Origin of the sequence: Aestuariivivens insulae (genome assembly GCF_022662195.1) — a bacterium.
GTDB lineage: Bacteria > Bacteroidota > Bacteroidia > Flavobacteriales > Flavobacteriaceae > Aestuariivivens > Aestuariivivens insulae.
Genome location: NZ_JAKMCS010000014.1, coordinates 57672 through 100751, shown reverse-complemented (window position 1 = coordinate 100751; position 43080 = coordinate 57672). Strand labels below are relative to the sequence as shown.

General features: G+C 36.4%; 39 protein-coding genes and 5 tRNA genes (1 of these 44 cut by a window edge). 32 read left to right on the top strand and 12 right to left on the bottom strand.

Going from position 1 to position 43080, the window contains the following annotated elements; translation table 11 throughout:
* Positions 1 to 308 precede the first annotated feature (308 nt).
* The 14 genes from MR062_RS14940 to MR062_RS14875 all read left to right on the top strand — a co-directional run bounded on the left by MR062_RS14940 (position 309) and on the right by MR062_RS14875 (position 14216).
* Positions 309 to 391 (top strand) — tRNA-Tyr (locus tag MR062_RS14940).
* A gap of 189 nt (positions 392 to 580) precedes the next feature.
* Positions 581 to 653 (top strand) — tRNA-Gly (locus MR062_RS14935).
* Between the two features lie 83 nt (positions 654 to 736).
* Positions 737 to 808, top strand: a tRNA-Thr gene (locus MR062_RS14930).
* Positions 809 to 873: 65 nt separating this feature from the next.
* The gene (gene tuf / locus MR062_RS14925; RefSeq protein ID WP_242205698.1) at positions 874 to 2061 is read left to right on the top strand and encodes an elongation factor Tu; all 1188 of its coding nucleotides are present in this window, start codon (positions 874 to 876) and stop codon (positions 2059 to 2061) included.
* Positions 2062 to 2242: 181 nt separating this feature from the next.
* A tRNA-Trp gene (locus MR062_RS14920) sits at positions 2243 to 2315 on the top strand.
* 132 nt (positions 2316 to 2447) lie between these two features.
* Positions 2448 to 2642: a preprotein translocase subunit SecE gene (gene secE / locus MR062_RS14915; protein WP_242205696.1), complete on the top strand. Its 195-nt coding sequence runs from the start codon at positions 2448 to 2450 to the stop codon at positions 2640 to 2642.
* Positions 2643 to 2658: 16 nt separating this feature from the next.
* Positions 2659 to 3213, top strand: a complete 555-nt coding sequence (gene nusG, locus MR062_RS14910; protein ID WP_242205693.1) for a transcription termination/antitermination protein NusG — start codon at positions 2659 to 2661, stop codon at positions 3211 to 3213.
* Between the two features lie 75 nt (positions 3214 to 3288).
* On the top strand, positions 3289 to 3726 hold the full coding sequence (rplK, locus tag MR062_RS14905; RefSeq protein WP_242205691.1) for a 50S ribosomal protein L11: 438 nt from the start codon (positions 3289 to 3291) through the stop codon (positions 3724 to 3726).
* A 19-nt stretch (positions 3727 to 3745) separates the two neighbouring features.
* Positions 3746 to 4435 carry a 50S ribosomal protein L1 gene (gene rplA / locus MR062_RS14900; RefSeq protein WP_242205689.1) on the top strand — a complete coding sequence of 230 codons (690 nt, stop codon included), beginning with the start codon at positions 3746 to 3748 and terminating at the stop codon, positions 4433 to 4435.
* A gap of 21 nt (positions 4436 to 4456) precedes the next feature.
* Positions 4457 to 4978: a 50S ribosomal protein L10 gene (gene rplJ / locus MR062_RS14895; protein WP_242205687.1), complete on the top strand. Its 522-nt coding sequence runs from the start codon at positions 4457 to 4459 to the stop codon at positions 4976 to 4978.
* Positions 4979 to 5044: 66 nt separating this feature from the next.
* Complete coding sequence (gene rplL, locus MR062_RS14890) at positions 5045 to 5422, top strand: 50S ribosomal protein L7/L12 (RefSeq protein WP_242205686.1); 378 nt, start codon at positions 5045 to 5047, stop codon at positions 5420 to 5422.
* A 193-nt stretch (positions 5423 to 5615) separates the two neighbouring features.
* Positions 5616 to 9428, top strand: coding sequence for a DNA-directed RNA polymerase subunit beta (gene rpoB, locus MR062_RS14885; RefSeq protein ID WP_242205702.1), 3813 nt, complete (start codon positions 5616 to 5618; stop codon positions 9426 to 9428).
* A gap of 81 nt (positions 9429 to 9509) precedes the next feature.
* Positions 9510 to 13811, top strand: coding sequence for a DNA-directed RNA polymerase subunit beta' (rpoC, locus tag MR062_RS14880; protein ID WP_242205684.1), 4302 nt, complete (start codon positions 9510 to 9512; stop codon positions 13809 to 13811).
* An 87-nt stretch (positions 13812 to 13898) separates the two neighbouring features.
* Positions 13899 to 14216 (top strand): DUF3467 domain-containing protein, encoded by a 318-nt coding sequence (locus tag MR062_RS14875; RefSeq protein ID WP_242205682.1) that lies wholly within the window; start codon positions 13899 to 13901, stop codon positions 14214 to 14216.
* A gap of 689 nt (positions 14217 to 14905) precedes the next feature.
* Here MR062_RS14875 and MR062_RS14870 read toward each other — a convergent pair.
* Both MR062_RS14870 and MR062_RS14865 read right to left on the bottom strand, forming a co-directional pair.
* The gene (locus tag MR062_RS14870; RefSeq protein WP_242205680.1) at positions 14906 to 15142 is read right to left on the bottom strand and encodes a (4Fe-4S)-binding protein; all 237 of its coding nucleotides are present in this window, start codon (positions 15140 to 15142) and stop codon (positions 14906 to 14908) included.
* Between the two features lie 119 nt (positions 15143 to 15261).
* Positions 15262 to 16851, bottom strand: a complete 1590-nt coding sequence (locus MR062_RS14865; protein WP_242205678.1) for a peptide chain release factor 3 — start codon at positions 16849 to 16851, stop codon at positions 15262 to 15264.
* A 119-nt stretch (positions 16852 to 16970) separates the two neighbouring features.
* On the opposite strand from MR062_RS14865, the gene idi reads away from it, so the two are divergent.
* From idi to MR062_RS14845, 4 genes are all read left to right on the top strand, one after another.
* Positions 16971 to 17513 carry an isopentenyl-diphosphate Delta-isomerase gene (gene idi, locus MR062_RS14860; RefSeq protein ID WP_242205675.1) on the top strand — a complete coding sequence of 181 codons (543 nt, stop codon included), beginning with the start codon at positions 16971 to 16973 and terminating at the stop codon, positions 17511 to 17513.
* Positions 17494 to 17904, top strand: coding sequence for a 6-pyruvoyl trahydropterin synthase family protein (locus MR062_RS14855; protein WP_242205674.1), 411 nt, complete (start codon positions 17494 to 17496; stop codon positions 17902 to 17904). The genes idi and MR062_RS14855 overlap by 20 nt, the downstream gene beginning before the upstream one ends.
* A gap of 325 nt (positions 17905 to 18229) precedes the next feature.
* Positions 18230 to 18499 (top strand): hypothetical protein, encoded by a 270-nt coding sequence (locus tag MR062_RS14850; protein WP_242205672.1) that lies wholly within the window; start codon positions 18230 to 18232, stop codon positions 18497 to 18499.
* Between the two features lie 59 nt (positions 18500 to 18558).
* Positions 18559 to 18632, top strand: a tRNA-Thr gene (locus MR062_RS14845).
* A gap of 378 nt (positions 18633 to 19010) precedes the next feature.
* Here the strand turns inward: MR062_RS14845 and MR062_RS14840 are convergent.
* From MR062_RS14840 to MR062_RS14830, 3 genes are all read right to left on the bottom strand, one after another.
* On the bottom strand, positions 19011 to 19712 hold the full coding sequence (locus MR062_RS14840; RefSeq protein WP_242205670.1) for a DUF4369 domain-containing protein: 702 nt from the start codon (positions 19710 to 19712) through the stop codon (positions 19011 to 19013).
* Positions 19713 to 19760: 48 nt separating this feature from the next.
* Complete coding sequence (locus tag MR062_RS14835) at positions 19761 to 21026, bottom strand: DUF819 family protein (protein ID WP_242205668.1); 1266 nt, start codon at positions 21024 to 21026, stop codon at positions 19761 to 19763.
* Positions 21027 to 21471: 445 nt separating this feature from the next.
* Positions 21472 to 22404 carry an alpha/beta hydrolase gene (locus tag MR062_RS14830; protein ID WP_242205666.1) on the bottom strand — a complete coding sequence of 311 codons (933 nt, stop codon included), beginning with the start codon at positions 22402 to 22404 and terminating at the stop codon, positions 21472 to 21474.
* 421 nt (positions 22405 to 22825) lie between these two features.
* Between MR062_RS14830 and MR062_RS14825 the strand changes: the two genes are divergently transcribed.
* Complete coding sequence (locus MR062_RS14825) at positions 22826 to 23491, top strand: M15 family metallopeptidase (protein WP_242205665.1); 666 nt, start codon at positions 22826 to 22828, stop codon at positions 23489 to 23491.
* A gap of 162 nt (positions 23492 to 23653) precedes the next feature.
* On the opposite strand, the gene MR062_RS14820 is transcribed toward MR062_RS14825, so the two are convergent.
* On the bottom strand, positions 23654 to 23995 hold the full coding sequence (locus MR062_RS14820) for a DUF6249 domain-containing protein (protein WP_242205662.1): 342 nt from the start codon (positions 23993 to 23995) through the stop codon (positions 23654 to 23656).
* Between the two features lie 141 nt (positions 23996 to 24136).
* Here MR062_RS14820 and MR062_RS14815 point away from each other — a divergent pair, with 141 nt between their 5' ends.
* Both MR062_RS14815 and MR062_RS14810 read left to right on the top strand, forming a co-directional pair.
* Positions 24137 to 24724, top strand: a complete 588-nt coding sequence (locus MR062_RS14815) for an RNA polymerase sigma factor (RefSeq protein WP_242205660.1) — start codon at positions 24137 to 24139, stop codon at positions 24722 to 24724.
* Positions 24705 to 25106, top strand: a complete 402-nt coding sequence (locus MR062_RS14810) for a hypothetical protein (protein ID WP_242205658.1) — start codon at positions 24705 to 24707, stop codon at positions 25104 to 25106. The genes MR062_RS14815 and MR062_RS14810 overlap by 20 nt, the downstream gene beginning before the upstream one ends.
* A gap of 5 nt (positions 25107 to 25111) precedes the next feature.
* Here MR062_RS14810 and MR062_RS14805 read toward each other — a convergent pair whose 3' ends face one another.
* The 4 genes from MR062_RS14805 to htpG all read right to left on the bottom strand — a co-directional run bounded on the left by MR062_RS14805 (position 25112) and on the right by htpG (position 29156).
* Positions 25112 to 25744 carry an MOSC domain-containing protein gene (locus MR062_RS14805; RefSeq protein ID WP_242205656.1) on the bottom strand — a complete coding sequence of 211 codons (633 nt, stop codon included), beginning with the start codon at positions 25742 to 25744 and terminating at the stop codon, positions 25112 to 25114.
* 113 nt (positions 25745 to 25857) lie between these two features.
* Positions 25858 to 26550 (bottom strand): helix-turn-helix transcriptional regulator, encoded by a 693-nt coding sequence (locus MR062_RS14800; RefSeq protein ID WP_242205654.1) that lies wholly within the window; start codon positions 26548 to 26550, stop codon positions 25858 to 25860.
* Positions 26551 to 26607: 57 nt separating this feature from the next.
* Positions 26608 to 26985 (bottom strand): VOC family protein, encoded by a 378-nt coding sequence (locus MR062_RS14795; protein ID WP_242205652.1) that lies wholly within the window; start codon positions 26983 to 26985, stop codon positions 26608 to 26610.
* A 260-nt stretch (positions 26986 to 27245) separates the two neighbouring features.
* Positions 27246 to 29156: a molecular chaperone HtpG gene (htpG, locus tag MR062_RS14790; RefSeq protein WP_242205650.1), complete on the bottom strand. Its 1911-nt coding sequence runs from the start codon at positions 29154 to 29156 to the stop codon at positions 27246 to 27248.
* A gap of 640 nt (positions 29157 to 29796) precedes the next feature.
* Between htpG and MR062_RS14785 the strand changes: the two genes are divergently transcribed.
* Positions 29797 to 30804 carry a 3-oxoacyl-ACP synthase III family protein gene (locus MR062_RS14785; protein ID WP_242205648.1) on the top strand — a complete coding sequence of 336 codons (1008 nt, stop codon included), beginning with the start codon at positions 29797 to 29799 and terminating at the stop codon, positions 30802 to 30804.
* A gap of 638 nt (positions 30805 to 31442) precedes the next feature.
* Here MR062_RS14785 and MR062_RS14780 read toward each other — a convergent pair.
* A complete protein-coding gene (locus tag MR062_RS14780; RefSeq protein WP_242205646.1) occupies positions 31443 to 33935 on the bottom strand; it encodes a TonB-dependent receptor domain-containing protein in 2493 nt (830 codons plus the stop codon).
* Positions 33936 to 34035: 100 nt separating this feature from the next.
* Here MR062_RS14780 and MR062_RS14775 point away from each other — a divergent pair, with 100 nt between their 5' ends.
* The gene (locus MR062_RS14775; protein WP_242205644.1) at positions 34036 to 34398 is read left to right on the top strand and encodes a CoA-binding protein; all 363 of its coding nucleotides are present in this window, start codon (positions 34036 to 34038) and stop codon (positions 34396 to 34398) included.
* On the opposite strand, the gene MR062_RS14770 is transcribed toward MR062_RS14775, so the two are convergent.
* Positions 34360 to 35817 carry a sodium:solute symporter gene (locus MR062_RS14770; protein WP_242205642.1) on the bottom strand — a complete coding sequence of 486 codons (1458 nt, stop codon included), beginning with the start codon at positions 35815 to 35817 and terminating at the stop codon, positions 34360 to 34362. The genes MR062_RS14775 and MR062_RS14770 overlap by 39 nt on opposite strands.
* Positions 35818 to 35941: 124 nt before the next feature.
* Between MR062_RS14770 and recR the strand changes: the two genes are divergently transcribed.
* The 9 genes from recR to MR062_RS14725 all read left to right on the top strand — a co-directional run.
* Positions 35942 to 36559 (top strand): recombination mediator RecR, encoded by a 618-nt coding sequence (gene recR, locus MR062_RS14765; protein ID WP_242205639.1) that lies wholly within the window; start codon positions 35942 to 35944, stop codon positions 36557 to 36559.
* Between the two features lie 14 nt (positions 36560 to 36573).
* Entirely contained in the window at positions 36574 to 37380 is an 807-nt protein-coding gene (locus tag MR062_RS14760) for a glycosyltransferase (RefSeq protein WP_242205637.1), read from the top strand.
* Positions 37377 to 37964 (top strand): phosphoribosyltransferase, encoded by a 588-nt coding sequence (locus MR062_RS14755; protein WP_242205635.1) that lies wholly within the window; start codon positions 37377 to 37379, stop codon positions 37962 to 37964. Before MR062_RS14760 ends, MR062_RS14755 begins: the two co-directional genes overlap by 4 nt.
* Positions 37954 to 38577: an HAD family hydrolase gene (locus tag MR062_RS14750; RefSeq protein ID WP_242205633.1), complete on the top strand. Its 624-nt coding sequence runs from the start codon at positions 37954 to 37956 to the stop codon at positions 38575 to 38577. Before MR062_RS14755 ends, MR062_RS14750 begins: the two co-directional genes overlap by 11 nt.
* Positions 38578 to 38685: 108 nt before the next feature.
* Positions 38686 to 40002, top strand: a complete 1317-nt coding sequence (locus MR062_RS14745) for a dihydrolipoamide acetyltransferase family protein (protein WP_242205632.1) — start codon at positions 38686 to 38688, stop codon at positions 40000 to 40002.
* 130 nt (positions 40003 to 40132) lie between these two features.
* Complete coding sequence (locus MR062_RS14740) at positions 40133 to 40909, top strand: 3'-5' exonuclease (RefSeq protein ID WP_242205630.1); 777 nt, start codon at positions 40133 to 40135, stop codon at positions 40907 to 40909.
* Positions 40910 to 40925: 16 nt separating this feature from the next.
* Positions 40926 to 41537: a fumarylacetoacetate hydrolase family protein gene (locus tag MR062_RS14735; protein ID WP_242205628.1), complete on the top strand. Its 612-nt coding sequence runs from the start codon at positions 40926 to 40928 to the stop codon at positions 41535 to 41537.
* A gap of 2 nt (positions 41538 to 41539) precedes the next feature.
* Positions 41540 to 41881, top strand: a complete 342-nt coding sequence (locus MR062_RS14730) for an Hpt domain-containing protein (protein WP_242205626.1) — start codon at positions 41540 to 41542, stop codon at positions 41879 to 41881.
* Positions 41881 to 43080, top strand: the 5' portion of a protein-coding gene (locus MR062_RS14725) for a competence/damage-inducible protein A (RefSeq protein WP_242205624.1). Its footprint extends 51 nt past the window's final position; 1200 of the gene's 1251 nt are visible here — the first part of the coding sequence; it begins with the start codon at positions 41881 to 41883; the stop codon falls past the right edge of the window. Before MR062_RS14730 ends, MR062_RS14725 begins: the two co-directional genes overlap by 1 nt.

The following is a 43080-nucleotide window of genomic DNA, read 5'->3' as shown; positions in this document are numbered from 1 at the left end:
CTTGAAATTTTGAAGATAGAGTTGGAAGGATGGCTTAGTTAAATATAGAAATTAAAGTAACTAGGACGAGAAGTTTATCCTGAGCGTAGTCGAAGGGAGTCCCTCTGGAGGCTCTTGAAATTTTGAAGATAGAGTTGGAAGGATGGCTTAGTTAAATATAGAAATTAAAGTAACTAGGACGAGAAGTTTATCCTGAGCGTAGTCGAAGGGAGTCCCTCTGGAGGCTCTTGAAATTTTGAAAATTATTATGGTTTATTGTTGAAAATTATAATAGTTTAAGTTCTTTAAAAAAAATGAAATAAGTTATTGGGGAGATACTCAAGCGGCCAACGAGGACAGACTGTAAATCTGTTGGTTTTTACCTTCGCAGGTTCGAATCCTGCTCTCCCCACATAATTTTTAAAATAAGAAAGCTTTAAAAGCTAGCTTTTGTAAGGTTTCGTATTTTAAATTAATGTTCGGGGTTGCCCGAATAGGATCACCGAACATAGTGAGGTAATCCTGGAAAAAGTAAAGTTTAATGCTTGAAATTTGAAAACCAAAGGTTAAGGTGTTTTGAATATTGAGCTTTAAATTAATTGCGGGAGTAGCTCAGTTGGTAGAGCGTCAGCCTTCCAAGCTGAATGTCGCCGGTTCGAACCCGGTCTCCCGCTCAAAATGAGTTAATGGGTTTTTTAGTTACTAAGTTGCTTGTTAAGAACTTGAAACTTGAAACTTGAAACATTGAACTAAAATTGCCGGTGTAGCTCAGGGGTAGAGCGTTTCCTTGGTAAGGAAGAGGTCACGGGTTCAAATCCCGTCATTGGCTCTGTTTTAAGAACACATTAGGAATACACTAATATTATTATATAACTAAGATTAAATTATTTTAACATGGCAAAAGGAACTTTTGATCGTTCAAAACCACACTTAAATATAGGTACAATTGGACACGTAGATCACGGTAAAACAACTTTAACAGCTGCTATTACTAAAGTATTGGCAGATGCAGGTTTATCAGAAGCAAGGTCGTTTGATCAAATTGACAATGCTCCAGAAGAAAAAGAAAGAGGTATTACTATTAATACATCTCACGTAGAATACCAAACTGCAAATCGTCACTATGCACACGTTGACTGTCCAGGTCACGCCGATTACGTTAAGAACATGGTAACTGGTGCTGCGCAAATGGATGGTGCTATCTTAGTTGTTGCTGCTACTGATGGTCCTATGCCGCAAACACGTGAGCACATCTTATTAGGTCGTCAAGTTGGTATTCCTCGTATCGTTGTTTTCTTAAACAAAGTTGATATGGTGGATGATGAAGAGCTTTTAGAGCTTGTAGATATGGAAGTGAGAGATTTATTGAACTTCTATGAGTACGATGGAGATAACGGTCCTGTAATTGCTGGTTCTGCTTTAGGTGCACTTAACGGTGAGCAAAAGTGGGTAGATACTGTAATGGAATTAATGGAAGCTTGTGATTCTTGGATTGAAGAGCCAGAAAGAGATATGGATAAGCCTTTCTTAATGCCTATCGAAGATGTATTTTCTATTACAGGTCGTGGTACTGTTGCAACTGGTAGAATTGAAACTGGTGTAGCTAACACTGGAGACCCTGTAGAAATCATTGGTATGGGTGCAGAGAAGTTAACTTCTACTATTACTGGTATCGAGATGTTCCGTCAAATATTAGACAGAGGAGAAGCAGGAGATAACGCTGGTATCTTATTAAGAGGTATTGAGAAAACTCAAATCTCTAGAGGTATGGTAATCACTAAGCCTGGTTCTGTAACACCACACCAAAAATTCAAAGCTGAGGTTTATATCCTTAAGAAAGAAGAAGGTGGTCGTCACACACCATTCCATAACAACTACCGTCCACAGTTCTACGTACGTACAACTGACGTAACTGGAAACATTTCTCTTCCAGATGGTGTTGAAATGGTAATGCCTGGAGATAACTTAACTATTACCGTAGAGTTAATCCAACCAATTGCAATGAACGTAGGTTTACGTTTCGCTATCCGTGAAGGTGGTAGAACAGTTGGTGCTGGTCAGGTAACTGAAATTTTAGACTAATACAAATTTAGTTTAATAAATATAAAGTCAAGGTATCCGCTACAGGCGGATGCCTTTTGACTTATAATTACGGGTTTACCTGCCTGCCGGAAGGCAGGGCTCAGAACTGAGCAAAAAAAATAGGTAAGCGTAATTGAATTTATAAAAATAATAATAACCATTTGGGGATTATTATTTTAATACGGGTTTAGCTCAGTTGGTAGAGCACTGGTCTCCAAAACCAGGTGTCGGGAGTTCGAGCCTCTCAACCCGTGCGAAGCAAAGGATTGTGTGAAGAGAAGTCTCTCAGCAAGCCTGCACCGAGCGAAGTCGAGGTGTGCAAGTTAATAAGAGGTGTGAAGCATCCAATAAGTTACACTAATTATAGTGTTTAAAAAGTTAAACAAATGGCTGGAATTGTAAATTATATTAAGGAATCATTTGAAGAGTTAAAGAACAATGTAACTTGGACCCCATGGGTTGAAGCTCAAAAATTAACGGTTCTTGTAGCTGCTTTTTCAATTGTTTTTTCTTTAGCAATATGGGGTATAGATACAGTTTTTAGCAAAGTTATTACACTTTACTTTGATTTGATTAACTAACAGTTAAAACGGGATTATGTCTGAAGTAAGTGAGAAAAAATGGTATGTAGTTAGGGCTGTAAGTGGTCAAGAAAACAAAATCAAGACCTATATCGAGAACGAAATTGCTCGGTTAGGTTTACAAGATTATGTTGATCAAGTATTGGTTCCTACCGAAAAAGTAATACAAATCCGTAACGGTAAAAAAATTAGTAAAGAAAAAGTTTTCTTTCCTGGGTATATCATGATACAGGCCAACTTGTCTGGTGAGGTTCCACATATCATCAGATCGGTAACTAATGTTATTGGTTTTTTGGGAGAAACTAAAGGCGGTGATCCTGTGCCATTAAGACAATCTGAGGTTAACAGAATGTTAGGTAAAGTAGATGAATTATCGGTAGAAGAAACTGCTAATGTAGCTATTCCGTTTACTAAAGGAGAAACGGTAAAAGTAATAGATGGACCATTTAATGGATTTGACGGTACCATAGAAAAGATATACGAAGAAAAGCGTAAACTAGAAGTAATGGTTAAGATTTTTGGAAGGAAAACACCATTGGAACTTAGTTATATGCAAGTTGAAAAAGTATAATAATTGTTACACTATATAAAAGGTATAATCTTAGGCTTCCAAAATTAAGAATTGTACCAACTTAAATTATTAAAAATGGCAAAAGAATTAGGTAAAGTAGTTAAGTTACAAGTTCGGGGAGGTGCTGCGAATCCGTCGCCACCGGTTGGACCCGCTTTAGGTGCTGCTGGGGTAAACATCATGGAGTTCTGTAAGCAATTTAATGCGAGAACCCAAGATAAACCAGGTAAAGTATTACCTGTTGTTATCTCTGTTTACAAGGACAAGTCGTTCGACTTTGTTATTAAAACACCTCCAGCTGCAGTACAATTATTAGAAGCGGCCAAAGTAAAGAAGGGTTCAGGAGAACCAAACCGAAAGAAAGTAGCTAAAGTTTCGTGGGACCAAATCAAGACAATAGCAGAAGACAAGATGCAAGATTTAAATGCATTTACAATCGAATCTGCTATGAAAATGGTTGCTGGTACCGCAAGATCGATGGGTATAACCGTAACAGGGCAATTCCCTTCTTAATCTATTAAAGACATTAAAAATGGCAAGATTAACAAAAAAGCAAAAAGAAGCTTTAGCAAAAATAGAAAAAGGTAGATTGTATTCATTAGATGAAGCATCTGCTTTAGTGAAAGATATTACCAATACTAAGTTTGACGCATCCGTTGATATCGCTGTTCGTTTAGGAGTAGACCCTAGAAAAGCAAATCAAATGGTAAGAGGTGTTGTATCACTTCCTCATGGGACTGGTAAAGACATAAAAGTTTTAGCATTAGTTACTCCAGACAAAGAAGCAGAGGCTAAAGAAGCTGGTGCAGATTACGTTGGTTTAGATGAATACCTTGATAAAATTAAGGGAGGTTGGACCGATGTAGATGTAATCATCACTATGCCAAGTGTAATGGGTAAACTAGGACCTTTAGGACGTGTATTAGGACCTCGTGGTTTAATGCCTAACCCTAAAACAGGTACTGTTACTATGGATGTTGCTAAAGCTGTAACCGAAGTAAAAGCTGGTAAAATTGACTTTAAAGTCGATAAAACCGGTATCGTACATGCTGCAATTGGTAAAGCATCTTTTAGTGCCGATAAGATTGCAGGTAATGCTAACGAATTAATACAAACATTATTAAAATTGAAACCAACTGCTGCAAAGGGAACTTATGTAAAAAGCATTTTCATGTCTAGTACCATGAGTCCAAGTATTGCTGTTGATCCTAAAATTGGTTAATTATAGTTAAAAACTTTTATTATGACAAGAGAAGAAAAATCACAAGTAATTGAAGACTTAACTGCACAATTGGCCGATAATACAAATATCTATTTAACAGATATTTCTGGATTAAATGCAGGAGTAACTTCAGATTTACGTCGTGCTTGTTTTAAAGCAAACATAAAACTAGCAGTTGTTAAGAACACATTACTTGCTAAAGCAATGGAAGCTTCAGATAAAGAGTTTGGGGAACTTCCAACGGTTTTAAAAGGTAATACTTCGGTAATGTATTCTGAAACTGGTAATGCACCAGCAAAAGTTATTAAAACCTTCAGAAAAAAGTCTGATAAGCCTTTATTAAAAGGTGCTTTTATTGAAGAAGCAATTTACATTGGTGACGATCAATTAGATGCTCTAGTAAACATTAAGTCTAGAGAGGAATTGATTGGAGATATTGTTACACTATTACAATCTCCAGCCAAGAATGTGGTTTCTGCACTTCAATCAGGAGGAGGAAAACTTGCTGGTATTATCAAAACATTATCTGAAAAAGAAGGATAATATTAACATAGTACGCACTTTATTACAATTATATTAAAATTAAAAATTTATTAAAACGATAGAAAAATGGCAGATTTAAAAGATTTCGCAGAACAATTAGTTAACTTAACAGTAAAAGAAGTAAACGAGTTAGCTACTATATTAAAAGATGAGTATGGTATTGAGCCTGCTGCTGCAGCTGTAGCTGTTGCTGCTGGTCCTGCTGGTGGTGGAGACGATGCTGGTGAAGCTCAAACTGAGTTTGACGTAATATTAAAAGCTCCAGGAGGATCTAAATTAGCAGTTGTTAAATTAGTTAAGGAATTAACTGGTTTAGGATTAAAAGAAGCTAAAGAATTAGTTGATGGTGCACCTAGCGCAATTAAAGAAGGTGTTTCTAAAGACGAAGCTGAAGGCTTAAAATCTTCTTTAGAAGAAGCAGGAGCAGAGGTTGAGCTTAAGTAAGCTTAGTACTCCAAAAATACAAAGGTTTAGGACTGTCCGCCAAAGGCGAGATAAGTCCTAAACCATTTTGCGTATATAATAATATACTCAAAAAATATGGGATAGCACGTCAATTTATATTATGCTATTGGGCCCATTTAACTAGTGTTTATAGGCACTATCACTATTTTTTTAATCAAAATTTCGTCCATTGATGTTGTCAACACAAGCTGAAAGATTAAATTTCTCTTCTATTGTAAATAGAACGGAATATCCAGATTTCTTGGATATTCAGATTAAGTCCTTCCAGGATTTTTTCCAATTAGAAACTAAATCTGAAGAAAGAGGTGATGAAGGGTTGTATAATACCTTCATGGAAAACTTTCCAATTACAGATTCACGTAATCAATTCGTATTAGAATTTTTAGATTATTTTGTAGATCCACCAAGATATGCCATTGAAGAGTGTATTGAAAGAGGATTAACTTACAGCGTTCCGCTTAAGGCAAGGTTAAAGTTATACTGTACAGACCCTGAACATGAGGATTTCGAGACCATTGTTCAAGATGTGTACTTAGGGACTATACCTTACATGACACCAAGTGGTACATTTGTTATTAACGGCGCAGAACGTGTGGTTGTTTCCCAATTACACCGTTCGCCAGGAGTATTCTTTGGCCAATCATTCCATGCTAATGGAACTAAATTATACTCGGCAAGGGTTATTCCATTTAAAGGGTCTTGGATAGAGTTTGCTACAGATATCAATCAGGTGATGTATGCTTACATCGACAGAAAGAAAAAATTACCTGTAACAACCCTATTTCGTGCTATTGGATTTGAGCGCGATAAAGATATCTTAGAGATTTTTGACTTAGCTGAAGAAGTTAAGGTATCAAAAACTGGATTGAAGAAATATTTAGGACGAAAACTTGCAGCGCGTGTATTGAACACATGGCACGAAGATTTTGTTGATGAAGATACAGGAGAAGTAGTATCTATAGAACGTAACGAGATTGTATTAGATCGTGATACGGTTTTAGATAAAGAAAACATTGAAGAAATTCTTGATGCAGAAGTAAAAACAATCCTTTTACATAAAGAAACTTCAGAGCAGGGAGATTATGCAATTATCCATAACACGCTTCAAAAGGATCCAACAAACTCCGAAAAAGAAGCTGTTGAGCATATTTACCGTCAATTGCGTAATGCCGAGCCGCCAGATGAAGAAACTGCTCGTGGCATTATAGATAAATTATTCTTTAGTGACCAACGTTATTCTTTAGGTGAAGTTGGACGTTATAGAATGAACAAAAAATTAGGTCTTGATATTGGAATGGATAAGCAGGTACTTACCAAGGAAGATATCATTACCATTATAAAATATTTAATTGAGCTTATCAATTCCAAAGCAGAGATTGATGATATTGATCACTTATCAAACCGTCGTGTACGTACCGTTGGTGAGCAATTATCACAACAATTTGGTGTTGGTTTAGCACGTATGGCACGTACCATTCGTGAGCGTATGAACGTTCGCGACAACGAGGTGTTTACGCCTATTGATTTGATAAATGCGAAGACTTTGTCGTCTGTAATCAATTCTTTCTTTGGTACAAACCAGTTATCTCAGTTCATGGATCAAACAAATCCATTAGCAGAGATTACGCATAAGCGTCGTTTATCGGCTTTAGGACCTGGAGGTCTTTCCCGTGAAAGAGCAGGTTTTGAGGTACGTGACGTACACTATACGCACTACGGCCGTTTATGTCCTATTGAAACACCTGAAGGACCAAACATTGGTTTGATTTCATCACTTTCGGTATATGCTAAAGTGAATTCTATGGGATTCATTGAAACCCCTTACCGTCCTGTTGAAAATGGAGTGGTAGATATTAAAGGAACGCCGGTTTATTTAAGTGCAGAGGAAGAAGAAGAAAAGTTAATTGCACAAGCAACGGTTGAAGTTGATGGAGAAGGTAAGATTTTACACGATAAGGTAATTTCTAGAATGGAAGGTGACTTCCCAGTAGTAGAACCAACAAGTGTTCACTATACAGATGTGGCACCTAACCAAATTTCGTCTATTTCGGCTTCTTTAATTCCATTCTTGGAGCATGATGATGCGAACCGTGCGTTAATGGGATCTAACATGATGCGTCAAGCCGTACCATTATTATTGCCACAATCACCAATTGTAGGTACAGGTTTAGAGCGTCAAGTAGCATCAGATTCTCGTGTATTGGTAAATGCAGAAGGCGATGGAGAAGTGCTTTATGTTGATGCTAACGAAATTAAAATTAAATACGAACGTACTGAAGATGAGTCTAAAGTAAGCTTTGATAGTGATATTAAAACTTATGAGTTAGTGAAATTCAGAAAAACAAACCAAGGAACTTCAATTAACCTAAAACCAATTGTGGTTAAAGGAGATAAAGTAGCCAAGGGGCAAGTGTTGTGTGAAGGTTATGCAACACAAAAAGGCGAATTGGCACTTGGTAGAAATATGAAAGTGGCCTTTATGCCTTGGAAAGGGTATAACTTCGAGGATGCGATTGTTATTTCTGAAAAAGTAGTTCGTGAAGATATCTTTACATCCATTCATATCGATGAGTATTCTTTAGAAGTAAGAGATACTAAGTTGGGTAACGAAGAGTTGACCAACGATATCCCTAACGTTTCTGAGGAAGCCACTAAAGACTTGGATGAAAACGGAATGATTCGCGTTGGCGCCGAAGTAAAACCTGGCGACATTCTTATTGGTAAAATTACACCAAAAGGAGAAAGCGATCCTACACCGGAAGAAAAATTATTGCGCGCCATTTTTGGTGATAAAGCAGGAGATGTAAAAGACGCCTCTTTAAAAGCCTCGCCATCATTAAATGGTGTGGTTATCGATAAGAAGTTGTTTGCAAGAGCCGTAAAGGATAAGAGAAAACGTGCTCAAGACAAAGATGATATTTTACAATTAGAAGGTATTTACGATGCTAAGTTTGATGATTTAAAGAATGTTTTAATCGATAAACTTTTTGCTATTGTAAACGGTAAAACGGCTCAAGGTGTTTATAACGATTTAGGTGAAGAAGTATTGCCAAAAGGTAAGAAGTTTACACTTAAAATGTTAAATGCTGTTGATGATTATGCGCATTTAGTGTCTGGTAAATGGACAACAGATGAGCATACAAACCAATTAGTAGCCGATTTACTCCATAACTATAAGATAAAGGAAAACGACTTACAAGGTGCATTACGCCGTGAGAAGTTTACCATTTCTGTTGGAGATGAATTACCAGCAGGAATTATTAAGCTAGCTAAAGTTTACATTGCTAAGAAACGTAAGCTAAAAGTAGGTGATAAAATGGCAGGTCGTCACGGTAACAAAGGTATTGTGGCGCGTATCGTTCGTCAAGAAGATATGCCTTTCCTAGAAGATGGAACGCCTGTAGATATTGTTCTTAACCCACTTGGGGTACCATCGCGTATGAACATTGGTCAGATTTATGAAACGGTTCTTGGATGGGCTGGACAAAAATTAGGACGCAAGTTTGCTACACCTATTTTTGACGGTGCTACCATAGACCAAATTAACGAGTTGACCGATGAAGCAGGTATACCACGTTACGGTCATACACATTTGTATGACGGTGGTACAGGTGAGCGTTTCGATCAAGCAGCAACCGTTGGTGTTATCTATATGTTGAAGTTAGGACACATGGTAGACGATAAAATGCACGCACGTTCTATAGGACCTTACTCATTAATTACACAGCAACCTCTTGGTGGTAAAGCACAATTTGGTGGTCAGCGTTTTGGTGAGATGGAAGTTTGGGCACTTGAGGCTTATGGTGCTTCAAGTACGTTACGTGAGATTTTAACTGTAAAATCAGATGACGTGATTGGAAGGGCCAAAACATACGAAAGTATTGTTAAAGGAGAACCAATGCCAGATCCAGGACTACCTGAATCTTTCAACGTATTGATGCACGAATTGAAAGGTCTAGGCTTAGATATCAGATTAGAGGAGTAAAAATAGTTAGCAGTCGCAGTATCCAGTTGGCAATTAATGCTATATACTGAATGCTGAGACTGAGGCTGAAAACTTAAGAAAATGGCAAGAAAACAAGATAAGAACGCAGTAAAGAGGTTTAACAAAATCTCAATTGGTTTAGCTTCACCAGAGTCTATTTTAGCAGAATCTAATGGCGAAGTTTTAAAACCAGAAACTATCAATTACCGTACGCACAAGCCAGAACGAGATGGTTTGTTCTGTGAGCGTATTTTTGGTCCTGTAAAGGATTACGAATGTGCCTGTGGTAAATATAAGCGTATTCGCTATAAAGGTATTGTTTGTGACCGTTGTGGGGTAGAAGTTACCGAAAAGAAAGTACGTCGTGACCGTGTTGGTCATATTAACTTAGTGGTTCCTGTAGCCCACATTTGGTATTTCCGTTCTTTACCAAACAAAATAGGTTACTTATTAGGTTTACCATCTAAGAAATTAGATATGATTATTTACTACGAACGTTACGTAGTTATTCAACCTGGTATAGCCAAGAATGAAGAGGGAGAGCCATTACAAAAAATGGACTTCTTAACCGAAGAGGAATACTTAAATATTCTTGAGTCCCTACCTCAGGACAACCAATATTTAGAAGATACAGATCCAAACAAGTTCCTGGCTAAAATGGGAGCAGAATGTTTGATCGAGTTATTAGGTAGAATCGATTTAGAATCGTTATCATACGAATTACGTCATAAAGCTAATACCGAAACGTCTAAGCAACGTAAAACAGAAGCTTTAAAGCGTTTACAAGTTGTTGAAGCCTTACGTGAGTCTAACAATAACCGTGAGAACCGTCCAGAATGGATGATTATGAAGGTTATTCCAGTTATTCCACCAGAATTACGTCCGTTAGTACCATTAGATGGTGGTCGTTTTGCAACTTCAGATTTGAACGATTTATATAGAAGGGTAATTATACGTAATAACCGTTTGAAGCGATTGGTTGAAATTAAAGCACCAGAGGTGATTTTACGTAACGAAAAGCGTATGCTACAGGAATCTGTAGATTCTTTATTCGATAACACCCGTAAATCTTCAGCGGTTAAAACCGATTCAAACAGACCGTTAAAATCATTATCCGATTCACTTAAAGGTAAACAAGGACGTTTCCGTCAAAACCTTTTAGGTAAGCGTGTCGATTATTCAGCACGTTCGGTAATTGTTGTAGGTCCAGAATTAAAATTATACGAATGCGGATTGCCAAAAAATATGGCAGCAGAGCTTTACAAGCCTTTCGTTATTAGAAAATTAATAGAGCGTGGTATTGTAAAAACTGTAAAATCTGCTAAGAAAATTATAGATAAAAGAGAGCCCGTGGTTTGGGATATCCTGGAAAATGTGCTTAAAGGCCATCCAGTATTATTAAACCGTGCTCCTACATTACACCGTTTGGGTATTCAAGCGTTCCAACCTAAATTAATAGAAGGGAAGGCTATTCAATTACACCCATTAGTATGTACGGCGTTTAATGCGGATTTCGATGGGGACCAGATGGCGGTTCACTTACCGTTAGGGCCAGAGGCTATATTAGAGTGCCAGTTATTAATGTTGGCATCTCATAATATCCTTAACCCGGCAAATGGTTCGCCAGTTACTGTACCTTCACAGGATATGGTTCTTGGACTTTACTATATGACCAAAGAACGAAAGTCTACACCTGAAACCACAATTAAGGGAGAAGGGTTAACATTCTATTCTCCAGAGGAAGTGGAAATAGCTTTCAATGAGAAGAAAGTAGACTTAAATGCAGGTATTAAGGTAAGAACATTGGATATTAACCAAGACGGTAAATTAGAGCCAATGATTATTGAAACCACTGTTGGTCGTGTGTTGTTTAACCAACACGTGCCTCAGGCTGCAGGTTACATCAATCAGGTATTGACTAAAAAATCGTTAAGAGATATTATTGGAGATATTCTTAAGGTAACTTCGGTTCCAGAAACTGCAGAGTTCTTGGATGCGATTAGAACTTTAGGATTCCAGTTTGCATTTAAAGGCGGTCTGTCATTCAGTTTAGGAGATATTATCATTCCACCAGAAAAGCAAAATATGATATCTAGTGCCAACCAACAGGTAGATGGTATCATGGCGAATTATAACATGGGATTGATAACCAACAACGAACGTTATAACCAGGTTATTGATATTTGGACTTCTACGAATGCTGAATTGACCGAGTTGTCTATGAAGCGTATTCGCGAAGACCAACAAGGGTTTAACTCGGTGTTTATGATGCTTGATTCTGGGGCTCGTGGATCTAAAGAACAGATTCGTCAGCTTACAGGGATGCGTGGATTGATGGCGAAACCTAAAAAATCGAATGCTGGTGGTGGAGAGATCATTGAAAACCCGATTCTTTCTAACTTTAAGGAAGGACTTTCAATTTTAGAATACTTTATCTCGACGCACGGTGCACGTAAAGGACTTGCGGATACGGCACTTAAAACTGCCGATGCAGGTTACTTAACACGTCGTTTGGTGGATGTTTCTCAAGACGTTATCATTAATTCTGAAGATTGTGGAACGTTAAGAGGTGTTGAAGTTGAGCCATTAAAGAAAAACGATGAAGTTGTTGAGACTTTAGAAGAAAGAATAGTAGGTCGTGTATCTTTAAACGATGTATATAATCCATTAACAGACGAGTTGTTAGTATCTGCTGGTCAGTTAATTGAAGACGAAATAGCTAAAGCCATTGGAGCATCTCCAGTTGAATCTGTAGAAGTACGTTCTGCATTAACTTGTGAGGCTTTACAAGGTATCTGTGCTAAGTGTTACGGTCGTAACCTTGCAACAGGTAAGATGGTACAACGTGGTGAAGCGGTAGGTGTTGTTGCAGCTCAGTCTATTGGAGAGCCAGGTACACAGCTAACACTTCGTACATTCCACGTAGGTGGTATTGCAGGTAACATTTCAGAAGAGAATAAATTGGCTGTTAAGTTTGATGGTATTGCAGAAATTGAAGATCTTAAAACGGTTAAAGGTAAGGATGCTGAAGGAAATGATATAGATATCGTTATTTCACGTACTTCTGAAATTAAATTGACTGATAAGAAAACAGGTATTACTTTAAGTACCAATAATATTCCTTATGGTTCAACATTATACATAAATAATGAAGATGAACTTAAGAAAGGCGATGTGGTTTGTACTTGGGATCCATATAACGGTGTGATTATTTCAGAATTCGCCGGTAAGGTGAAGTATGAAAACATCGAACAAGGTGTTACTTATCAAGTTGAAATCGATGAACAAACCGGTTTCCAGGAAAAAGTAATTTCAGAATCCAGAAACAAGAAATTAATTCCAACACTTCATATTGAAGATGGTAAAGGCGAGGTGATTCGTTCCTATAACTTACCTGTAGGTGCCCACTTAATGATTGATGATGGCGAGAAGATTAACGTAGGTAAGGTATTGGTTAAAATACCTCGTAAGTCGGCTAAAGCAGGGGATATTACAGGTGGTTTACCACGTGTAACCGAGTTGTTCGAAGCACGTAACCCTTCAAACCCGGCCGTTGTTAGTGAGATTGATGGTGTGGTTTCTTTTGGTAAGATTAAACGTGGTAACCGAGAAATTATAGTAGAATCTAAATTAGGTGAGGTTAAGAAATACCTTGTGAAGTTATCTAATCAAATTCTGGTTCAGGAAAACGATTATGTAAAAGCAGGTATGCCTTTATCTGATGGATCGGTTACACCAAACGATATCTTAAACATTAAAGGCCCTTCTGCGGTACAACAGTATTTGGTTAACGAAGTACAGGAAGTATACCGATTACAAGGGGTGAAGATCAACGACAAGCACTTTGAGGTTGTTGTTAGACAAATGATGCGTAAAGTACAAATTATTGATTCTGGAGATACGTTATTCTTAGAGGATCAATTAGTACACAAATCAGATTTCATTAAGGAGAATGATGATATCTTTGGAATGAAGGTTGTTGAAAACGCTGGAGACTCTGTAAACCTTAAAGCAGGTCAGATTGTTTCACCACGTCAGTTAAGAGACGAGAACTCTTTACTACGTCGTGAAGACAAGCAACTTGCTGAGGCTAGGGATGCACAACCAGCTACAGCAACACCAATATTGCAAGGAATAACCAGAGCATCGCTTCAAACCAAATCGTTCATTTCTGCGGCATCGTTCCAGGAAACAACAAAAGTACTTAACGAAGCTGCTGTTGCAGGTAAAGTTGATACTTTAGAAGGATTGAAGGAAAATGTAATTGTTGGACATAGAATTCCAGCAGGTACAGGTATGCGAAGCTATTCAAACATTATTGTAGGCTCTAAAGAAGAGTTCGAAGAAATGATGCAGGTTAAGCAAGAATTAAATTATAATTAATTGTCATTCCTGCGAAGGCAGGAATCTATAAAACAAAAGCCTTCATGTAGTTCTACTTGAAGGCTTTTATATTTTAAATATACAGCTATGTCAAACGAAAACGATAACAAAAAGCAAGGGCAAATCAATATAGAACTTGATGAAAAAGTTGCAGAAGGAACTTATTCCAACCTTGCAATAATAAACCATTCGGTATCCGAGTTTGTGGTTGATTTTGTAAATATTATGCCTGGTGTTCCCAAAAATAAAGTCAAATCAAGAATTATATTAACGCCGCAACATGCTAAGCGATTGCTAAAAGCATTAGGGGATAATGTTGCACGGTTTGAAAATGCCCATGGTGAAATTAAAGATTACGAGCAACCTCCTATTCCATTAAACTTTGGGCCAACTGGGCAAGCCTAGTAAGAAAGCCAAAAATTTAAACTATTGCTTGAGCTGGTTGTTCGAAATGTGTTTCGAAGAGCAACCACCCATTCCTTTAAACTTTGGACCAACTGGGCAAGCATAGTAAGAAAGCTTAAAATTTAAGCTATTTCTTGAACTGGTTGCTCGAAATTGTTTCAAAGAGCAACCTCCTATACCGTTGAATTTTGGACCAACTGGGCAAGCATAGTAAGAAAGCTTAAAATTTAAGCTATTGCTTGAACTGTTTGCTCGAAATTGTTTCAAAGAGCAACCTCCTATTCCTTTAAACTTTGGACCAATAGGTCAAGCTTAACGTTTGTCGTAAAGTTTAAAATTATGGTTGCTCGAAATGTGTTTTGAAGAGCAACCTCCTATTCCATTAAACTTTGGGCCAACTGGGCAAGCCTAGTAAGAAAGCCAAAAATTTAAACTATTGCTTGAGCTGGTTGTTCGAAATGTGTTTCGAAGAGCAGCCTCCTATTCCATTAAACTTTGGGCCAACTGGGCAAGCCTAGTAAGAAAGCCAAAAATTTAAACTATTGCTTGAGCTGGTTGCTCGAAATTGTTTCAAAGAGCAACCTCCTATTCCTTTAAACTTTGGCCCTATAGGGCAAGCGTAACATAAAAAAATCCTTTGAAGATATTTATTCTTCAGAGGATTTTTTAATCAACACTTATTATCGAATTTAAACTGCTTGCTTTTGTTCTTTTTTAAGGTAATACTGTAAGGCCCCAGATGGACATTTTTTAATTTGCTGTATTACTTTTTCGGTTTCAACACCATCTAAATTAACCCATGGAATAACAGAGTTGCTAAAAACATCTGAAAGTTCTTTTGCACATTTTCCAGAAAGTGTACAAATACATGGGTCGTAGGTTACAGTTATCTCTTTGTTACTAAATTCTCTGTCATTTACTTCCATCGCTAGATCATTTTGGGGTTATGATGCTCTATTAAAGTTATACAATAGATCATATGAGGGTTAAAAAAATGGGTTAAAAGCTTAAAAAATACGATTAATAGATAAATAGCATGCCATGTTTAATTAAACTCCGATGTAAAATGGAATGTAATGCTAGGGTATTTTTGTTGTGTCATTTGTAGCGAAAATGGGGAATCTGCCAAAAAGACTAATTGTCCGTGTTTGTCTTTGGCCAGGTAACGTTGTTTTACCCTAACAAATTCTTTGTATTCATCATTTTTGTCATCTTCGGCATCTACCCAGCAGGCTTTATGTACGTTTAGGTTTTCATAGGTACACTTGGCTCCATATTCGTGTTCCAATCTGTATTGAATCACTTCATATTGCAAGGCACCAACAGTACCAATTACTTTTCTGCCGTTCAATTCTAAGGTGAATAACTGTGCTACACCTTCGTCCATTAATTGGTCAATACCTTTAAATAGTTGTTTTGATTTTAAAGGATCGGCATTGTTAATGTATCTAAAATGTTCTGGAGAAAAACTAGGAATTCCTTTATAGTTTATGGTTTCCCCTTCAGTAAGAGTGTCCCCAATTTTAAAGTTACCTGTATCGTGTAAACCTACAATATCACCAGGGTATGAGACATCTACTATCTCCTTTTTTTCCGCAAAAAAGGCATTAGGGCTGGAGAACTTCATTTTTTTATTATTCCTAACGTGCAAATAGGGTTTGTTACGTTCAAACGTCCCTGAAACAATTTTTATAAAGGCCAAACGGTCCCTATGGTTTGGATCCATATTGGCATGAATCTTAAAAACAAAACCACTAAATTTATTTTCATCTGGTTTAACCAAGCGTTCTTCACTATGCTTAGCTCTTGGTTTTGGAGCTATTTCAACAAAGCAATCTAACAGTTCGCGAACACCAAAATTATTTAACGCCGAACCAAAAAATACGGGCTGTAGGTCACCATTCAAATAGGATTCTTTATCAAATTCGGGATAAATGCCTTCAACAAGTTCTATGTTTTCACGCAGAGCATCTGCTTGTGTATTTCCTATTAAACCGTCTAATGATTCAGATTGTAAATCTGAGATTTCAACGGTCTCTTCAATATTTTTTCTACTGTCGCCACTAAATAAGTTAACGTTCTTTTCCCAAATATTGTAAATCCCCTTAAAATCGTAGCCCATCCCAATAGGAAAACTAAGAGGGCAAACTGTTAGTCCTAGTTTCTGCTCCACTTCATCCAGTAAATCGAAAGCATCCTTACCTTCCCGGTCTAATTTATTTATAAAAACAATCATGGGTATGTTACGCATACGGCATACTTCCACTAATTTTTCGGTTTGTTCCTCAACCCCTTTGGCCACATCAATAACCACAATAACACTGTCTACAGCGGTGAGCGTTCTAAAGGTGTCTTCGGCAAAATCTTTGTGACCAGGAGTATCTAAAATATTTATTTTGGTGCCATTGTATTCAAAAGCCAAAACCGAAGTGGCAACAGATATACCACGTTGGCGCTCAATTTCCATAAAATCGCTCGTCGCTCCTTTCTTTATTTTATTGCTTTTTACAGCACCGGCTTCTTGTATGGCTCCACCAAAAAGCAGTAACTTTTCGGTTAAAGTAGTTTTTCCGGCATCTGGATGCGATATAATACCAAAGGTTCGTCGGCGTTGTATTTCTTTTAAAAAGCTCATGGTGTTGTTTTTATAATGGCTGCAAAGATACTCCATAATTTAGGAATTCATAATCCCAGTTTTTAGTTTTTAGGGCAAACATTGTAAATATTAATTTATACTTGGTATTTTTGTTTTCTATGGAAGAAGAAAAAGTGATTTTAGTAAACGAAAAAGATGAGCCAATAGGTTTAATGCCCAAAATGGAAGCCCATGAAAAGGCATTGTTGCACAGAGCCTTTTCTGTATTTGTTTTTAACGACAATAATGAATTGATGTTGCAGCAAAGAGCCTTAGGAAAATACCATTCACCAGGACTATGGACCAATACTTGCTGTAGCCATCAGCGTGAGGGAGAGACCAATATTGAGGCAGGAAAGAGACGTTTGCAGGAAGAAATGGGATTTGTAACCGAACTAGAAGACTCCATTTCATTTATCTACAAAGCTCCTTTCGATAATGGCTTAACAGAACATGAATACGACCATGTGCTCCTAGGCAAGTATAATGACATGCCTGTTATTAATAAAGAGGAGGTTGCCGATTGGAAATGGATGCCTTTGGAAGCGGTTAGGGAGGATATAAAAAAGCAACCAGGAATTTATACCGAATGGTTTAAAGTGATCTTCGATAAATTTTATGAATATATAAATGAATCCATCCATGAGGGTAAAAGTAAGTAGAAAGGCTCATTTTAATGCCGCACATAGGCTCTATAATGCTGATTGGACTGATGCTAGAAATGCTACTGTTTTTGGTAAATGTGCCAATCCTAACTATCATGGACATAATTATGAATTGATAGTAAGCGTTACAGGTGAAATTCATCCTGAAACGGGGTTTGTTATGGATATGAAAGTGTTGAAACATTTAATTGAAACTGAAGTCGAAGAGAAATTCGATCATAAAAATTTGAATGAAGAAGTTGAGGCCTTCAAAGATTTAAATCCAACAGCCGAAAATATAGTCGTAGTTATCTATAATAAAATAAAACCGCAAATTGATGCGCACTTGGATTTAGAGGTTACGCTTTACGAAACACCTCGTAATTTTGTTACTTACTCTGGGGAGTAGTCGTTTTTGCCCAAATCTGTCTGTCGTTATGCCAATTCACTAGCAATTGTAGAGCTTTACACTTGAATGATAATGTAGTGCCTTGGAAGTTTGTGATTTACTTTTTTAATTATTTCTATGGCGCGTACTTCATTGAATCAATTAAAATTGTCCTTCCTGTGTGGTCATAGACGTTTTCGAAGTGAAACTGCAAATTTCAGTAAAACAACTTCTTGTTTTTTGTTCACAAAAAGAAAGTAAATCGCTGCCCTAATTATAAGGGGATTAAAGCTTGGATAACCAAGAAATTCTTTATTTTTGCTGCGTAATTTAAAATACAAGAAACATGGCAAATGTACGCAACCTAAAAAAGGATATTAATTATGTTTTAGGTGATATTATTGAAGCAGTTTATGTTTGGGAATATGCAAACACAGATAAAGACACAAAGCAAAGTGAAGCTATTATAGATGAAGCTATTGAAACTTTTGATGAATTAATCGAAAAAGTAAATGCTAAAAATGTAGAGAACCCTAAAGCACATTTTAAAGCAATAAATCAAGAGCTTGAAACAAAAGGAAGAGCTTTAATTGAAAAGATTAATAAGTTAGGTTAAAAATTTTTAACGGACCAGTTGCAAATATAATTTTTGCTATTATATTTGCACCCGTTATTGCCTCCATAGCTCAGCTGGCTAGAGCAGCTGATTTGTAATCAGCAGGTCGTGGGTTCGAGTCCCTCTGGAGGCTCTTGAAATTTTGAAGAAGGAGTTAAGAGGAAGGCTTAGTTAAATGTAGAGGTTAAAGTGACTAGGGCGAGAAGTTTACCCTGAGCGTAGTCGAAGGGAGTCCCTCTGGAGGCTCTTGAAATTTTGAAGAAGGAGTTAAGAGGAAGGCTTAGTTAAATGTAGAGGTTAAAGTGACTAGGGCGAGAAGTTTACCCTGAGCGTAGTCGAAGGGAGTCCCTCTGGAGGCTCTTGAAATTTTGAAGAAGGAGTTAAGAGGAAGGCTTAGTTAAATGTAGTGTTAAAGTAACTAGGACGAGAAGTTTATCCTGAGCGAAGACGAAGGGAGTCCCTCTGGAGGCTCAAATAAGAGCCTCTCCATTTGGAGAGGTTTTTTTGTTAATTATTTGTCTTCTTTATCCTTTATTTCCTTAATAAAAGCATCCAATTTTTTTCCATACTTAGATGCTTTGACTTTTGGTGAAAGCGATTTGTTTATGGTATCTAAAAAGCTAAGCCTGGCATTATAGATTTCGGTTAGTGCCAAGTAAGGGGCTACTTCACTATCGCTATTATTTAGAGCAAAGTTAACCGTTTGTAAATACTTGCTCTTTATAATGTTATTTTGCTTTTTTTCGTAGTCGGCAAAGGCCAATGAGTCCCCATCTTTTTGTGCATCAAAACTTTCTTTGATCAAATCTAAATTCCTATGGTTTATTCGAGACATTAATAATTGGTAATTTTCATAAACCTTTTGTTGCTCAGAGCCTTTTATTTTAGCATCAAAAACAAAATGTTTAAGGGTTGTATGTATTTCAGTAATACCTTTATCGGCAAAAAAAGCAATTCTATCTTGTTCAGAGCTGTTCTTGTCTAAATATAAATAGAACATTTCGGGAGATTCCAATTGGCTTTTCAATTCAAATTGCGGCGTGCCGTTTACAATCACAGAGTCTACGGTTACCAAAGTAGTATCCTCAACTTTTCTTAAATAGACAGTGCCTTTTTTTAAGCCTTTAATGGTGGTTTTAACAATTAAATCAGGTTGTTCTTTGCCACAGGAAAGGGCAAATAACATTAAGAATGCAAGAGCTGTTTTTTTCATTTTTGAAAATTAAGTTAGAGGCGCAAATATCTTAAAAAAAATTAGAAATCAACCAGCAGAAGCAATTCTCATTAATTCTGCACAGAGCATGGCGCCATAGGTACCCACAACATAGCCAAAAACAGCCAATAAGGCGCCTACAGTAGCTAATGAGGAATGAAAGGCTGCTGCCACCACAGGTGCCGATGCGGCGCCTCCTACATTGGCTTGGCTACCAACGGCCAAGAAAAAGTAAGGTGCTTTTATTAGTTTCGCAATTAAAATCAATAAACCAGCATGGATGGTCATCCATACTAAACCAATCATGATCAGTCCAGGGTTTTCAAAGAGCTTGCTCAGGTCCATTTTCATACCAATTGTAGCAACCAATATGTAAATAAAGATGCTGCCTATTTTACTGGCACCGGCACCTTCATAATTTTTTGCTTTGGTAAATGAAAGTATAACGCCCAATAGGGTTGCTATGGAAATGAGCCAGAAAAACTGACTTCCAAAAGAAGACCACGGACTTTTAGGGTTGCTAACTGCTTCAAAATTATCGTTAAGAAAGATAGAGATGCTATCGGCGCTCCAATGGGCTATCCCCACAGTTACAAAGGCAAACGTAAGGATGACCATATAATCTGTAAGTGTTGGGTTGCGTTTTACGCTCTCTGCAAAGTTCTGCACTTTTTTCTGTAGCAAGTCAATTGCCGTATTGTCGGCACCTAACCATTTATCAATACGTTGTTTCTTGCCAATGCCTATTAGTAAAAAGGCCATCCAAATATTGGCCACTACAATATCCACGAGAACCATACCACCATATTTATCGGGGTTAAACTGATAGATTTCCAACATGGCAGCTTGATTGGCACCGCCACCAATCCAACTTCCGGCTAAGGTCGCCAAGCCTCGCCAAACCGCATCAAATCCTGCGCCTCCAACAGTTTCGGGAGAAAAAGTTGAAATAAGAAGAATGGCCAATGGCCCTCCTATAATGATGCCAACAGTTCCGGTGAGGAACATAACCAGTGCACGCCAACCTAAGTTAAAAACCGCTTTTAAATCGACACTAATAGTTAGAAGGACTAAAGAGGCTGGAAGTAAATAGCGGCTAGCTACAAAATAAGTTTTGGTTTCTTCGGGAGAAACAATTCCAAAAGAACTAAATATTGCTGGTAATAAATAACACATTAAAAGGCCTGGGACTATCTTGTAAAACTTGCTCCAAAATCCTGTTTTTTGAGATTCGGTAAAGAATACAAACCCCAAGCAGAGCATTAGAATTCCAAAAACAATAGCGTCGTTTGTAATTAATGGTGTATGTTCCATAGATAAGTTTAGGTTTATATCGCAAAATACCAAATACTTTAGGAATAAAAAAACGACTTTAAAAGTCGTCTTTCTATCTGTTTAGGAATGTAATTGGCTTTTTTTAGGCTTTTATTCACATTAAATCTAAATAATTTTGGTTGTTTTTTTAGTTTTTCAGTGTAAATATAGATTTGTATATTTTTTTAATACTCTGAAATACAATGGTTAAGATGTTTTTGTTACTTTTTTCAGAATTTTATATAAATAAAATCATTGTTTTTAAGTTTGGCATGATAGTTGTGTTTTAATGAGTATTACATTCTATAAAAAAGTTTATTGAGTGGTTACTTTAAACTTAAGACTGTAATTCATATTTTTGGTTGGTTAGTTAGTAAAAAAGCATCCTATTTTGGATGCTTTTTTTATGTGTCTTTTTGTAAGAATAGATTCGTTTTGGAAAAGATTAGTTATGTGCTAAAATAAATGTAGTGATGTGCCCTATAAGCGTTTTAGAAATTTTTCTATTAGGTTCGTTATAGGATTTAGAATTTTCAAGGTCGTCTCCAAGAATAGGGACAAGTACATGGTTCATTTTATCTATAATCTTTAATTGGGCCTTTGGTGCGGCTTCTTTTAGTTTATTGGCTTCGTTAGTGCTTACTTGTAAATCTTTAGAGCCGTTTATTATTAAAATTGGCATTTGCAATTCTTTAATGGCTTCTGTAGGTTCGTATTGCATCCAATTTATCATAAACGGTTGAATGTCTTTACTAAATACTGATGCTAAAGCTTGGGGATAGTCTTTTACCAACTTGCCATTCTTTAGGCGGTTAATTATAGTTTTGGACTCATTAGCAAACTGGGGAGCTGTTTTACTTATCTGTTCTATTAATACATCGCCTATGTTTTGACCTGCACCTGCTAAAGAAATAAACCCATCGGCCCTATCTTTTGATGCTAGCATACCAACCAAACTGCCTTGGCTGTGTCCTATAACATATATTTTATGATAGGTTTTAGTCGCATTAAAGTAGTTAATTACAGCTATGGCATCTTCAACAAAATAGTTAAATGTTAAATTGGGATCCAAGTAACCTTGTCTAATTTGTTTAACAATGCGTTTGTCGTACCTAAATGCTGAAATACCTTTTTCCGTTAGGGAGTGAGCCAATTTTTTAAGGGCATTGTTTTTTAAAAAATTCTGGTTGCCATCTCTATCAGTTGGGCCAGATCCGCCAATGATAATGGCTAAGCTATTGGTGCCATTGTTTGTTGGGATAGTTAATGCCCCTTCTACATGCTTATTAATTGTTATGTTTTTTTCCGTAAATAATTTGGCTTGTGAATAAAGTAAGCTTTGTATACTTAAGGTGAAAATTAATAATCTAAACTTCATTACTTGTTTTTTAGTAAATATACTTCAATTAATCACTAAATCTGTAACTGGTGAAATACCAATTTTAGTATTTACCCCAACCTTAAAATTCTAATTGAGTTTTAAGTTGTATACAAGTCAGATGTGTATTTCATCGATATTATTGTTTATTTCAACTTGAAATGTTAAAAAAATAAGTATTTCATCGATAAATAATGTTTTTTGTCGTTTCATTTGATTTATATTTTTACTTTTGAAGTGTACTAAATAACATACTTTTTAGTTCAATGGATTAATTAATTAATATTTGCATTATGTTGTTGATATAGAGACCCTAAATCTACTTCATGAAAAGAAGCAAATAAGAAAGGACCGAGTTTGAGGGAACTCGGTTTTTTTGTGCGCTAATGTTTCCAGTTGTTTATTTTCATAAATTAGCCTTATGAAGCGTTACTTTTTTTATTTGCTTTTATGTTTTAGAGCAATTTGTTTTGGGCAAATACCAGAGGGGTTTATTGATGTAAAGTCCGTTATTCCAGATTTAGAGATTGAGTTAAGGTATTTTGGTGCTAACAATTTTGTGGGTAGGCCAATAGAGGGGTATTATACCAATAAGTTAATATTAACAGAGCCCACAGCTGAAGCTTTAAGGCTAGTGCAGGAAGATTTAAGTCGTAATAATTTATGCTTAAAGGTGTATGATGGTTACCGTCCCCAAAGGGCGGTTAACAATTTTGTGTCTTGGGCACGCCAATTACATGATACAGTAAATAAAAGAGAGTTTTACCCCGGTGTTAAAAAACAACATTTGTTTAAAGAAGGGTATATTGCTTCCCAATCCGGACATAGTAGGGGCAGTACTGTAGATTTAACCATTATTGATGCGAATACAGGGGAACCATTGGATATGGGAAGTCCGTATGATTTTTTTGGTCCCATTTCTTGGGTAGATCATGAAGGGCTAACCAAAGCCCAAAAGGCTAACAGACAATTGCTACAACAGGTTATGAAGAAGTATGGGTTTAGAAATTACCCTAAAGAATGGTGGCATTTTACCTTGCGAAACGAACCTTATCCCAGTACGTATTTCGACTTTCCTATAGAGTAAGAAAGAGGTTGTCTAAAAAAAGTAATACTTTGTCAATTTGAATTTGTTTAAGGCTTTCTTGAGTATGAAAACTAATAAAATAAGATTCTGTAAAGATTTCAGAATGACAACTTTTCGTTCTTTTTAGACAACCTCTTAGCGTTTTTTGATTGATGGGATAGCTTATTCCTTATCTAGGTTTTTGGTCATATTGAAACCAATAAATAAAGCTAAGCCGGCCATTAAAAAAATAGTTCCAGGTTCTGCAATATCATCATCCATTCCCATCATAACCAGTAATCCTGATATAAATACTCCTAAGCCTATGCCCATAAGTAATAATGCAAGATTTAAAATAAGCACCTTCCAAATTGGTGCAGCGTGTTTTTTGCCGCTCAAAAAAATACTGGCATCAGCGCCTTTTTCAATAAGTGCTAGCCGTTCTTTGTTTCTTGTGGAAAAATAAAGATAGGCTATACCAAAAATAGCTAGAAATAAACTGATAGGGATTAATATCTCTTCCATAATTGTTTGTTTTTAATTGATTAATTTTAATGTGTTTACAGCCTTAGGACGACAGCTGTTTAATAGTGGTTACACTTTTTATTAAAAAATTTTAAATATAATTCGTAACCTATAACAAAAGGTAGTCGTCTTACATAAAAAATGACCACCAACGACCAATATTATATCGACCTAATTATTCAAGGCGATACCAGTGCATTTACAGTATTGGTAGATCGGTATAAGGACTTGGTGTTTACCTTAACCCTTAGAATGCTAAAAAATAGGGAAGAGGCCGAAGAAGTGGCGCAGGATACGTTTATAAAGGTGTTTAAGTCTTTAGGTAAGTTTAAAGGCGATTCTAAATTTTCAACTTGGATTTATAGAATAGCTTATAATACCTGTTTAGACCGATTAAAGAAAAACAAAAAGTTTATGAACCATGTCGCTATTAATGAATTTACCGAACAAGAGGTGAAGACAATTGATACGGCATTACAAAGTTTGGAACAACAAGAAAAGGAGCAAGCTATTAAGGATTGTATCGCTTTATTGCCCGGTGACGATAGTTTTTTGTTGTCCTTATATTATTACGAAGCCTTATCTTTGGAAGAGATAGCAAAAACTATGGGGTTAACACCCAATAATGTAAAAGTAAAGTTGTTTAGAAGTAGAAAAAAGTTAGCTACTATTTTAAAACAACGATTAGAACCAGAATTAATTGAATATTATGAACGGGAACGCCGATAAATATTTAGATGATTTAGCTAAAAAGGTGATAAATGAAAGTGTGGAGGAAAGCCCCTCTTTTAATTTTACCAATGCAGTGATGTCTAAAGTTGAAGCCTTAAATGAAAACAGAGTTATCGTTTACAAACCGTTAATATCTAAAACGGGGTGGGGCTTTATTGTGTTGGTATGTTTGGCAGTATTGTGTTATGCGTTATTTTCAGGAAATCCAACTGAGACACTAGTGTGGTTCGATAAAATAGATTTTAGTTTTGTATCGAATACGCTATCGGGTTTAAAGCTTTCTAAAACAGCAATGTATAGCATTGTCCTTTTTGGGTTTATGTTCTGTATACAAATCCCTATATTAAAACATCATTTCGATAAGCGGTTTGATGTTTAATTAAGTTAAAGAAAAGTTTTTAGTTTATTACGCTTTTTTTCAGGTAATGCATCGTTATCTACAATGGAGGCCAAAAGGTTTTTGTCTTTATGTTCGGCAAATAATAAGTGGTACATTTGGTAGGTGCTAAGGCTGTCTTTGGCTTGTTGTACTATAGTGAATTCGTCTCCAGATTTTACATGGCCTTCTTCTAAAACACGGATGTAGGTGCCGGGATAGCCATGGTCTATAAATTGCTTTAATACCTGCTGGGAGCCAAATTTTACACCTAATTTAAAACAGGGCTCCCTAGGTTGGGTGACTTGTATTAGAGCGCCTCCTACTTTATAAATGTCCCCAATTTGTATTTTAGTTTCATCCAATCCTTCAACCGTTAGGTTTTCCCCAAACATGCCCCATTGCCAATCTAATTGGGGGTATAGGCCTTTCCAGTAAGGGTACTGTTCTGCCGAAAACAGGTAACAGGCCTTAAACTCCCCACCATGGTACCTTCTGTCGGTTACTTCGTCATGTGCGACATCACTTTTGCCAAGGTAAATGGGCGATTGGGTTGGTGTTTTATAAATACCAGTAGTTACCTGTTTACCGCGCCAAACAATGGTTGTGGGCTTTGCGATGTTGGTGGAGATTACTTTCATGCCTTAGTTTGTTAGAAGTAAGCGAATTTATTTATTTATTCTAACAAACTCAAGTTTTTCAACATCTAAAAACATCTCAATATACAATGTGATTTTATTTTAGAAGGAGTGAACTATTTGTCGTTGTAAGGGCAAGATTGAAAATAATCCTGTAAATTAAATTTTCGATCTTCGAATGTTTCGTTTAAGATTTTAAAATGCTGTATCCTATCTATTCTAAAAGCTCTATAGTCGTTACGTAAATGGCACCAGGCGATTAATATCCATTTGCCATTGGTTGTATAGAAGGCATAGGGTTCAATTTTTCGAAATGAAATATTGTTGTCATTCGCTTTTTGGTAATTAATATCGATGTAATTAAAATTGGTGATGGCCAGTTGTATTTCAGATAGGGCATTGCTCGAAATGTCCTCGTAACTCGTATCAAAAACATGAATTTTACTATGTAACAATTCGCTTTTTTCTTGAATTGAGGTCTTGAAAACGGATTTAATTTTGGTAAGGGCCTCTTCAAAATCTGCAACAAAAGAAACGTCTTTGGTTTGCTTTACCAAATGTTGCGCTGTGATGAGGGCATTGGCCTGCTTTTCGGTAAATTGAACCGGGGGAACCGTATAGCCTTCCATTAGGGAGTAGCCACGACCATCAATGGAGGTAATGGGAACACCAGCTTCTTCTAATTTTCGAATGTCCCGGTAAATGGTCCTAACGCTTACCTCAAACTTTCTGGAAAGTTCGGAAGCTGTTAAAAGCCGCTTAGATTTTAGCAGCGTGAGTATCGATATGAGCCTGGATAATTGAGACATAAAAACAAAGATAGTGAACCGGAGTCCAATTCACTATCCTGGATTTAGGTTTAGATATTACATCATAGAGTGTAGTGCAATTCTATTGCCTTCGGTATCAGAAAACTGAGCAATAAACCCATTTTCACCAATACTGGTTTTGGGCATTATTATTTTTCCTCCACAGCGTTCTACACGAGATAGTGATAAGCCTAAATCGTTACCCCCATTAAGGTAAATTGTACATCCGTCGTGGGTTGGGGTTTGTCCTTCGGCCTCAATGATAGCGCCACCTACACCTTGATTTTCATTATCATAGGCAAAAACGCCATACTTCATGCTGCCTTCAGACATAGGATAATCTGTAATTTTAGTTCCTAAAACCGTTGCGTAAAATGTTTTTGCTCGGTTGTAATCTTTTACTGGAATTTCAAACCAGTTAACTGCATTTTTCATTTTTTAAATTGATTTATGTATTAAACTTATATGCAAAATTATACTGGTTAGTGTCGTAGGATGTCAGGGGTGTTTTTTGTTTTTAAAAATGTTTAAAAAAAAATAATCTGATGGTTCGTAATCTGTAATAAAAATAAATTTAACATTTTTAGGTCTTTGCCAGAGGTCATAAAAAAACCACCTTGTATAAACAAAGTGGTTTTAAATATATAGGATTCCTGCCTTCACTTAGAATGCTCAGCATAACAGGCAGGAATTTGTTACTTTATCATGTCGTAGCTACGCTTAATAAAGTTGGTCAATTCTTCACCTTTAAGTAAACCTTGCGACAAACGTGCTAAATCTAAACTCTGATTTATCAAGCGCTCTTGTTTCTTTTTGGTTTTGGTGTTTAGAATTTCGCTTACCAGTTCGTGGTTGGTATTCACTACCAAGTTGTACATTTCTGGCATGCCGCCCATGCCAAACATACCGCCACCGCCGGTTTGTTGCATTTCCTTCATACGGCGCATAAACTCGGGTTGGGTAATAATAAATGGCGATGCGTTACTGTCCATAGCTTCCAATTGCACCATGAATTTTTCAGAAGGAATAACTTCTTTCAGCAATTCGTCCAACGCCTTTTTCTGGTCGTCATCCAACTTAGAAATGGTAGTATCGTCCTTCTTGATTAAATTATCAATATGGTCGGCATCCACACGGGCAAAAGAAATCTTCTCTTTTGTGGTCTCCAGTTTTTGCATTAAATGCGTCACGATTGGAGAATCCAATAGCAATACTTCATACCCTTTGGCTTTAGCCGCTTCAATATAGCTGTGTTGAGCATCTTTATCGGCTGCATAAAGGATAACCAACTTGTCGTCCTTATCGGTTTGTTTGGCTTTAATCTTATTGTAAAGCTCTTCGTAAGTATAATACTTGCCATCAACCGTTGGGTATAGCGCAAAAGCGTCCGCTTTTTCAAAGAATTTTTCTTCAGAAAGCATACCGTATTCAATTACAATCTTAATGTCGTCCCATTTCTTTTCGAAATCCTCACGATTACTATTGAATAGTGATTTTAATTTATCGGCCACTTTACGGGTAATGTACGACGAAATCTTTTTAACGGCACCATCTGCCTGTAGGTAAGAACGTGATACGTTAAGCGGAATGTCTGGTGAATCGATTACCCCACGAAGCATAGTTAAGAATTCGGGAACGATACCTTCAACATTATCGGTTACAAATACTTGGTTTTGGTACAATTGAATACGATCCTTTTGAACGTTTAGATCGTTAGTCATTTTAGGGAAATACAAGATCCCCGTTAAGTTAAACGGGTAGTCTACATTTAAGTGGATATTGAACAACGGTTCTTCGAATTGCATAGGATACAATTCGCGGTAGAAACTCTTGTAATCTTCATCCTTTAAATCGGTAGGTTGTTTGGTCCATGCCGGATTAGGGTTGTTGATAATATCGTCAACAGTAATTTGTCTGTGAGGCTCTTTGGTCTCTTTACCGTCCTTGTCGGTTATGGTTTGAGGCTCGTGCTCAGGGTCGTTTATTTCCTTGGTTCCAAATTTAATAGGAATAGGCATAAACTTGTTATATTTCAACAGCAATTCCCTAATACGGGATTCTTCTAGGAATTCGGTTGAATCTTCAGCAATATGAAGGATGATTTCTGTACCTCTATCTTCTTTTGTTGCTGCTTCTAGAGTGAATTCTGGAGAACCATCACAGGTCCAATGGGCAGCAGGCTCATCTTTGTAAGACTTGGTAATGATCTCAACTTTGTTGGCTACCATAAACGCAGAGTAAAAACCTAGACCAAAATGACCAATAATACCTGCATCTTTAGCAGAATCTTTGTACTTGTCTAAAAACTCTTCTGCACCAGAAAAAGCAACTTCGTTAATGTACTTTTCTACTTCTTCTGCCGTCATGCCCAGACCTTGGTCAATAATATGGAGCTTTTTGCTTTCTTTGTCGATCTTTACTTCAATCTTCGGGTCGCCATACTCTACTTTGGCCTCACCTACATTGGTTAGGTGCTTTAACTTTAAAGTGGCGTCTGTAGCATTACTAATAAGCTCACGTAAAAAGATTTCGTGGTCGCTATATAAGAATTTTTTAATGAGGGGAAAGATGTTCTCTACCGATACATTAATGTTTCCTTTTGTCATGATAATTGTTTATTTTTCTTTTCTGCCAAAGCAGAAAACCATTTAACTTAAAATTTTAATTCGTTTCTAGTGCTTGGTCAAAAAAAGTACCAAGCCATTAAATGTGACAAACTGGCACGATTTTTTTTGCGAAAGGTAGGCACTTTGTGAGTTTATCAATAAAAGGCAGGGCGAACATTGCTTTTTGTAGCTGTTTTTTAGGGCAAATGGCAAGCCACCGCGCTTTACGCTATAGTTTTTTAAAATTCAAAAATTTTAAAAAAGCTGTCGCTCCAATCGCTTTTGCGGGGCTTTAATTGTTAGCTCAGTGCATGACACAAAATCCTGTGCTTTTTTTGACTATACCCTTCCGGCTTTAAACCCCTAAACGAGTTTAAAGACACTTTCCAAAGGGAAGGAGTTGTGATTATTAATCTGCTTTAACTCTCCTTCTTTTAAAGGAAGAGTGGCTTCATTCCAAGTAAACGGAATGAAGACGAGGTGGTTTAAAATTCCTTTAGCCCAAAATTTAAGAGGCTTATTTACCAATATAGCTTAGTGTTTGGTTTTAGAATTAGGGCCTTTGGATTTGTAATTTGATGCTTCTTTATTGGATTTTAGTGACAGTTATTGTACTTTGTATGATTCAAAATTAAGAGCTATGTATAATTCCAGGATAATAGGCTTAGGTAAATATGTCCCAGATAATGTGGTGACCAATAAGGAGTTGTCTAAGATGATGGATACCGACGATGCGTGGATACAAGAACGTACAGGTATAAAAGAACGCAGGTGGATTAAGGAGGGCAGTGAAGACACATCGGCGGTAATGGGAGTCAAAGCGGCTAAGATTGCAATCGAGCGCTCTGGACTAACAAAAGATGATATCGATTTTATTGTCTTTGCCACCTTAAGTCCAGACTATTATTTTCCAGGTTGTGGTGTGCAAATTCAGGATATGTTGGATATGCCAACTGTAGGGGCCTTGGATGTTAGAAACCAATGTTCTGGCTTTATATATGGTGTAGCTGTAGCCGATCAGTTTATAAAAACAGGAATGTATAAAAATGTATTGGTTATAGGTGCCGAATACCATTCTGGAGGTTTGGAAAAATCTACTAGAGGAAGAAGTGTGACGGTAATCTTTGGAGATGGGGCAGGAGCAGCCGTTTTAAGCAGAACGGAAGATAATGACAAAGGGATATTGTCGTCACACCTGCACTCTGAAGGGAAATATGCAGAAGAACTCATTGTGGCTGGTCCCAGTATTAAACACTGGGTGCCGGAAATATTGGAAGCTAACGATCCGGACGATACATCATATTACCCCTATATGAATGGTACCTTTGTGTTTAAGCATGCCGTTGTACGTTTTAGTGAGGCTATTGTAGAAGGCCTAGAAGCCAATCATTTGAATAAAGAAGATATTAACTTGTTAATTCCGCATCAAGCCAATCTAAGGATATCCCAGTTTATCCAGAAAAAGTTTGGTTTGCGAGATGACCAAGTGTTTAACAATATCCAAAAGTATGGAAATACTACAGCCGCTTCAGTAATTATAGCATTGACCGAAGCTTGGGAAGAAGGAAAAATAAAAGAGGGCGATATTGTTGTTTTGGCTGCCTTTGGAAGTGGATTTACTTGGGGAAGCGTGATAATGAAATGGTAACTGTAAGTAGTAATTAAAGTGAATAAATGATAAGGGATTTATGTTAGTTTGAGTGTGCCGATGTTTACTGTCGTTATGTATAGAAAACCTGTCTGCCATAGGCTGTCAAATAAACTTCTCAATAAAAGTACTTCTCGATACAAAGTTCTTCCAGAACTTCACTCGAAGAGACATTAGGGCTATCAAACCTTATTTATGCGAATTATTTATATAAATTTAAAAACCCGAAACGGCCGTTTCGGGTTTTTTAGCTATTAACCAACTCCAACTAACACTAAGATTTTGTGAAGTCTATTTATATAGACGTAAAAAACTGCAAAATATTGCAGCTTTAACAAAGTTTAACATAAAAAAACTCGGAATCTGAGATGCCCGAGTTTTTCAAATTTTAGTACTCTTTATCATACGAAATTTTTTACGTAGGTGACTAACTCTAAATAATTAATTTTCGTTTTGTACACCTATTTTAACGTACAATATTATTTTTTATTGTGTTGTTGAGAAAAAAAAATAAATTTATTTTATTATTTTCAGTTGGTTGACGGTGTTAAAACAAAAAGCTCCAAATTATTAGTTTGGAGCTTCTGTTCATTAACCTAAATTATACTAACCATCAACGATATAGGCTATTGAAGTTTTTATAGGAAACCACCGCTTCCGGATTTTACGTCATTATCTCTTCTTTTACGCGACTTGGCACGGTATTTTCCACCACCAAATCTGTAATTTAAACTAACACTCCACGTATTGCTTTCCCAATGGAAAGCACCTATTTGTCGGTATGGCCTTTGGCCATCGAAGCTAAACTTCATGGTATCAAAAACATCATTATAGTTGAAGCCAAAAGTAGCCCTGTTATCCTCAAGGAAACTATAGCGCATACCCAAATTGACAAAATACATGGGTTTTACATCAAATTGTAGGGTTCTGTTTTCACCTCTATAAAATCCAAATGCAGTAAATGTTAGTTTTTTGCTAACACTAAAATTATTGAACATTCTAAGGTTCCAAGCGACATTATCTACTTCGGTTACATTAGTTTCGATATCAGCAATAGTTGCATTTTCTATAAGTACACCATCTTTAATGTTTTCAGCGATCCCTTTTTGGGTTTGGGAATAAAAATCGAAACTACCATTCATGCTCCACCATTTAAAAGGTCTATAACTGCTTGAAACTTCTATCCCGTAAGCCGACGTTTTATCAAAGTTGTCATGGGTGAGGATAACACGACCGGAAGTAACATCGCTTCGGTCAATAAATAATACCCTGTTAATTTCATCGGATATTGCACGGTAGAATACCCCAGCAGTAACACTACCTTTTCTGTTGTTTAAGTTTCTGGTGTAATTCAATTCAAGGGAATTGGTGAATTGTGGTTCTAAGTCTTGCTTTCCATAGGAAGACACCAATGGGGTGCTCCATTCTTTAATGGGGTTTACTTGGCCAATACCTGGACGATCTACCCTACGGCTATAACTCAATTGATAGGAGTTTTTTTCAGAAGGAGAATAGGTTATAAACAAAGAAGGATATACTTGAAAATAATCATTATTAAATGGTATTTCTGTGATGGCATTGGTTACTACATCCTGCTGTAGGGCAATGGCATCAACATTAACATTCTCAAATCTTGCGCCTAATTGATAGGTCCATTTCTCCAGTTTTTTACTATATGTTGCGTAAGCTGAATAGATGTCACGAGTATAATCAAAATTAGTGCTAGGGGTGGGGACCAAGTTCCCAGATTCATTGTACGACTCACCTGTAGACGAATAGGCAATATCTGTGTTAAACAATCGGGCTTGTAAACCAAATTCTAATTTTGAGTTTTCGGTAAGCGGATTAACATAGTCTAAGTTAATAGTGGTATTGCTACGATCGGTTGTATTAAAATCGGTATAGTCGCTTAAAGGGCCTTGAATTTGATCAAAAAACACAGGGTTTTCACCTTCGTAGGTGTTATAGTCTACTTCCAGTTCAATATTATGGCCTTCCTTTTCAAAATCCAATTTATAATCGAAATTGTATTGCGATGAGGAGTTATCTCCAACATTTTTGAAAATCTGGTCTTGATTGAATGAATTGTCGTTGTAGAAAATGGCTGTTGTACGGCCAGACGTACTATTGTCGGTTATATTTTGATTGGTAAAAACAGAAATGGTGTTTTTGTCGTTTAAGTAAAAATCGACACCTACTTTGTACTGATGGTTTTTTCTTTGGTCTAAAAATTTAAAAAATTGCTCTGAGTTATTTTCGGGTCTATATACATTACCGTGATTTTTGTTTTTAGAAATGTTATTGCTGTAATTTCCAAAGAAGTTGAACTTTCCATTTCTATAGTTCATGTTTATGGAACTATTAAATTTTGGCATCCTTTCGTAGGTAAGGCTGGTGCTTAAATTACCATTAAAACCAACCATAGTGTTTTTGTGCAATACAATATTAATGATACCACTCATACCTTCGGGATTGTATTTGGCCGAAGGATTGGTAATCAATTCTATGGATTTAATAGCGGTGGATGGAATTTGTTTTAATAATTGAGCAGTGGGAATGGTTGATAGTTTTCCATCTACCATAACCTGTACATTGGAATTTCCGCGTAAACTAATGTCCCCTGTTTGGGCGTCAACACTAACCGATGGAATGCCTACCATAAGTTCAGATGCTGTACCTGTTGCAGCTAAGTCTTTTCCAATGGTAATTACTTTTCTGTCGACTTTTTGTTGGATAGTCGAGACTTCGGCAACAACAGTAACTTCATCTAAACCTTCAGCTTCTTCTTCTAAAAAGATATTGCCAAGATTTACCTTGTAATTGCCTTTGCCAATGGTGATATTTTTATTGATGGTTTTATATCCTATATATTGAATACTAACTATAATGTTGCCTTCGCTTATTTTTTTAATTTCGAAAGCCCCATCGTCATTAGTGATTCCTCCAGTTAAGGTGTCTCCATTTGCACTTGTAATGATTACATTTACATATGGTAAGGGTTGTTTAAGGTTGGCGTCTAATACAATTCCAGATATAGTACCGGTTTTATCAATGGGGTTTTCAGGATCGGGATTGTTTGCTAGTGCAATTACAGAATAAAGCATTGCACATAAAAAGAGTAGTTTTTTCATTGTTTTGTTGATAGGATTGTTTTGATTGATGTTTTAAATGTAGACGCAAAATGAAGGATTCTGTTACTATATTTGTGTTGTATTAACTTTTTTTTAACATATGAATAAAAAGACCTTGGTTTTTGGGGCTTCATTAAAGCCCAATAGGTATAGTAATTATGCTGTGCAGCGCTTGGTAGCCAATAAAGTAGAAGCAGTAGCTTTCGGTAAGAAAGAAGGTGAGATTAGTGGCATTAAAGTCCAGACCAAATTAATACCTTTTGAAAATGTGCATACAGTAACATTGTATATGAATCCTAAGCGGCAAAAGGAATATTACGATTACATCGTATCCTTAAAACCAAAACGTGTTATTTTTAATCCGGGAACAGAAAATCCAGAGTTTTATTCTATCTTACAAGAACAAGGTATTTCTTTTGAAGCCTCATGTACCTTGGTGTTGCTTGCTACGAATCAATATTAAGCCTATAAACGTTAACAAACCGTTTATAATTAAAATTTCGAAGCCAATTTGGTAGCCATTTAGCAGGTCAACAGAATAGGTGTTTATCAAATATGATATTATTGGAGCAATACAGGCAACTACCCAAACGAATCTGTCTTTTAATTGGGCTTTGGTAAAAATGCCAAAAGCAAATAATCCTAATAAAGGCCCATATGTATAACCAGCAGCTTTAAACAATTCCCAAATAACCGAAACATCTTTAAAGATAGTATCAAATAATACGATGACAATTACTAATACGATGCTTATAAAAATATGGGCACGTTTTCTAACCTTTTTTTGTGACGCTTTGGGCTTTTTGTCCAATTCAATAATATCAATGCAAAAAGAAGTGGTTAGGGATGTTAGTGCCGAGTCTGCGCTGGAATAAGCGGCGGCAATCAACCCTAGAAGAAAGAATGCAGAAGTCATTACACCAATTTCGGGCAACATGGCTATGGTTGGAAATAAATCGTCTTTTTTTGCTGTTATACCATGAGCATCTGCATATTGGGTAAGCATAAGCCCCAAAGCCAAGAACAGGATGTTAACAAAAATGAGTACGATACTAAAGGAAACCATATTTTTTTGGGCCTCTTTTAGGTTCTTGCAGGTTAGGTTTTTTTGCATCATATCTTGGTCAAGCCCTGTCATGGTAATAGTGATGAACATACCAGCTAAAAAACTTTTTATAAAGTATTGGGCATCATTAACATCATCCATAAAGAAGGTTTTGCTCATTGGGCTATCCTTAATGTTCGAATAGATGTCCTGTATGCTATTTAAATCTAATGCAGAAGCTAAAAAAACAATAGTAACCACTACAGAAATGAGCATGAAAAGGGTTTGAAGTGTATCGGTAAAAATAATAGTCTTAATACCTCCTCTAAATGTGTATAACCAAATTAAGGCTATGGTTATTATTACCGTAATTGTAAAAGGAATATGATATTGGTCAAAAATTAGAAGTTGGAGCACTTTAGCTACCAAAAACAACCTAAAGGCAGCACCAACAGTTCTGGAAACTAAAAAGGCGATGGAACCTGTTTTATAGCTTGTGTTTCCAAACCGGTCTCTTAAATAGGTGTAAATTGAGGTGAGATTTAATTTGTAGTAAATAGGCAGTAGGACATAGGCAATGATTAAATACCCAAAAAAATACCCAAATACCACTTGTAAGTATCCAAATTGTTTTGTTTCAACAGCTCCTGGAACCGATATGAACGTTACTCCCGAAAGCGAGGCGCCAATCATTCCAAAGGCGACTAAATACCAAGGAGCCGATTTGTTGGCCTTAAAAAAAGCATCGTTGGAATCTTCTTTTCCGGTGAAGTAGGATATTAGGATCAACACGCCAAAATAAGCAGCGATCAATACAATAATATGTGTGGCAGTCATAAGTAAAAGTTCAAGTTTTCAAAATACAACTATTAATTTTCAAAATCCAAAATTGATCTAGGTTTTATTTAAAAGGAACAATAAAATTAGTGAAATTAGTGTGTAAATAGTAATTTCGCAACATATGGATTTTTCATCTAAACTACTTGAAAATGCGGTTAGCGAAGTGGCGCAACTCCCTGGCATAGGGAAACGTACAGCGTTGCGGTTGGTTTTGCATATGCTTAGACAGCCTAAGGAGCAAACCTTAGCGCTTTCCAATGCGCTATTGGCCATGCGCAATGAGATTAAGTTTTGCAAATCCTGTAATAATATTAGCGATGGAGAGCTTTGCGAGATTTGTTCAAATGTAAATAGAAATGAACAAATAGTTTGTGTGGTAGAAGACGTTCGCGATGTCATGGCCATTGAAAACACAGGTTCTTTTAAAGGCTTGTACCATGTGTTGGGAGGAAAAATTTCTCCAATGGATGGGATTGGCCCCCATGATTTAAATATAGAACCTTTGGTTGCCAAGGTTAAAAGCGGCTTGGTAAAGGAGCTTATTTTTGCATTAAGTTCTACTATGGAAGGAGATACTACTAATTTCTACGTGTACAAACAGATACAAGATTGTGAAGTTACTATATCGACGATAGCACGGGGCATTTCGGTAGGTGATGAATTGGAGTATGCCGATGAAATCACCCTGGGTAGAAGCATTTTAAACCGAGTTCCGTTTGAGTCGTCGTTGAAACTTTAGCTCGCCTTTTAAATATGAATGGTCAAATAGCTGTATTGCTCCCACATTATAATAACTATAGCGGTTTACAGTTAACCTTAGAGTCGCTTCTCAATGAGACAGAAGGTTTTACTTTGTTTATTATTGACGACGGCAGTGATGCGTTAGATAGCGTAAAACAAATCGTTAAGAATTTTAATAATTGTTTAGATGTTCTTTTGCTTGTTAATGGAGTTAATTTAGGGATTGTAAAGACACTTAATAAAGGATTGGAGCATATTATTGGTTTAAACAGGTATGACTTTATAGCAAGGATAGACGCTGGCGATATTTGTTTAAGTAACAGATTTAAACAACAAAAGGAAGTACTGACAAATAGTAAAGATGTTGGCTTGGTAGGAAGTTGGGTTAGGTTTGTTGATATAGAAAGACATAAACAGTTTGATTTTAAACCACCTGCTTATCATAAAAGGCTAAAGCAGGTGATACATTTGTATAATCCGTTTGTACATTCAGCAGTCATGTATAGGGTTGAGGTTGTAAAGGAGGTAGGTGTTTATTCAGAGGATTATCCCGCTTTAGAAGATCATGCTTATTTTTTTAATATTTTAAAAAACTATAAGGCAACAAACATTACAAAAATTTTAATGGAATGTGAGATGACATCTAAAGGCGTGTCCACAAAAAACAGAAAAGCTCAAACAAAAAGCAGGATAAAATTATTATTAAACGAATATAATTTTACTATCATTGCAACTATTGGAGTTCTTAGGGCTCTAATAACATTTATTATGCCCCAGTCTTTTTTAATCTTGTTGAAGAAAAAAGTCTTTTATAAGTGAAAGTAAAAACACTTAATAACTCTGGTTTTCAGGAAGAACTAGATGCGCTGTCTGCAAAAATAGATATCGACCCAGATATCGTAGTGCAAATAGAAAATGCTGGAGCTCATTTGGGAAATCTGCTTAAGGCAAAAAATAAGTTTAGTAAAACAGATTTTTACTCTGTTAGAATTCAAAGAAGGAGAGAGCAAATAAAGCAAAATGCTATTTTTAGAGTATTACTAAGGATTTTACCATATTCAATTTTAAATTATTTAAGAAGGTATGAGTCTAAAAAAGCTTTGGCTTCAATAAGCAAAATGAATTTAGATGAATTATCTAAACTAACCGTTAAGATAAATGCAGCTCCAAGTATTGAGATTGAAAATATATTGATTGTTGATGATGCTATAGATACTGGAAGGACTATGCATTTAGTGAAAAATAATTTAGAGGAACAGTTTCCAGAAGCCAATATTAAAATAGCCGTTTTATCATGGACTTTGGAGGAATCAATTATTAAACCAGATTTCTATATATTCAAGAATGTTTTAGTTAGATTTCCGTGGTCAAAGGATTATAAAGGAAAAGATTTTGAACAATAAAGTTTTAGTGATTGATTTGGATGGAACCCTCTATGCTACCAATACGTTTCATCAGTTTGTTAAATACTTGTTAACGCGTAGTGCCAAGAGTTTAGATTTATTGTTGACTTTTCGAATATTACTATTTATGACTTTTAGGATGTTAAAGATTATAAGTCATTCTAGGTTGAAATACAATGTTTTAGGTTCAATAAAGAATAAGTCTTATCTGGATAATGTTGAATTTGTTGAGAGTATTGGAGGGTACAAAAGAGATATTTCTAAGTTGTACAATGAAGAATACAATTTGAAGATTTTAGCCACAGCGGCCCCTGCTTGCTATTCAAAAATAATTGCTAAGGATCATAAATTCGATGCCTGCATAGCTACGGAAAACCCATATTCTAGACATTTATTAAGATTTGAAAATTCTAAAGAAAATAAAAAGAAAAATGTTGTAAGTTATTTAAAAACTAAAGGATTAGGCACCATCGATCTTTTTATAACAGATCACATTGATGATTTATCATTGATTAAAATATCAAAAAAGAACATTATTATTAATCCAGATAAGCATTTTGAAAAAACATTGCAATCTCTTGATATTCAATATGAAGTTGTGAGGTGTGACTAAGTGTTAAGTTTTAAGTGTAAAGTATTTGTAAAGAATAATAAAAAGAAATCGCTGTTTTTTTGTTAATTTTGCAAACGAAATTAAAAAAACGAGCATTACGTTAAACATATGGCAAAGTTTGAACTTAGGTTACCAAAAATGGGAGAGAGTGTTGCAGAAGCAACCATAACCTCATGGTTAAAAGAAGTAGGGGATACTATAGAGTTAGATGAGGCAGTAGTAGAAATCGCTACAGATAAAGTGGATAGTGAAGTGCCAAGCGAAGTAGAAGGTGTTTTGGTCGAAAAGCGTTTTAATGTAGACGATGTGGTTGAAGTTGGGGCTGTTTTGGCTGTTATTGAGACTGAAGGTGAAGATATTCCTGAAACATCATCAAGTGAAACAGAAAGTGTTGAAGCTAATCAAGCTGTTGAAGAGGTGGAACAAACTATTACTGTTGCTAAGGAAACAGCGGCTCCAGTAATAGCTTCAAGCGAAACACGTTTTTATTCACCACTCGTTAGAAACATAGCCAAAGAAGAAGGTGTATCCCAAGAAGAACTAGATGTTCTAGTAGGAACTGGGAAGGATGGTCGTGTGACTAAAAATGATATTTTAGATTATATAGAGAATAGGGGAAGCGGAACTCAAGTTAGCCAGCCAGAACCAAAGGTTACAACGCCAGCTATACCAATTCAAGAGACTAAAGCATCAGCAGCTCCAGTGGTTTCAAGTGGTGGTGATGAAATTATAGAGATGTCCAGAATGGGGAAACTTATTGCCCATCATATGGTAGAGTCTGTGCAAACCTCTGCCCATGTACAGAGTTTTATAGAGGCCGATGTTACCAATATCTGGAATTGGAGAAAGAAGGTTAAGGATGCCTTTATGAAACGCGAAGGAGAGAACCTAACCTTTACGCCTATTTTTATGGAGGCCATTGCTAAAGCATTGCGCGATTTCCCAATGATTAACATTTCCGTTCAAGGGGATACTATCATAAAAAAGAAAAACATTAATTTAGGTATGGCAGCAGCCTTGCCCGATGGTAATTTAATAGTGCCTGTTATAAAAAATGCAGATCAGTTGAATTTGGTAGGTATGACCAAGCAAGTTAACGATTTAGCCAATAGGGCACGCTTAAACCAATTAAAACCAGATGAAGTTCAAGGAGGAACATATACCGTTACCAATGTAGGAACGTTTGGTAGTATTATGGGGACGCCTATAATCAACCAGCCTCAAGTAGGGATTTTAGCTTTAGGGGCTATACGTAAGGTGCCAGCAGTAATAGAAACGCCAGAGGGCGATTTTATAGGTATCCGTTACAGAATGTTTTTGTCCCATTCTTACGACCATCGTGTTGTTAATGGTGCCTTGGGCGGACAGTTTGTTAAGGCTGTTAAAGATTACTTAGAGGCCTGGGACGTTAACAGAGAAATATAAAAGAAAAAAGAAGATACAAAAGAACCAACCCAAAAAACGGTTGGTTTTTTTAATCAATTATAAAAAGTTTACGTCCCCTTCTTTGTTAGACTTTTGAGATTAGTATCTTTACAATCCAAAAAAAGAATCCATGCAATTAAATCTCTCAAAGCCCATCTGTTTTTTCGATTTAGAGACTACTGGCGTAAACATTACTTCAGATCGCGTTGTTGAAATCGCTGTTTTAAAAGTGCATCCCAATGGTAAGGAGGAAAGTCATCGTTGGTTGGTAAATCCAGAAATGCCAATTCCAAGTGAGGTTACGGCTATACATGGCATAAGCGACGCCGATGTGGCAGATAAGCCAACCTTTAAGGAAATAGCTAAAGAGGTACATAATTTAATTAAAGATGCCGACTTGGGTGGGTTCAATTCCAATAGGTTCGATATTCCGCTTTTGGCAGAGGAAATGTTACGGGCAGATTTGGATTTCGACATGAAAAACACATTGACCATTGATGTGCAGACCATTTTTCATAAAAAGGAGCAACGTACATTAAGTGCAGCCTATAAGTTTTATTGCGATAAAAATTTAGACGATGCCCATAGTGCCGAAGCCGATACAATGGCAACTTATGAAGTGTTAAAAGCGCAAATAGCTAAATACGACGATTTAGAAAACGACGCCAAGTTTTTAGCCGAGTTTAGTTCCCGTAAAAAGTTTGCAGATTTTGCTGGATTCATCGTATATAATAAAAAAGGCGAAGAGTGTTTTTCGTTCGGGAAGCATAAAGGTAAATTGGTGACCCAAATTTTGGAACAAGAACCAGGCTATTTTGGTTGGCTGTTAAATGCCGATTTCCCGTTGTACACTAAAAAAGTATTAACGGCCATAAAGCTAAGAAGTTTAAACAATAAGTTGAGCTAACCAAAATTAAGGAGAGGTGAAAATTATTTGCATCGGTCGCAATTATACCGAACATATTGAGGAGCTGGAAAATGAAAAACCAGAAGAACCTGTTGTTTTTTTGAAGCCAGACACTGCAATTCTATTAAAAAGGCAACCGTTTTTTATTCCTGATTTTTCTGAAGATGTACACCACGAAGTAGAAGTCTTGGTGAAAATAAATCGTATAGGTAAGTATATAGATAAAAAATTTGCCCATAAATATTATGATGAAATAGGCTTGGGTATCGATTTTACGGCCAGGGATCTTCAGGCTAAATTAAAAGCAAAAGGACTGCCTTGGGAAAAAGCAAAGTCCTTTGACGGCGCAGCAGTTGTAGGTCAGTGGATTAGCAAAAATGAATTTGAAAACATTAATGATATTACATTTTCTTTAAAAAAGAACAATACCATTGTACAAAAAGGAAATACAAGTCATATGCTTTGGAAAATTGATGAATTAATTGAATATATCTCAAAATATTTCACTTTAAAGATAGGAGACATTATCTTTACGGGCACGCCAGCAGGCGTTGGCAAAGTGCAAGCCAATGATAAATTAGTTGGGTTTATAGAAGAAAGACAACTATTTTCAATAACAGTAAAATAACTATGGAGCAGCATTACAAATTATTTAGAGTAAGGGAATTAGCCGATAACGATGAAGATTTTATATTAACTCTGGCTGAAACTTTTATTGAAGAAGTTTCAGAAGATGTTGAGCGTTTAAAGGTAGCAGTTGCAGATAAAAACTACCAAGAAGCTTACCAGGCTGCCCATAAAATGAAACCAACGGTAGACTTATTTGAACTTGGTATTCTTGATGATTTAATTGAAGTCCAAGACTGGGGGAAGTTTACCAAAACAGATATGGACATTACCGAAAAACTCAACATTGTTACAACGGCAGTAGATAATGCTCTGGCCGAGATTAAATCCGATTTTAATTTGTAATGCAAGCAGAAATAATTACCATTGGCGATGAACTTCTTATAGGTCAGGTAATTGATACAAATTCGGCATACATAGCCAAAGCACTTAATAAAATAGGGGTTTCGGTATACCAGATCACTTCTATTCAAGATGATAGAGATCATATTCTAAAAGCCTTAGAAGAAGCAGAAAGCCGAGCCGATATCATTATAATTACAGGAGGATTAGGCCCAACCAAAGATGATATCACCAAAAAAACCATTGCAGCATATTTTAACGATACCTTAGTTCCAAATGCAGCTGTTTTGAAAAATATAGAGTCTATTTGGAAGCAGTTCAATAGACAGGTATTGCTTCAGGTTAATAAAGATCAAGCTTTAGTGCCATCACGTGCAGAAGTACTCATGAACGTTTTGGGGACTGCTCCGGGGATGTGGTTGGAAAAGGACAATAAAACCTTTGTGTCACTTCCGGGGGTGCCTTACGAGATGAGAGCACTCGTTTCCCAGCAGGTCATTCCAAAATTAAAAGATAAATATCATTGTCCTTTTATTTTACATAAAACGTTATTGGTTTACGGATTGGGAGAAAGTACTTTGGCCGATCGTATTGCGTCTTGGGAAGATGCTTTGCCAAAACACATAAAACTAGCGTATTTGCCTAGTTTGGGTAAAATGAGGCTACGTTTGTCTGCTAAAAGTTTTGAGACCGATAATATTAAGAAAGAAGTAGATTTTCAAATAGAAAAACTTTTGCCTTTAATTGAAAAGGAGTTTTTTGGTTTTGAAGATGAAGACGGAAACGAAGAAGCAGTTATAGCTAAGCAACTTACAAAACGTGGCAAGTCCTTAGCGATAGCAGAAAGTTGTACTGGAGGTAAATTGGCTCAATTGTTCACTTCAATAGCAGGAGCCTCACAGTATCTTAAAGGAGGCGTGGTTACATATTCTACACAATCCAAAATAGATGTTTTGGGCGTTTCGGAATCAATCATTAATGAATATTCCGTTGTTAGTGCCCAAGTAGCAGAAGCGATGGCCCAAAAAGTACGACAGCTATATAAATCCGATTATGCTATAGCGACCACAGGTAATGCAGGGCCAACAAAAGGCGATTCCAATGCCGAAGTGGGAACTGTTTTTATAGCAATAGCAACAAAAAATGTAGTTTATTCAGAAGTATTTAACTTTGGAAGCCATCGTGCAAAAGTCATTAGCAAA

What these genes read in the sequence shown, in the direction of transcription:
- MR062_RS14740 (WP_242205630.1), top strand. Translation starts at nt 40,133, where the DNA reads ATGCAATTAAATCTCTCAAAGCCCATCTGTTTTTTCGATTTAGAGACT.
- MR062_RS14805 (WP_242205656.1), bottom strand. Translation starts at nt 25,744, where the DNA reads ATGAAAGTAATCTCCACCAACATCGCAAAGCCCACAACCATTGTTTGG.
- rpoB (WP_242205702.1), top strand. Translation starts at nt 5,616, where the DNA reads ATGTTGTCAACACAAGCTGAAAGATTAAATTTCTCTTCTATTGTAAAT.
- MR062_RS14825 (WP_242205665.1), top strand. Translation starts at nt 22,826, where the DNA reads ATGAAGCGTTACTTTTTTTATTTGCTTTTATGTTTTAGAGCAATTTGT.
- recR (WP_242205639.1), top strand. Translation starts at nt 35,942, where the DNA reads ATGGATTTTTCATCTAAACTACTTGAAAATGCGGTTAGCGAAGTGGCG.
- MR062_RS14795 (WP_242205652.1), bottom strand. Translation starts at nt 26,985, where the DNA reads ATGAAAAATGCAGTTAACTGGTTTGAAATTCCAGTAAAAGATTACAAC.
- MR062_RS14815 (WP_242205660.1), top strand. Translation starts at nt 24,137, where the DNA reads ATGACCACCAACGACCAATATTATATCGACCTAATTATTCAAGGCGAT.
- rplL (WP_242205686.1), top strand. Translation starts at nt 5,045, where the DNA reads ATGGCAGATTTAAAAGATTTCGCAGAACAATTAGTTAACTTAACAGTA.
- MR062_RS14780 (WP_242205646.1), bottom strand. Translation starts at nt 33,935, where the DNA reads ATGAAAAAACTACTCTTTTTATGTGCAATGCTTTATTCTGTAATTGCA.
- rplK (WP_242205691.1), top strand. Translation starts at nt 3,289, where the DNA reads ATGGCAAAAGAATTAGGTAAAGTAGTTAAGTTACAAGTTCGGGGAGGT.
- MR062_RS14850 (WP_242205672.1), top strand. Translation starts at nt 18,230, where the DNA reads ATGGCAAATGTACGCAACCTAAAAAAGGATATTAATTATGTTTTAGGT.
- MR062_RS14855 (WP_242205674.1), top strand. Translation starts at nt 17,494, where the DNA reads ATGAGGGTAAAAGTAAGTAGAAAGGCTCATTTTAATGCCGCACATAGG.
- idi (WP_242205675.1), top strand. Translation starts at nt 16,971, where the DNA reads ATGGAAGAAGAAAAAGTGATTTTAGTAAACGAAAAAGATGAGCCAATA.
- MR062_RS14875 (WP_242205682.1), top strand. Translation starts at nt 13,899, where the DNA reads ATGTCAAACGAAAACGATAACAAAAAGCAAGGGCAAATCAATATAGAA.
- rplA (WP_242205689.1), top strand. Translation starts at nt 3,746, where the DNA reads ATGGCAAGATTAACAAAAAAGCAAAAAGAAGCTTTAGCAAAAATAGAA.
- nusG (WP_242205693.1), top strand. Translation starts at nt 2,659, where the DNA reads ATGTCTGAAGTAAGTGAGAAAAAATGGTATGTAGTTAGGGCTGTAAGT.
- MR062_RS14785 (WP_242205648.1), top strand. Translation starts at nt 29,797, where the DNA reads ATGTATAATTCCAGGATAATAGGCTTAGGTAAATATGTCCCAGATAAT.
- MR062_RS14730 (WP_242205626.1), top strand. Translation starts at nt 41,540, where the DNA reads ATGGAGCAGCATTACAAATTATTTAGAGTAAGGGAATTAGCCGATAAC.
- MR062_RS14820 (WP_242205662.1), bottom strand. Translation starts at nt 23,995, where the DNA reads ATGGAAGAGATATTAATCCCTATCAGTTTATTTCTAGCTATTTTTGGT.
- rplJ (WP_242205687.1), top strand. Translation starts at nt 4,457, where the DNA reads ATGACAAGAGAAGAAAAATCACAAGTAATTGAAGACTTAACTGCACAA.
- MR062_RS14775 (WP_242205644.1), top strand. Translation starts at nt 34,036, where the DNA reads ATGAATAAAAAGACCTTGGTTTTTGGGGCTTCATTAAAGCCCAATAGG.
- secE (WP_242205696.1), top strand. Translation starts at nt 2,448, where the DNA reads ATGGCTGGAATTGTAAATTATATTAAGGAATCATTTGAAGAGTTAAAG.
- MR062_RS14865 (WP_242205678.1), bottom strand. Translation starts at nt 16,851, where the DNA reads ATGAGCTTTTTAAAAGAAATACAACGCCGACGAACCTTTGGTATTATA.
- MR062_RS14760 (WP_242205637.1), top strand. Translation starts at nt 36,574, where the DNA reads ATGAATGGTCAAATAGCTGTATTGCTCCCACATTATAATAACTATAGC.
- MR062_RS14745 (WP_242205632.1), top strand. Translation starts at nt 38,686, where the DNA reads ATGGCAAAGTTTGAACTTAGGTTACCAAAAATGGGAGAGAGTGTTGCA.
- MR062_RS14770 (WP_242205642.1), bottom strand. Translation starts at nt 35,817, where the DNA reads ATGACTGCCACACATATTATTGTATTGATCGCTGCTTATTTTGGCGTG.
- MR062_RS14835 (WP_242205668.1), bottom strand. Translation starts at nt 21,026, where the DNA reads ATGGAACATACACCATTAATTACAAACGACGCTATTGTTTTTGGAATT.
- htpG (WP_242205650.1), bottom strand. Translation starts at nt 29,156, where the DNA reads ATGACAAAAGGAAACATTAATGTATCGGTAGAGAACATCTTTCCCCTC.
- rpoC (WP_242205684.1), top strand. Translation starts at nt 9,510, where the DNA reads ATGGCAAGAAAACAAGATAAGAACGCAGTAAAGAGGTTTAACAAAATC.
- MR062_RS14810 (WP_242205658.1), top strand. Translation starts at nt 24,705, where the DNA reads ATGAACGGGAACGCCGATAAATATTTAGATGATTTAGCTAAAAAGGTG.
- MR062_RS14870 (WP_242205680.1), bottom strand. Translation starts at nt 15,142, where the DNA reads ATGGAAGTAAATGACAGAGAATTTAGTAACAAAGAGATAACTGTAACC.
- tuf (WP_242205698.1), top strand. Translation starts at nt 874, where the DNA reads ATGGCAAAAGGAACTTTTGATCGTTCAAAACCACACTTAAATATAGGT.
- MR062_RS14830 (WP_242205666.1), bottom strand. Translation starts at nt 22,404, where the DNA reads ATGAAGTTTAGATTATTAATTTTCACCTTAAGTATACAAAGCTTACTT.
- MR062_RS14840 (WP_242205670.1), bottom strand. Translation starts at nt 19,712, where the DNA reads ATGAAAAAAACAGCTCTTGCATTCTTAATGTTATTTGCCCTTTCCTGT.
- MR062_RS14800 (WP_242205654.1), bottom strand. Translation starts at nt 26,550, where the DNA reads ATGTCTCAATTATCCAGGCTCATATCGATACTCACGCTGCTAAAATCT.